The 57,671-nt window shown below is 55.0% G+C and carries 49 protein-coding genes and 2 tRNA genes (1 of these 51 cut by a window edge); 30 read left to right on the top strand and 21 right to left on the bottom strand.

The genetic code is table 11. From position 1 onward, the window contains the following. From H8B13_RS04575 to H8B13_RS04595, 5 genes are all read left to right on the top strand, one after another. Positions 1-1,073 carry the 3' portion of an ABC transporter permease gene (locus H8B13_RS04575; RefSeq protein WP_187309673.1) on the top strand. It extends 169 nt beyond the left edge of the window, so only the last 1,073 of its 1,242 coding nucleotides appear in the window; its start codon lies off the left edge, out of view; it ends in the stop codon at positions 1,071-1,073. 94 nt (positions 1,074-1,167) lie between these two features. Further along, the gene (locus H8B13_RS04580) at positions 1,168-2,283 is read left to right on the top strand and encodes an efflux RND transporter periplasmic adaptor subunit (protein WP_187309674.1); all 1,116 of its coding nucleotides are present in this window, start codon (positions 1,168-1,170) and stop codon (positions 2,281-2,283) included. A 101-nt stretch (positions 2,284-2,384) separates the two neighbouring features. Next, a complete protein-coding gene (locus H8B13_RS04585; RefSeq protein ID WP_187309675.1) occupies positions 2,385-3,521 on the top strand; it encodes a DUF3616 domain-containing protein in 1,137 nt (378 codons plus the stop codon). 56 nt (positions 3,522-3,577) lie between these two features. After that, a complete protein-coding gene (locus tag H8B13_RS04590) occupies positions 3,578-4,111 on the top strand; it encodes an acyl-CoA thioesterase (RefSeq protein ID WP_187309676.1) in 534 nt (177 codons plus the stop codon). Between the two features lie 95 nt (positions 4,112-4,206). Next, positions 4,207-4,776 carry a type 1 glutamine amidotransferase domain-containing protein gene (locus H8B13_RS04595; RefSeq protein ID WP_187309677.1) on the top strand — a complete coding sequence of 190 codons (570 nt, stop codon included), beginning with the start codon at positions 4,207-4,209 and terminating at the stop codon, positions 4,774-4,776. Between the two features lie 170 nt (positions 4,777-4,946). On the opposite strand, the gene H8B13_RS04600 is transcribed toward H8B13_RS04595, so the two are convergent. Then, complete coding sequence (locus H8B13_RS04600; RefSeq protein ID WP_187309678.1) at positions 4,947-5,477, bottom strand: DUF6992 family protein; 531 nt, start codon at positions 5,475-5,477, stop codon at positions 4,947-4,949. 77 nt (positions 5,478-5,554) lie between these two features. Next, positions 5,555-6,235 (bottom strand): porin family protein, encoded by a 681-nt coding sequence (locus H8B13_RS04605; RefSeq protein WP_187309679.1) that lies wholly within the window; start codon positions 6,233-6,235, stop codon positions 5,555-5,557. 198 nt (positions 6,236-6,433) lie between these two features. Here H8B13_RS04605 and H8B13_RS04610 point away from each other — a divergent pair. Both H8B13_RS04610 and H8B13_RS04615 read left to right on the top strand, forming a co-directional pair. Beyond that, positions 6,434-6,508: transfer RNA gene (locus tag H8B13_RS04610), tRNA-Val, on the top strand. A gap of 219 nt (positions 6,509-6,727) precedes the next feature. Next, the gene (locus H8B13_RS04615; RefSeq protein ID WP_187309680.1) at positions 6,728-7,633 is read left to right on the top strand and encodes a histone deacetylase; all 906 of its coding nucleotides are present in this window, start codon (positions 6,728-6,730) and stop codon (positions 7,631-7,633) included. On the opposite strand, the gene H8B13_RS04620 is transcribed toward H8B13_RS04615, so the two are convergent. The 3 genes from H8B13_RS04620 to H8B13_RS04630 all read right to left on the bottom strand — a co-directional run bounded on the left by H8B13_RS04620 (position 7,630) and on the right by H8B13_RS04630 (position 10,771). Further along, entirely contained in the window at positions 7,630-8,328 is a 699-nt protein-coding gene (locus H8B13_RS04620; RefSeq protein ID WP_261990240.1) for a methyltransferase domain-containing protein, read from the bottom strand. The genes H8B13_RS04615 and H8B13_RS04620 overlap by 4 nt on opposite strands. 61 nt (positions 8,329-8,389) lie before the next feature. Further along, entirely contained in the window at positions 8,390-9,508 is a 1,119-nt protein-coding gene (locus H8B13_RS04625) for a type III polyketide synthase (protein ID WP_187309681.1), read from the bottom strand. Between the two features lie 153 nt (positions 9,509-9,661). Next, positions 9,662-10,771, bottom strand: a complete 1,110-nt coding sequence (locus H8B13_RS04630; protein WP_187309682.1) for an NAD(P)/FAD-dependent oxidoreductase — start codon at positions 10,769-10,771, stop codon at positions 9,662-9,664. A gap of 167 nt (positions 10,772-10,938) precedes the next feature. Between H8B13_RS04630 and H8B13_RS04635 the strand changes: the two genes are divergently transcribed. Beyond that, positions 10,939-11,316 carry a T9SS type A sorting domain-containing protein gene (locus H8B13_RS04635; protein WP_187309683.1) on the top strand — a complete coding sequence of 126 codons (378 nt, stop codon included), beginning with the start codon at positions 10,939-10,941 and terminating at the stop codon, positions 11,314-11,316. A 416-nt stretch (positions 11,317-11,732) separates the two neighbouring features. On the opposite strand, the gene H8B13_RS04640 is transcribed toward H8B13_RS04635, so the two are convergent. Next, positions 11,733-12,815 carry a flavin-containing monooxygenase gene (locus H8B13_RS04640; RefSeq protein WP_187309684.1) on the bottom strand — a complete coding sequence of 361 codons (1,083 nt, stop codon included), beginning with the start codon at positions 12,813-12,815 and terminating at the stop codon, positions 11,733-11,735. 311 nt (positions 12,816-13,126) lie between these two features. On the opposite strand from H8B13_RS04640, the gene H8B13_RS04645 reads away from it, so the two are divergent. Then, positions 13,127-13,975, top strand: coding sequence for a DNA/RNA non-specific endonuclease (locus H8B13_RS04645; protein WP_187309685.1), 849 nt, complete (start codon positions 13,127-13,129; stop codon positions 13,973-13,975). A gap of 410 nt (positions 13,976-14,385) precedes the next feature. Here H8B13_RS04645 and H8B13_RS04650 read toward each other — a convergent pair whose 3' ends face one another. Continuing rightward, a complete protein-coding gene (locus tag H8B13_RS04650; RefSeq protein ID WP_187309686.1) occupies positions 14,386-14,973 on the bottom strand; it encodes a DUF4468 domain-containing protein in 588 nt (195 codons plus the stop codon). Between the two features lie 669 nt (positions 14,974-15,642). Here H8B13_RS04650 and H8B13_RS04655 point away from each other — a divergent pair. The 13 genes from H8B13_RS04655 to H8B13_RS04715 all read left to right on the top strand — a co-directional run bounded on the left by H8B13_RS04655 (position 15,643) and on the right by H8B13_RS04715 (position 29,121). After that, complete coding sequence (locus H8B13_RS04655; RefSeq protein ID WP_187309687.1) at positions 15,643-15,861, top strand: hypothetical protein; 219 nt, start codon at positions 15,643-15,645, stop codon at positions 15,859-15,861. A 104-nt stretch (positions 15,862-15,965) separates the two neighbouring features. Further along, positions 15,966-16,844, top strand: coding sequence for a dihydroorotate dehydrogenase (locus tag H8B13_RS04660; RefSeq protein ID WP_261990241.1), 879 nt, complete (start codon positions 15,966-15,968; stop codon positions 16,842-16,844). Positions 16,845-16,895: 51 nt separating this feature from the next. Further along, positions 16,896-17,663: an orotidine-5'-phosphate decarboxylase gene (gene pyrF, locus H8B13_RS04665; RefSeq protein ID WP_187309689.1), complete on the top strand. Its 768-nt coding sequence runs from the start codon at positions 16,896-16,898 to the stop codon at positions 17,661-17,663. Beyond that, the gene (pyrE, locus tag H8B13_RS04670) at positions 17,656-18,288 is read left to right on the top strand and encodes an orotate phosphoribosyltransferase (protein ID WP_261990242.1); all 633 of its coding nucleotides are present in this window, start codon (positions 17,656-17,658) and stop codon (positions 18,286-18,288) included. Before pyrF ends, pyrE begins: the two co-directional genes overlap by 8 nt. 117 nt (positions 18,289-18,405) lie before the next feature. Continuing rightward, the gene (locus H8B13_RS04675) at positions 18,406-21,441 is read left to right on the top strand and encodes a phosphoribosylformylglycinamidine synthase subunit PurL (protein WP_187309690.1); all 3,036 of its coding nucleotides are present in this window, start codon (positions 18,406-18,408) and stop codon (positions 21,439-21,441) included. An 8-nt stretch (positions 21,442-21,449) separates the two neighbouring features. After that, complete coding sequence (locus H8B13_RS04680; RefSeq protein ID WP_187309691.1) at positions 21,450-22,334, top strand: phosphoribosylformylglycinamidine synthase subunit PurQ; 885 nt, start codon at positions 21,450-21,452, stop codon at positions 22,332-22,334. 106 nt (positions 22,335-22,440) lie between these two features. Then, positions 22,441-23,373 (top strand): phosphoribosylaminoimidazolesuccinocarboxamide synthase, encoded by a 933-nt coding sequence (locus tag H8B13_RS04685; RefSeq protein ID WP_187309692.1) that lies wholly within the window; start codon positions 22,441-22,443, stop codon positions 23,371-23,373. 27 nt (positions 23,374-23,400) lie between these two features. Beyond that, entirely contained in the window at positions 23,401-23,784 is a 384-nt protein-coding gene (locus H8B13_RS04690; RefSeq protein WP_187309693.1) for a nuclear transport factor 2 family protein, read from the top strand. Positions 23,785-23,803: 19 nt separating this feature from the next. Then, complete coding sequence (locus H8B13_RS04695) at positions 23,804-24,265, top strand: DUF6985 domain-containing protein (protein ID WP_187309694.1); 462 nt, start codon at positions 23,804-23,806, stop codon at positions 24,263-24,265. Between the two features lie 42 nt (positions 24,266-24,307). After that, positions 24,308-25,606: a phosphoribosylamine--glycine ligase gene (purD, locus tag H8B13_RS04700; RefSeq protein ID WP_222841338.1), complete on the top strand. Its 1,299-nt coding sequence runs from the start codon at positions 24,308-24,310 to the stop codon at positions 25,604-25,606. A gap of 11 nt (positions 25,607-25,617) precedes the next feature. Continuing rightward, positions 25,618-26,376, top strand: coding sequence for a phosphoribosylglycinamide formyltransferase (gene purN / locus H8B13_RS04705; protein WP_187309695.1), 759 nt, complete (start codon positions 25,618-25,620; stop codon positions 26,374-26,376). A gap of 1 nt (position 26,377) precedes the next feature. Next, positions 26,378-27,880, top strand: coding sequence for an amidophosphoribosyltransferase (gene purF, locus H8B13_RS04710; RefSeq protein WP_187309696.1), 1,503 nt, complete (start codon positions 26,378-26,380; stop codon positions 27,878-27,880). Positions 27,881-28,020: 140 nt separating this feature from the next. Next, positions 28,021-29,121, top strand: a complete 1,101-nt coding sequence (locus H8B13_RS04715; RefSeq protein ID WP_187309697.1) for an AIR synthase-related protein — start codon at positions 28,021-28,023, stop codon at positions 29,119-29,121. 249 nt (positions 29,122-29,370) lie between these two features. Here the strand turns inward: H8B13_RS04715 and H8B13_RS04720 are convergent, their stop codons facing one another. Beyond that, positions 29,371-29,589: a heavy-metal-associated domain-containing protein gene (locus H8B13_RS04720; protein ID WP_187309698.1), complete on the bottom strand. Its 219-nt coding sequence runs from the start codon at positions 29,587-29,589 to the stop codon at positions 29,371-29,373. Between the two features lie 198 nt (positions 29,590-29,787). On the opposite strand from H8B13_RS04720, the gene H8B13_RS04725 reads away from it, so the two are divergent. Next, entirely contained in the window at positions 29,788-30,534 is a 747-nt protein-coding gene (locus H8B13_RS04725; protein WP_187309699.1) for an SMI1/KNR4 family protein, read from the top strand. Between the two features lie 5 nt (positions 30,535-30,539). Here the strand turns inward: H8B13_RS04725 and H8B13_RS04730 are convergent, their stop codons facing one another. The 5 genes from H8B13_RS04730 to H8B13_RS04750 form a co-directional block, all read right to left on the bottom strand. After that, on the bottom strand, positions 30,540-32,024 hold the full coding sequence (locus H8B13_RS04730; protein ID WP_187309700.1) for a nicotinate phosphoribosyltransferase: 1,485 nt from the start codon (positions 32,022-32,024) through the stop codon (positions 30,540-30,542). 206 nt (positions 32,025-32,230) lie between these two features. Beyond that, entirely contained in the window at positions 32,231-32,632 is a 402-nt protein-coding gene (locus H8B13_RS04735; RefSeq protein ID WP_187309701.1) for an STAS domain-containing protein, read from the bottom strand. Between the two features lie 446 nt (positions 32,633-33,078). Further along, complete coding sequence (locus tag H8B13_RS04740) at positions 33,079-34,635, bottom strand: FAD-dependent oxidoreductase (RefSeq protein WP_187309702.1); 1,557 nt, start codon at positions 34,633-34,635, stop codon at positions 33,079-33,081. A gap of 109 nt (positions 34,636-34,744) precedes the next feature. Then, positions 34,745-35,659 carry a cyanophycinase gene (locus tag H8B13_RS04745; RefSeq protein ID WP_261990243.1) on the bottom strand — a complete coding sequence of 305 codons (915 nt, stop codon included), beginning with the start codon at positions 35,657-35,659 and terminating at the stop codon, positions 34,745-34,747. A gap of 492 nt (positions 35,660-36,151) precedes the next feature. Continuing rightward, positions 36,152-36,799: a response regulator transcription factor gene (locus H8B13_RS04750; RefSeq protein ID WP_187309703.1), complete on the bottom strand. Its 648-nt coding sequence runs from the start codon at positions 36,797-36,799 to the stop codon at positions 36,152-36,154. Between the two features lie 624 nt (positions 36,800-37,423). On the opposite strand from H8B13_RS04750, the gene H8B13_RS04755 reads away from it, so the two are divergent. Beyond that, on the top strand, positions 37,424-38,074 hold the full coding sequence (locus H8B13_RS04755) for a response regulator (RefSeq protein WP_187309704.1): 651 nt from the start codon (positions 37,424-37,426) through the stop codon (positions 38,072-38,074). 172 nt (positions 38,075-38,246) lie between these two features. On the opposite strand, the gene H8B13_RS04760 is transcribed toward H8B13_RS04755, so the two are convergent. Beyond that, the gene (locus tag H8B13_RS04760) at positions 38,247-38,975 is read right to left on the bottom strand and encodes a TIGR04283 family arsenosugar biosynthesis glycosyltransferase (RefSeq protein WP_187309705.1); all 729 of its coding nucleotides are present in this window, start codon (positions 38,973-38,975) and stop codon (positions 38,247-38,249) included. A gap of 388 nt (positions 38,976-39,363) precedes the next feature. On the opposite strand from H8B13_RS04760, the gene H8B13_RS04765 reads away from it, so the two are divergent. After that, entirely contained in the window at positions 39,364-41,082 is a 1,719-nt protein-coding gene (locus tag H8B13_RS04765; protein WP_187309706.1) for a LamG domain-containing protein, read from the top strand. A gap of 184 nt (positions 41,083-41,266) precedes the next feature. On the opposite strand, the gene H8B13_RS04770 is transcribed toward H8B13_RS04765, so the two are convergent. After that, positions 41,267-41,338 (bottom strand) — tRNA-Arg (locus H8B13_RS04770). A gap of 127 nt (positions 41,339-41,465) precedes the next feature. Here H8B13_RS04770 and H8B13_RS04775 point away from each other — a divergent pair. After that, on the top strand, positions 41,466-42,647 hold the full coding sequence (locus H8B13_RS04775) for a DUF2652 domain-containing protein (RefSeq protein WP_187309707.1): 1,182 nt from the start codon (positions 41,466-41,468) through the stop codon (positions 42,645-42,647). A gap of 82 nt (positions 42,648-42,729) precedes the next feature. Here the strand turns inward: H8B13_RS04775 and H8B13_RS04780 are convergent, their stop codons facing one another. Continuing rightward, positions 42,730-43,956 carry a Pycsar system effector family protein gene (locus H8B13_RS04780; RefSeq protein ID WP_187309708.1) on the bottom strand — a complete coding sequence of 409 codons (1,227 nt, stop codon included), beginning with the start codon at positions 43,954-43,956 and terminating at the stop codon, positions 42,730-42,732. A 325-nt stretch (positions 43,957-44,281) separates the two neighbouring features. On the opposite strand from H8B13_RS04780, the gene H8B13_RS04785 reads away from it, so the two are divergent. Both H8B13_RS04785 and H8B13_RS04790 read left to right on the top strand, forming a co-directional pair. Further along, a complete protein-coding gene (locus H8B13_RS04785) occupies positions 44,282-48,157 on the top strand; it encodes a metallophosphoesterase (protein WP_261990244.1) in 3,876 nt (1,291 codons plus the stop codon). A gap of 166 nt (positions 48,158-48,323) precedes the next feature. Then, positions 48,324-49,427: a DUF6268 family outer membrane beta-barrel protein gene (locus tag H8B13_RS04790; RefSeq protein ID WP_187309709.1), complete on the top strand. Its 1,104-nt coding sequence runs from the start codon at positions 48,324-48,326 to the stop codon at positions 49,425-49,427. A gap of 62 nt (positions 49,428-49,489) precedes the next feature. Here H8B13_RS04790 and ppk1 read toward each other — a convergent pair whose 3' ends face one another. The 4 genes from ppk1 to H8B13_RS04810 all read right to left on the bottom strand — a co-directional run bounded on the left by ppk1 (position 49,490) and on the right by H8B13_RS04810 (position 54,354). Beyond that, complete coding sequence (ppk1, locus tag H8B13_RS04795) at positions 49,490-51,628, bottom strand: polyphosphate kinase 1 (protein ID WP_187309710.1); 2,139 nt, start codon at positions 51,626-51,628, stop codon at positions 49,490-49,492. Between the two features lie 122 nt (positions 51,629-51,750). Next, entirely contained in the window at positions 51,751-52,245 is a 495-nt protein-coding gene (locus tag H8B13_RS04800; protein WP_187309711.1) for a SixA phosphatase family protein, read from the bottom strand. Positions 52,246-52,570: 325 nt separating this feature from the next. Then, on the bottom strand, positions 52,571-53,896 hold the full coding sequence (hflX, locus tag H8B13_RS04805) for a GTPase HflX (RefSeq protein ID WP_187309712.1): 1,326 nt from the start codon (positions 53,894-53,896) through the stop codon (positions 52,571-52,573). A 65-nt stretch (positions 53,897-53,961) separates the two neighbouring features. After that, positions 53,962-54,354, bottom strand: coding sequence for a c-type cytochrome (locus tag H8B13_RS04810; RefSeq protein ID WP_187309713.1), 393 nt, complete (start codon positions 54,352-54,354; stop codon positions 53,962-53,964). 109 nt (positions 54,355-54,463) lie between these two features. On the opposite strand from H8B13_RS04810, the gene H8B13_RS04815 reads away from it, so the two are divergent. Next, complete coding sequence (locus H8B13_RS04815) at positions 54,464-55,585, top strand: glycosyltransferase family 4 protein (protein WP_187309714.1); 1,122 nt, start codon at positions 54,464-54,466, stop codon at positions 55,583-55,585. 66 nt (positions 55,586-55,651) lie between these two features. After that, positions 55,652-56,194, top strand: coding sequence for a dTDP-4-dehydrorhamnose 3,5-epimerase (gene rfbC, locus H8B13_RS04820; protein ID WP_187309715.1), 543 nt, complete (start codon positions 55,652-55,654; stop codon positions 56,192-56,194). A 163-nt stretch (positions 56,195-56,357) separates the two neighbouring features. Here the strand turns inward: rfbC and murF are convergent, their stop codons facing one another. Beyond that, entirely contained in the window at positions 56,358-57,653 is a 1,296-nt protein-coding gene (murF, locus tag H8B13_RS04825) for a UDP-N-acetylmuramoyl-tripeptide--D-alanyl-D-alanine ligase (protein ID WP_187309716.1), read from the bottom strand. Positions 57,654-57,671 lie beyond the last annotated feature (18 nt).

The following is a 57,671-nucleotide window of genomic DNA, read 5'->3' on the forward strand; positions in this document are numbered from 1 at the left end:
AAAACGCCATTTTCGTCTGGACACAGCGCACCAGTGTTCCTTACATGGGTCTGAAGGCGGGACGGTTCATCCAGCTCACCAACGACGACGTGCGGGCCATTGAGCGCCAAGTGCCGGAGGCCGCTTTCATCTTGCCGCGCTGCGAGCTGCATGGCACATTTACAGTGCAGGTGCCGCCCAAAAGCGGGGCGTTTACGGTGAAGGGCGAGTATCCTGGCTACCCCGCCATTCAGGCCTTGAATCTGCAGAAAGGCCGCTTTGTGAATGAGATGGACATTCGGGAGCGGCGTAAGGTGGCCATTATCGGCGACCGGGTGGTGGATGTGCTCTTTATGGGGGCCGACCCTATGGGTAAGTACATCAATATCAAGGGTATTTACTTCCGCGTGGTGGGCGTGTTCAAAGGTACTGGCCGACCCGAAGAGGCCCAGCAGAATGCGCAAACCATCTTTGTGCCGCTGACTACGCTGCAAATTGCTTTCAACCAAGTAAATAAGGTAGACTACTTCGCCTTCATTCCAAAGCCCGGCATTCCGGCCGCCATCGTGGAAACGAAGGTGAAAGAAGTGCTGCGGCGTCAGCACAAAGTAGCCCCCACCGACGACCGCGCTTTCGGCTCGGCTAATGTGGAGGAAGAATACGCCCGTGTGCAGGGCCTGTTTACGGGTATTTCGGGCTTTAGCTGGCTCGTGAGTATTGGGACTATTCTGGCCGGTATTATCGGTGTGAGCAACATCATGCTGATTGTGGTGAAGGAGCGCACCAAGGAAATCGGGATTCGGAAGGCGCTGGGAGCTACTCCCTTTAGCATTGTGAGCCTGATTGTGCAGGAAAGCATTGTGCTGACGGCCGTGGCCGGTATGGTAGGGCTACTGGCCGGCACTGCGCTGATGGCTGGTATCAATAACCTAATTGCGGGTGAGCAGATGAGCTTTTTTGCCAATCCTCAGGTGGATGTCGGCGTCGCCCTCACGGCTATTGGGCTGCTGGTGTCGGCCGGTGCGTTGGCTGGGTTGGTGCCCGCCACTATTGCTGCACGCGTGCAGCCGGTGGTGGCTTTGAAAGATGAGTAACGATTGGCCTCATCCCCTCGCCCCTTCTCCTAGGGGAGAAGGGGCGAGGGGATGAGGCCTCCACCAGAACAACAAACTCAATTACACAACACCCATGAAACGCTTCTTCCTCGCTCTCTTAGTGGTATTGCTGTTGGCTGGTTTCGGCTGGCTAGGCTACTATTTCTACCGCCAAGCCAACGTTGACCCCATTGTGTACAAAACGGAAAAGCCGTTTGTAGCGGATATTGTGAAGAAAACAGTGGCCACGGGCAGCATTGTGCCGCGGCGGGAAGTTTTGATTAAGCCCCAGGTGTCGGGGATTGTGGAGGAGTTGTATGTGGAAGCGGGCCAGCCCGTAAAGGAAGGTCAACTCATTGCCCGCATTCGCACTGTGGCCAACGCTGCTAGCGTCAACGCCGCCCAAACTGGTATTCAGGCCGCGCGCATTGCCCTGGAAACCAGCAAAACCGAGCTGGATCGGCAGCAAAAGCTTTATGACCAAAAAGTAATTGCTCAGCAGGAATACCTACGCTTTCTGAATGATTATCGGGCGAAGAAGCAAGCCTTAGACGCGGCCGAAAGTAACCTCCAGATTGCCCAGCGTGGCGCCTCCCGCAACACTGGCGGCTCTTTGAACCTAGTGCGTTCTACCATCACAGGGCTTCTGCTGGATGTACCGATCAAAGTGGGCGCGTCGGTAGTGGAGCGCAACAACTTCAACGAGGGCACCACCATCGCCTCCGTGGCCGATATGAAAAGCCTCGTATTTGAGGGCAAAATCGACGAGAGCGAAGTGGGCAAAGTGCGCGAGGGCATGGACCTAAATCTGACGATCGGGGCGCTGGAAAACCAGGCGTTTCCGGCCACGCTCGAATATATTGCCCCTAAAGGTGTGCTCGAAGAAGGCGCTATTAAGTTTCAGGTACGCGCCCGCCTCAACCTCAAGCCCGGCCAGTTCCTCAGGGCCAACTACTCGGCCAACGGTGACATCGTGCTAGGTCGCCGCGACGACGTGCTGGCCATTCGCGAAAGCCTGTTGCAGTTTGGCAAAGTGAACAAAGACAGCGTGTTCGTGGAGATAGAAAATGCCCCCCAGCAGTTCCAGAAGCGCATGATCAAAACGGGTTTATCGGATGGTATCAACGTTGAAATCGTGTCGGGGCTGAGTAAGGAGGACAAGGTGAAAGTGCTGGGCCCACCGGTTGAGGACGAGAAGAAAAAGTCATAAGACGCCAGTAGGTATTGTGAATGGTATAGAACGGCGCTACAAGGGTAAAACTCTTACCCCGGTGGCGCCGTTTGCACACCACTACTTACTTCCCCCTCGCTGTGCGCCGCCAATCCTACACCCTCCATTTCAATCCGAAGCTCAGCTTCAATGCTGACAAAAAACACGTGCGCGACGGCCTCTCCACGGTGCTGCGCACGGGCGACAACCTCTGGCTGAGCTGCGACGAGCGCACCACCATCGAGCGCCTGCGCCTTGTTGGGCCCCACGAGTTTGGCGAGCACTGTTCGTATGAGCTAACCGACCTGCTTGATTTGCCGTCTGATGAAGATGAGGAGATTGACATTGAAGGCATGGGTGAGGCCGATAACTACCTCTGGCTGGTCGGCTCGCATAGCTTGAAGCGGAAAAAACCCGATCACAAAGACACGGATACGGCCAAGCAAATAGCTCGGCTGGCCAAGATTGAAGAAGAGCCGAATCGATATTTGCTGGCGCGTATTCCGCTGGTGCTGAACGCCGAAACCGGCGATTATGAGCTGCACAAAGAAGCGCCGCATCCCACCGATCCTTCCCAAACACTGACCGTATCGCAACTGCATAGCAACAGCGACAGTGATGCCAATGAGCTATTCGACTTCCTGTCGGAAGATCCGCATCTGAAGCCATTCATTAAAATTCCGGGCAAAGACAATGGCTTCGATATTGAAGGCTTAGCAGCCGCGCCAGATGGGCGGCTGTTTGTGGGACTGCGCGGGCCCGTGCTCCGGGGGTGGGCTATTGTGTTGGAATTGTTGCCGAAAGAAGACAAAAAAGGCCGCTTGCGCCTCGATAAAATAGACGGCGCCGAGCAGGTGTATTACAAAAAGCACTTCCTCGCCTTGGGTGGCATGGGCCTGCGCGAGCTACGCCAAATTGGCCCCGATATTCTGATGCTGGCTGGCCCAACCATGGACCTCGACGGCACCATTGCCGTGTACCGCTGGCCCAACGCCCTTGTGCAGCCCCTGGATAGCCTCATCGGCCCCGATAAGATTCATCGCCTCTTTGATGTGCCCCATGGCCATGGGCCTACGTCGGGTCAGGATAAAGCCGAGGGCATGGCCGTACTCGACGATAAGCACGTACTCATCGTGTTTGATAGTCCGACGGAAGCACGCAAAAAAGCCCCCAACGAAGTCGTAGCCGACTCTTTTCTGCTGCCCGGCCCGGATAGTGCACCCCAGCCACAAGGGTAGGGGCGCTACGCATTTCCATTCCTCTACTGCCTAAAAAGCTTTCAGCCTTTCTGCTCATGGCCTCTAATTCGTCCTTAGTTCGCACGCCCGAAACCAAGCACCGCATTCACTTTCAGGATTGCGATATGCTGGGCCACCTCAACAATGCCCGCTACATCGACTATTTCCTCAACGCTCGCGAGGAGCACACCACCCAGCATTATGCCCTGAACCTGGGGGAGTTGGCTCGGGAATCGCAGGCCGGCTGGGTGATTACCAAGCATCACATAGCCTATCTGCGCCCCGCCAATCACGGGGAAGTAGTGGTGATTCGCACCCAGCTTATCCATTTCGATAACTCCAATTTGGTGGTTGAAATGCAGATGCTTAGCGAAGATGGCGTCCGTATTAAGGCCTTACTTTGGTCAGAAATGGCCTTCGTGAATGTGCGCACCGCCACCCGCACCGACCACGCCGATGCCCTGATGGACATGCTCGATGCCCTCGACATTGAAGATGTAGAATATGACCCCGACGGCTTCGATGAGCGCGTGCGCTACGTGCGCAAGCAGCTCAAGCGCGAGCGGGGCGAAAAGGAGAGCACGGAGTAACCTGTTCAACTCGCTTGCGTTAAACTAAAACCGGAACTGCTCTGCGCGGTCCGGTTTTTTGTTTGTGTAGTGTGTACTCTAAAAAGCTAAAAACCATGTCATTATTTGGAAGTGAGAAACTAAAAGGTAAGAAAATAGCCATCGTAGCCACCGACGGTTTCGAGCAGTCGGAGCTGGAAGAGCCGAAGAAATATCTGGAGAATGAGGGTGCCGAAACCCACGTTATTTCGCTGAAAAGCGGCTCTATCAAGGGCTGGGACAAAGACGATTGGGGCGACAAGGTGAGCGTAGATAAGCTCATCGGCGATGCCCGCGTAGACGACTACGATGCGCTGGTGTTGCCTGGGGGGCAAATTAACCCCGACAAGCTGCGCGTGGAGCAAAAAGTAGTTGACTTCGTGACCGAGTTTATGCACTCGGGCAAAGTAGTGGCCGCCATCTGCCACGGGCCTTGGGTACTGGTAGAAACTGGCCTGCTGCGCGGCAAAAAAGTAACCAGCTACCCCAGCATCAAAACCGACCTGAAGAACGCCGGTGCCCTGTGGGAAGATAGCGAAGTAGTAGTCGATAAAGGCCTTATCACTAGCCGCAATCCCGATGATATTCCCGCTTTCAATAAAAAGATTGTTGAGGAAATTCTGGAAGGTGTACACGCCGTGCGCTAATTGCAATCCGGAGTACTAATAATTAAAAAGCCCCCCAGATCAATTCTGGGGGGCTTTTTAATTGCTGTGATTCAGAATGTAGAGACGCGTATTTGCGTCTAATTGTTGAACGACCAGTGCTAACGAACCTGCAACCGCGACAATTAAGACGCGAATACGCGCCTCTACCGTTAAGCAAGCAGTTCCAGCAGTTCGGCCGCAAATTGATGATACACAAAATAGAAGCACGCATCAAATACCAGCAAAAAAGCCCCCTGCACCCATAAGGAGCGACCAAAGCCAAGCAGCCGCTCAGGCCGGTGGTTTGTGGAGGCAGGGCGGGCTCGGAGCCAACTGCCTGTGGCTATGTATGCCACGTCGAGGCCGGCGTTGAACAGCAAGATTTTCTCGAAGTTGAATTGCGCCGTGAAGCTGTCGGCCAGTGTCATGCCGGTAACTTGGTTGGGGTGCGCATTAAGTATTCCGTACACGGCCAGGGCCACATTGACCATATTCCAGCCTACGTTCATCTGATGGAAGTAGTGCCACTCGGTGCGCTTGTCAGTGCGCGTTACGAAGTAGCCACTCACCACTAAGTTCAGCAGGGCCCAGGCACCTAATACACCCATACCACGCTCAGCCAGCAGCTCCCGGCTACGATTAATAAGAGGTAACGCGTCGGTAGGATCGGGGAGAACGAGGAGCAGGGTGGCAAACGGCATAGCGAACGGCAAGGAAAACGACACAAAAAAAGGAAGCCGCAGTGGGCTTCCTTCTTGAAAAGACTGATAGGGGCAAATTAGTTAGAAATGCCGATTCCGAGGTACACCTGGAACACGCCATTTTTCACGTTATCATAAGCATCAGCACCGGCATCCTGCGGGTCGTTGTAGATGTCGGCTAAGCCAAGGTCGTAGCGGGCGCCGAGGCGAGCCGGACCAACGCGGGCTTCTACGCCGCCTACCACACCGTACTCCAGGCTGTTGAGGCCAACATCCGAAATGCTGCGCTCTCGCCCGGCGTACTTGGCATTGACGAGCAGTGAAACCTGCGGACCAACGTGAATACTGACGTTGTCGACGATATTGTAAACGAGCAGTACGGGTACCTGTAGGTAGTCGAGGCGGGTTTCCTCTTTGCTGCCAGCAGGTTGGCCCGTTACCAGGTCAAAAGCTTGGGCATCAAAGCCTTTGCGCGAAAATAAAAACTCCGGCTGAATGGAGAATTTTTCGTTTAAGGCGAACTGGGCATACACGCCGGCGTGGTAAGACTTGAGGCTTTCGAGGTCTTGATAAGCACCTTTGTCCTGACCGCGCAAGTCGGATAGGTTGAAGCCTGCTTTTATGCCGAATCCGTTGTTGCGTGAGTCGCTGCTGCCAACGCCGTAGTCGGTGGAGGAGCGCACGCCGATAGGGCCATCTTGAGCAGAAGCAGAGAAAGCGGCGGCGCAAAACGTGAAGAGTAGGAGTAGTTTTTTCATAAAACAAAACGGGTAAGAAGGGGGCAAACCTGTTGCCAGCTGGTAATAATGCTAAGGTGAGACGAACTGGATTGTAGGTTTCTATAGCACGTTACGCGCTAGCTCCGCTGAGGTTAAAAAAATTTGTTGCCTCACGGAGTAGCATCAATAGATGAGGCGTGTATATTTGGCCCTTTCCGGCCGCCGCCAGTTGGCTTTGGGGTATTAGCTCAGTTGGTTCAGAGCACTACCTCGACAAGGTAGGGGTCACTGGTTCGAGCCCAGTATGCCCCACTTAAAGCCGAGCCCCGCTACGTGTAGCGGGGCTTTTTTATGCCCAAGTGCTAACAAAGGTTACGGAATTACATTACTAAGTGGCACGCTCGGACCGTCATGCAGAGCGCAGCGAAGCATCTCGCTCACGGTCGTGAGGTTATTGATCGCGCTAAACACGCGAGATGCTTCGGCTCCGCCTCTGCATGACGGACGAGTTTCATACTACTAACCTATTACATGCTTTCTATTGCCTGGGCACCGCTTTATGCCCACCCGCTGCCCGATGGCCACCGCTTTCCGATGCTGAAGTACGAACTGCTACCCGAGCAGCTCCTGCGGGAGGGGGCCATTACGGAAGCCAACCTATTTGCCCCTCAGCCGCCTGCGGCCGCAGAAATTTTGCGTACGCATACGGCAGACTATTACCGCCGGCTGCGCCTCGGCCAGCTCACGCGCCAGGAAGAGCGGGCGACAGGTTTTCCATGGTCGAAGCAATTAATTGAGCGCGAAGTCACTATTCTGGGCGGCACGATTGAGTGCGCTCGGCGGGCTTTGCGTCACGGCGTAGCAGCCAATATTGCCGGTGGCACCCATCACGCTTTTGCCGACCGGGGGGAAGGTTTCTGCCTGCTTAATGACCAAGCCGCGGCAGCTAACTACTTGTTAGCTCATGAACCAGCCATTCAGAAAGTCCTGATTATAGATCTGGATGTGCATCAGGGCAATGGCACGGCGGCTATTTTCCAGCATGATCCGCGGGTATTTACCTTCAGCATGCATGGCGCCCGCAACTATCCGCACCGCAAAGAGCTATCGGACCTCGACTTGCCTCTTGCTGACCAAACTGACGACACCACGTATCTGAAACTACTCGCCGATACGCTGCCGCGCCTGCTGGACGAGGTGCAGCCCGATTTCGTGTTTTATCTGGCTGGCGTTGATGTGCTGGCGACGGATAAGCTCGGCCACCTTGCCCTTACCCGTAAAGGCTGCCACCAGCGCGACCAGTTTGTGCTCGAGCTTTGCCACCGCCATCAGCTGCCGGTAGTGGTGTGCATGGGTGGCGGCTACTCCGAGCGTATCGCCGACATTGTAGAGGCGCACGCCAATACGTTTCGGATCATGCAGGAGCTGTATTTTTAGATAATTACCTGCCAACGGAAGGCCCAGCGCCAGCTTAGCTCGTAGTGTTCAATGTCAGCCTGCTGTAGAATGCGCTGCCAATCTGCTTTGGTGAAAGCCCGCGCCACCGACAGCGGCGCATCATTCCGCACTAGGTAGGAGCCCCGAAATAAACGCGTAAGCCATTTGATGCTATGATAAGCTACCGGGTGCCGGTGCAAGTCGTTAATAATCACCGCTACACCGGCTTGTTGACACAGCTGTCGCAGCAAGCCGGCCAATTCAGCATCCGTGAAATGATGACAGAACAAACTGCAGGTGATGACATCAAAATGCTGGGCTCGGAATTCCGGCGCAAAAATATCCTGCTGTTGAAAGCTGATTTCTGGGTAGGCTCGGCTTTTTTCGGTGGCGTAGTTTAGCATAAACGGGTTAGCATCAATGCCAACCAACTCTACGGGTATGTGGTGGCGCTTGGCCCAGCGGGCAATGAAGCGTAGGGTGTCGCCGCCGCCGCTGCCCAGGTCTGCGAGGCGCAGCGGGCGTCTGGGGGGCATTTTGGCGCGCAGGCGCTCTAACGCATCCGTCACCACCCCGTAGCCGCCCAGGCGGGTATTGATGAACTCCAGCTCATCCAGATTCTGCCGCAGCGCATCGGACGCCAGGGTCAGGTCGTCCATGAGTTCGGGCTCGGTGGCGCGCTGGCGAAGATTCATGCGTCTGGGGGGGGGGGTTGAGTAATGAACGAGGTGCTTGACGCAGAGATATTTGCCGGAACTAATTGTCGCCAAAAGCCACTTTCAGCAGCATCGCCTCCAGTGTCAGGCCCGGCCCAAAGGCAAAGCTCAGCACCGGCGCGTCCCGGTCGGTTTCGGTCAGCGACTGTAGCAACTCGTGCAGCACAAACAGCACTGTGGCCGACGACATATTGCCGTAGTCGCGAAGCACTTGGTAAGCGAAACGGTTGTCGTGCGTAGTTAGTCCCAACTCCTGCTCAATGGTTTCCAGAATCTTGCGCCCGCCGGGATGAATGGCAAAGTGGTGAATGTCGGGTAGCTGAATGGGCAAGTTTTCGAGCAAGCCATCCGTCAGCTCCCGGATGCCTTTCTGAATCAGGCGCGGCACGTACGAAGAAAGTGTCATCTCGAAGCCAAAATCGTTGATGTGCCAAGCCATATCAGCGTGCCCATTGGGTTCAATGCCACAATGAAAAGCCGCAAGCTCTAAGCTGGCCCCATTGGCGGCTGGCACGGCCCGCACTAGCGCCGCCGCCGACCCATCGCCAAACAATGCGTTGGACACTAAGTGGTCTTCCTCCCGGTTTTTCTGAAAATGAATAGTGCAAAGCTCCGTGCTCACAATAAGCACGTTTGCGCCAGCGTCGGCTTTGCAAAAAGCATCGGCCAGCTTCAAGGCATTAAATGCCGCGTAGCAGCCCATAAAATTGACACAGGTACGCTGCACATTGGGCCGCAAACCTAGCTTCTGCACCAGCTCCAGATCCAGGCCCGGTGCGTACATGCCCGTGCAACTCACCGTAATCAAGTGCGTGATGCTGGCCAGCGTAACCTCTGGTACCTGGCGCAGGCAGTCCTGCGCCGCCCGCACCGACAAGGGTAACGCGCACTCTCGGTACACGGCCATGCGCTGCCCTACCGACGGAAACGGCTCTAGGTCAGGGGTGTTAGGGAAGAAATCGAACTCGCCGTTGGACCGGCTATAATCAGCTAAAACAGAGTAGCGCTGGCCGATACCCGTGACGCGGTAGAGGGCGAGCAGCTTGCGCGCCTCGTTCTCATCGAGTTGCAGGGCCTCGGCCATAAAGGTGGCAATTTGGGGCTGCGGAATAACATGGGTAGGGTTGGCCGTGCCGATGGCACACAGGTAGCTGCTCATTAAGCGAAGTATACGCAAATTACCGCCCCGGTGCCGGTGCAAGTTTTTGCCTGATTAGGTGCTCTATCGAAGAGCATAGCTATGCTTACGTAGGAGACGGACAATCAGGTTTTTCCGTCCGGCGCTATCTGATTTGTGGCTGTATTATCCGCCTCAAAATACTTCACCGTGGGTTTGCCGCATCAGGGCGCGTACGGCTCCGGGCCAGTAGCGCAAGCCGCCCACAGCAGCTTCGCTTAAAAAAGGCTTTCCAAAAAGCCCCTGCACGGCCCGCCCCACCCGCAAACGCCCGCCAAAGTGCGCTTGCCACTCGCGTTGATAAGTAGCTTCCAGCACCGGCCTTGTGGTGCGGCCCGTCAGAAACTCGTGAATGTGTGCGCTGGCTACCTGGGCGCCGTGAATAGCCATGGCCATGCCGTTGCCGCAGAGCGGCGTAATCAGGCCTGCCGCGTCGCCGCACATCAGAATGTGGTTTTCCACGCAGTTTTTGGGGGCAAAGGATATTTCGTTGATAACCTCCGGCTGCGGGTACAGGAACTCAGCATCCCGAAAAATGCCCCCCAGCCGCGGATTGCGGGCCAGTACCTGCTCTTCCATAGCCGGAATAGTGCCGTGAGCCTTAAGGTTCTGGCGAGTAGTGAGGTAGCAGAAGCAGTATTTATCTTCTTCAATAGCAGAGATGCCTGCGTAGCCATCGGCGAAGTTGTGCAAGGCAATCAGGTTGCGCGGAAAGTCGAGCCGTACGTGGTATTTTACACCTAGGTAAGGTGAACGCCTAGTGAAAAACGGCCGCTGCAACTGGCGGTCGAGGTTGGCGCGCTTGCCGTACGCGCCCAGCACAACGCGGGCCTCCAAAACCCTGCCGTCGGCCAGGCTTACGTGGTGCACATCATCAATAAACGTGACATCTGTGACGGTAGCTCCCTGGTGAAACTCCACCCCGCGCGCCTCGGCCTGCTGATACAGGAAATAATCCAGTGTGTAGCGGCTCACTCCAAATCCACCCAGATCGAGCGGGACGGTGAGCGTGCGGCCCGCCGGCGAGCTGAGCAGAAACTGCGTAATGTTGGCTGGCTTTAGTACCGCTGGGTCTACGCCAAGCCGCCGCAGGTAAGGCAGCACCTCATTGGATACGTACTCTCCGCAAACCTTGTGGAACGGGTACTGCTTGCGCTCCACCACCGTAACGTGGTGCCCCCGGCCCGCCAAATCCAGCGCGGCTGTAAGGCCCCCCAAACCCCCACCAATAATAAGAACGTCCAAATTTTTTTTGAATATAAAATGGTGAAAAACAAGGCCGAATCCTTTATTTATAGAAGATAAGTTATATTTTATGTATCTTGTTGAAATTCAAGCGTTACCTTTGCAAACCAAATTGAGCGTCTGACGTTAAGATTTTAACCGATGCGCCAATCGCCTAACGGTCTGATATGATGAAAACTCTACGCTTACTATTGTGTTTTTTCGCCTTCGTGCTTGGCCCGCTGTGCACTGGCGTGCCGGCTGCCAATGCGCAGCCCGCCAGTCCTACTACATCCAGCCGTCCGACCGCTGATGAAAAAAACGTATTGGTGTATCCCAACCCCAGCACTGGTATTGTTCATATAGATATTAACGGCTTCAATGGCCGCAAAACGGAGCTGCGTATTCTGAACGTGATCGGCTCCGTAATCTACCGCGAATCGTTGATTGAATTTAATGGCCGCTTCACCAAAACCCTTGACCTGAGCAGGTTTGCCAGCGGCCTTTACTATGTAAAGCTCGAATCGGATAACGCCAGCGAAATGCGTAAGCTGGTAATCCGATAACATTGCTACTTCGTCGCTTAAAAGAAAAGCAGCCTCACCATATCGGGGGCTGCTTTTTTTATGAGCTAAGAGCAAAAAAACGGTCCTTACGCAGTAGTAAGGACCGTTTTTGCGACTTTGCAGTCAAGCGCTACCTAGCGGTTCGGAATCCGAATCGGCTGGGGCTTCAGCATAGCCTTGAGGTTATCCAGAGTGTTGAGGGCGATGAGGGCAGTAGCAATCATCAACCCTACAAAAAGAAGGAAAGACATACGAGTGGGAGTTTAAGGCGAGAAAGAAATAAAACCGGAGTCAACACGCCAACGCAACAAGGCCGGTTAGTAAATGTACTCTCTTGAACCTCAGAACCCGGCATCAGGTTTCAGCATAATTATGTGCTTTTTGATCTTTTCCATCATCATAGGCACAGTTAGTAGCTACCCGACCACTTTATCGTGCGGCTGGGTTTTAAACAGTTGCTCTACAACGTAGCGAGCATCGGCACCCACGCCGCCCATCAGGGCAGAGCCCCGACTGTTGAGCCAGGGCAAGCCGAGGAAGGCCAGGCCCGGCGCGGCCGTCAGGCCACGGTAGTGTTTGGGGTAGCCGTCAGCATCGAAAATGGGGGTTTCAATCCAGCTAAAATTGGGTCCGAAGCCGGTGGCCCATATCACGGCTTCCAGGGTAGGAGTACTGGCGTGGCGGCCGCGCAAAATGCCCCCCGGATCTACGCCCAGCGCCCGCCCGATGAACCGGGCATTGGGGAAAGTGCGCAGTCGGGCCAGGTCGCCGCTGACCACGGGCTCAGGCTGCCGCATCATGTATGAGCCTACCACCGAATGGCGCGACGCCCGCAGCAGTCTGGTGGCGGTGAGCATCGCCCACATCAGCATATTATTGGGCATGGCCGGCGTGTGTTCGTCGAAGGCGGCGTACACAGGCCGGACGGTTGAGGCTAAATCGGCTGCAATTTGCAGGGCTGAGTTGCCACTGCCTACTACCGCCACTGGCCCGGTACCGGCTACTTGCTGCGGGCACTGGTAGTCGCGGCTGTGAAGCTGAACAACCTTGTGAGGAAGCTGGGGGGCAAATTCGGGTCGGCGTGGGGCATTGTAGGCACCCGTACACACTATCACCCGTCGCGCCTGATACTGCCGGCCCGCCGTGGTACTGATAGCATAGCCGTTTGGGGTTGGTGATACGCGGGCAACACGCTGGGAAAGATGCAAGGGGAAGTGAAAGTGCTCGGCGTACGTGCTCAGGTAAGCAGCCGCTTCATCTTTGGTAGGATAGCGAAATTTGCCCCCCGGCCACTCCAGGCCGGGCAAGCTGCTGGCCCAGGCCGGGGAGAATAAGCGCAATGCCTCAAATCGCGACGCCCAGACGTCGCCCACGGCAGCTCGCTCGTCCAGAATTACGAACGGTACGCCCCGGCGCTGCACATAATAAGCTGCCGCCAGTCCGGCCTGTCCTGCCCCGATAATAAGCGTGTCAACCGAAAAAGCGTCAGTAGAAGGCATGGAAGAGTGTTGCAGGAAGTAGAAAAGCTAGCCAAATGTATCTATTGTTGCGGGCCGCTAAAAAAGCCCCCCAGAAGGGAACAACTCTTGTGCTCGATTCCGTGAGGTAACTCATGGTAGGGTCAGGCCACATAGTTTATCAGCTGAAAAGCCTTTCGGAAACAATTTAAAAGGACTTTTATATGCAACCGCTAACTGAAGCGTTTGGCCCACTATAAGCCTGAATTCATAAATATTGGCTTAGCAGGGCGCACCTTTGTTGTTCAATCTGCAGCCTTGTCCTCACATATATTACTTCGCTTTCTCATACGATGAAGCATATTTTCTATCGATTGCTCTGTATTGGCTTGCTGAGCACTCTTGCCGTTTCCTGCTCCGATGATTCTGTAGCACCTGCCGAAGTTCGTGATAACCCGCTGGCGATGGGCAATCCTAGTGGCGCGACTACGGACCCTGCCTCTTATACCAATTACCTGATGGAGAAACCCCAGTATGCTCTGTCGTATCACCGCGACCGGGGCACACCCAACTGGGTTAGCTGGCACTTGAGCAAAGCGTGGCTTGGTAGCGCTTCACGTCAGGACAACTTTGCGCCCGACAATGCTCTGCCCACCGGCTGGTTTCGGGCTACCAGTGCCAGCTACACCGGCTCAGGCTTCGACCGGGGCCACAATTGCCCTTCCGCCGACCGCACTGGCTCGGTAGCCGATAATTCGGCTACCTTCCTGATGACCAACATTATACCGCAGGCTCCTAATAACAATCAGCGTACCTGGGCTGACCTCGAAAACTACTGCCGCACCCTCGTCGATTCGGGTAATGAGCTATACATTATTTGCGGAAGCTACGGCAGGGGAGGTACTGGCTCTGATGGCCAAGCGAATACCATAGCAGACGGCAAAATAACAGTGCCCAACCGCATATGGAAAGTGATTGTGGTACTGACAGCGGGCAGCGATGATGTAAGCCGCGTCGCGGCTGATACGCGCGTTATTGCTGTTAATACGCCGAATACCAGCAACCTGAATCCTGAGTGGGCCACTTACCGCACCTCCGTAGATGCTATTGAAAAAGCAACTGGCTACGACCTGCTGTCAGCTGTGTCCGCATCGGTGCAGAGCGTCGTGGAATCTAGGGTCGATGATGGGCCGGTAAACTGAAGCTCTGTCCTCAGCATCAGTCCGGGAGTGGCTTATGCTACTGTTGTCAGTACTAGAAGCTTATCAAATGAATATTGGAATTATTGTATAAAAATTAAGGCACTACTTTTGTATTAACTGCCCCGAGTGAATATGGAAGGGATTTGAAAGCCGCGCTGCAACGCGGCTTTCTGCATTTTATAGCTCGGCTATAAGGGGATGATAGTTAGAAATAAAATTGCTAATAAAAGCCGCCTAATCTGAGAGTAATCTAAATTTATCGGGTATTAGCAATTCAGCCTCCACACCCGCTTTTGTCGTGGCGTTACAGGTTGAGCTTAACCTGGTGTCAGGTGCGCTTGCTTAGGTTGCCACGTGGCTAAGGTTAGCATTGGGGGCTTTTTTAGGCTTTTAGCAGCAGTATTGGCTGGTTATTCTTCACCATCAGTAGGTAAGCCTATTTCTCCATCTTTTACTACAGGCTGGCTGTTCATGTAAGAGCGAAAGGCCGATGCTACATCGCTGGCAACGGCATTGGCCTGGGCCGTTACACGTCGGTCGTTGCGCGTGCGTGTATTGGTGCGCTCCTCGCTGAGCTGCTTTATGTATTCCTCAAGAGGCACCATAACCGTGGGATCTTTCTCATCCGGAACGACGCGAAAAGTGCTTACATTATAACTATAGCCTTGCTCCGTGATGCCAAACCGGAAGTTGAAGTGCAGAATACGTACCTGCTCAGGACCTGAGGTCTTGGCCGCCGCCATCTTTATCTTGCTCGTGCCCGTCAAGCTAATCTCCTTCGTTTCCGGGTTAGCCTGAACGTTGCTTTTAGGGTTGTATAGAAACTTCTCTTGGGTCCACAATAACGCGTGGTGATACAGGGTAACGGAGTTGCTACCTTCTACAGGTACCTTCTCGCTATACGCTATAGGAGTCGTCGGAGCGATGCCCTGTGCCTGCGTAGCTGAGGAAAATAAGCTTAAGCCACTCACTAACAGGGCTACGATTATTTTTTTCATACTCAAAGAATAGAAATAGAAAAGGTCAGATAATCGGAACGCAAATATAGGTCCCAACTGATTGCACACTGCTGAGAGTATTTGCAATATGTAATGATGAAGGGTTCGCGCTCCGCCCATACCAATTGGATGAATGACATTTCAGGTGGTAAGTGGCAAATCAGCTTTTCGGGCCTTACACTATATAAGCGCTACATGAAATAATAGTCAAAAGTAATAAATTGTATTATAACAATAAGGCGCCCGTTCGCTATAAGTAATGCTTAAAATAGCAAAAGGGAATATAGAGTTAAAGACAGATAGTGTTCAGTACTACTAAAAGCAAAAGAGGATACCAGATAAAAATTTATTTTTCAGATAGTTGACTAGCTCTGATGCTAAAATCGGTATGCCTTCATGAGAGTGGTTTATGACTAGTTGGTAACATTGCGGTAACATTAAATTAATTTGTATCCTCTTGGAGGTGTGGAAAGTATTAGTACTTTTGCGTCGTGCTCCACCCTAAGAATAAAATCTAATGAAGCGCAGAACGCCCCATAGCGCCGTTCTGCGAGAAGACCGGAAGGTCTTTTGTTCCGTTGGTCTTTCCATTTTTCCTGTTTTTTCCGTTCACCGCTCCGGTTTCCGAAGCGGTTTTTTTATGTTAGGTTGAGTCGGTAGGCAGCGAGGATGCTTTGTATCCAACCCTCTACTCATAACTTTTTCAAGCTTCACGTCAACATGCAAGACAACCTCGCCCCTCAAGCCGCGGCCTTCGGTGCCATCCGCAGCGTGAAGCTGCACTCCGGTGCTGGTGTCGGTATGGCCCGCGTAGCCCAGTTCATCCTCGGCCAGAAGGACATCCGCGACTGCGTTCCCTTCCTGATCAACCGCGACAACATAATCTAACTAACTGACCAATAAAGCGCCCGGTGATGAACCGGGCGCTTTGCTTTTAGGGTTATTTTAGTTGAGGCTTCGATAAGAGTCAATAGTTTAAAGTAAAATCAATCATGCAGTTAGGCGCAGTTACACTTCAAAACCCCATCTGCTTGGCCGCGGCCTCCTGGCATCTGGATGGGCCGGGCTACGAGCGCCTAGGGGCCATTTTTACCCGCACTGTGACCATGGAGCCCAAGCCAGGACTGTATGAGCAAGGCATCTGGCAGGTAGCGGATCAAACTCTGCTCAACGCCACTAACATGCGCACTGAAAACGCGGAAATTCTGGTGCATGAGCATCTGCCGAATCTGCTGCGCTACGGCGTGCCGGTGCTGGTAAGCATCACCGCCCCAGGCATTCCGGGCTTCCGCAAAATCGCTCGCTTCCTCAAGCGCGAGGCTGGGGGGCAAATTGCGGGTGTCGAAGTTTATATCACCTGTTCTGATACGGCCAAAGGCGCCGAGATTACGCCCAAGTTTGTGCGCGATGCTACCGAAGCCGTGCGCAATGAGCTGGGGCCTGAGGCAATTATAGTGGTAAAGCTGCCCCCGTGGCCCGACTTTATTCGCGGTCTGGCGCTGGGCGCGCAGGAAGGTGGCGCTTCGGCTATAGCCGCGTGCAATACACTCAAAGGCTTACACTTACCTGATGATGCTAACACTGAGCCCCTTATCGGAGGGTTATCAGGCGAAGCGTTGCGGCCAGTGGCTTTGCGCTGCGTGTACGAGCTGGCCCATGATGCCCGCATTAAGTTGCCGATCTTTGGTACGGGGGGCATTTTTACTAGCAACCACGTCACCGATTACTTGCGCGTAGGTGCCAACGCTGTGCAAATTGCCAGCGGCGAGTGGCTAGAGCCTGGCCTGACCGCCCGCCTAGCCGAGGAATGCGCAAACGACTCTCATAGCGACGAGCAGGATATGTCCCGCTCCAATCTGGTCAGTCGCTGATGATAAGCTAGCAGCCTTTCCACCCACTGTAACAACCTAATAATAGGCCTCATGAACAAACTCACCACCCGCGTTCAGCAAGCCAATTCTCTCCTGTGCGTCGGCCTCGATCCCACCGGCGACGACGCCTTCGTAGCAGCGCGCCTGCGCGAAGTCATCGTGCAGACTGCTGAGTTTGCTGCTGCCTTCAAGCCGAATCTGGCTTTCTTTCTCTCCCGCGAAAACGGCGTGGCTCTCCTGCGCGAAACCGTGGCGCTGATTCCTAAGGATATTCCCGTCATCCTCGATGGTAAGTTTGGCGACATAGCTAACACCGCCGAGCACTACGCCCAATTCGCCTACGACCGCATTGGCGCCGACGCCGTGACGGTGAACCCTTACATGGGCGACGACGCCATTGTGCCCTTCGCCCGCCCCGACAAAATGGTGTTTGTGTTGGCCAAAACTTCCAACAAACCCACGCACTCCCTACAAGATGTTGCCCTAACTCGTGGTGGCTACGTGAGCGACTTGGCGGCTCGCGTATCGTGCGAGCTAGATGAGCATCACCATAATATAGGCCTAGTAGTAGGGGCCACTGATGCCGCAGCCATAGCCCGCGTGCGCGAAAGCTGCCCGACGCAGTGGTTCCTAGTGCCAGGCATCGGCGCCCAGGGCGGCGACTTAGCTGCCACGCTCCAAGCCGGTTTGCGCGCCGACGGGCTTGGGCTGCTCATCAATACTTCCCGTGCCATCTGGCAAGCGGCCGATGCTGGTGCCGCCGCCCGTGAATTAATGCAACAAATAAATGACCTCCGTCCCGTTACCACTCATGCCTGATTCTGCTGCTGAAATGACTTCCGAGACTCGTTTTGACGCCCCACTTCTAGAGCAGCAATTGATGCAAGAAGATGCCTTGCTCAGGGGGCATTTTCGCCTTTCCTCGGGCTTGCACTCCGATACCTACGTGCAGTGTGCCCGCTTTCTGCGTCGACCCGAGCTGGCTTCTCCGGCTATGGCTGAGTTGGCTCAGCGCATTCGCGAAGCTGGCATGCAGCCCGATGTAGTCGTTGGTCCGGCTATGGGCGGCGTGGTGGTGAGCTACGAGCTGGGCCGGCAGTTGGGCGTGCCTGCTATCTTTACGGAGCGCGACGATACCGGCCAAATGACCCTGCGCCGCGGCTTCACCTTGCAACCCGGCGAGCGAATTATTATCGCCGAGGATGTGGTGACTACGGGCAAGAGTACCAAAGAAGTAGCGCGAATTTTGGAAGGACTGGGGGGCAAAATTTTGGGTGTTGCGAGTTTAATTGATCGCACGGGTGGCAAAGCAGAGCTTTCTTTTCCGACCTTTGCACTGCTGCCGGTCACGGCGGCTACCCACGCACCCGATGATTGCCCGCTGTGTCGGGCAGGTATTCCGGTAGTAAAACCTGGCAGTCGGCCGGAGAAAGCGTTTTCTTAAACCTACCTGCTGGCTTCGGCCCGTAGGCAAGGCATTTTCGGTGTCCCGATTGTCGGGGCGCTTTTCCGCGGCCGGTGGTCGGCCGTGGGAAGTCGAAAAATAGCAAACCTGTTCCTTTTGGAAAATCATCTTCATTCCATTCAGCTGCTGCCCAAGCCCGGCATTCACGACGGCGACGGGCAGCGCGTAGCGGAAGCCGCGCAGCGCCACCTCGGCCTGCGCACGGGCCGGGTGCAAAGCACGGCCGTTTACTCGGTGCGCTACCCGCTCACCGCCCAGCAACTTCGCGATTTCGCCGAGCAATGCCTCCAAGACCCGGTATTGCATGAGGTAGCCCTAAACGAGTTTCGCCGCGACCCCCAATTTCAGTCCTATATATTGGTGGCCAAAGGCCCCGGCGTAACGGACGACGAAGGCACTTCGGCCCAAAACGCGCTCGGCGACTTCCTCAACCAGCCCCTCGACACGCGCACCCAGCATATTTTCAGCAAGCGTTTGTATCTGCTGGAAGAAAATTTGCCCCCCGCCGACCTGCGCCGCCTGGCCGAAGAGCTGCTCGGCAACAAGCTCATCAACCGCTTTGAAGTAGGTCCCGCCGACCAGATTCGCGACTTCACGCCCCGCCCCGGCACCTCCGTCGATAACACTACCCACACCATCGACCTGAATGTGTCCGATGAGAAGCTAGTGCAGCTATCTAAGGACAACCTCTACGCTCTGAATCTGGCCGAAATGCAGGCCGTGCGGGCGTACTATCAGCTGCCCGAAACCCAGCAGGAGCGCCAAGCCACTGGCCTACCCGCTGAGCCCACCGACTGCGAGCTGGAAATCATTGCCCAAACTTGGTCGGAGCACTGCAAGCACAAGGAATTTAGCGCCTTAATCAACTACCGCAACGCCGAAACGGGCGAGGAATACCAGGTTGATTCCCTGTTTAAAACATACATCAAAGACGCTACCGCCGAAGTAGACCGCCAGCTGCGCGCCAACGGCAACGACTGGCTGATCAAGGTGTTCTCTGACAACGCTGGGGCCGTCCGCATCAACGACGAGTCGTTGTTTGTCTGGAAGGTGGAAACCCACAATTCGCCTTCGGCCATTGACCCCTACGGCGGCGCCATTACCGGCATTTTGGGCAACAACCGCGACCCGCTGGCTACTGGCATCGGTGGGGCTCGCTTGTTGTTTAATACCAACGTGTTGTGCTTCGGTAATCCCGATTACGACGGCCCGCTGCTGACCAACCAACTGCACCCGCGCCGCATATTTGAAGGTGTGCGCAAAGGCATTGAAGACGGCGGTAATAAGTCAGGGGTGCCAACGGTAAACGGCAGCATCATTTTCGACGACCGCTACGCCGGCAAGCCGCTGGTGTACTGCGGCACCGGCGCCGTGATGCCCATGCAACTCGCTGGCCTCGATTCCTGGGAAAAGAAGATCGACGACGGCGACCGAATCATCATGGCCGGTGGCCGCGTGGGCAAAGACGGTATCCACGGCGCCACCTTCAGCAGCATCGAGCTAGACGAGTCGTCACCGGCCACGGCCGTGCAAATTGGCTCGCCCATCACCCAGAAGCTGGCCATGGATTTTCTCATCCTCGCTACCCGCCGCGGCCTCATCAAGTGCAGCACCGACAACGGCGCTGGAGGGCTTTCTTCGTCCGTCGGCGAGCTGGCTGGCATCAGCGGCGGCGCAGTAGTTGATTTGGAGAAAGTGCCGCTGAAGTACCCTGGCTTACGTCCGTGGGAGATTTTCGTGAGCGAATCGCAGGAGCGGTTCACGCTGGTAGTGGAGCCCGGCAAGTTGGCTGAAGTGCTGGCTTTAGGTCAGGAAATGGAAGTGGAGCTAACCGACATCGGCTATTTCACCGCCGATGGCTACCTGGATGTTCGCTTTGCCAACGCACCAGTGGCCCGGCTGAACATGCATTTCCTGCACGAAGGCGTGCCGCGCAAACTCATGGAAGCCGAGTGGCAGAAGCCCGCGGCTCAAGAGCCCATTTTACCCCCCAGCCTAGACTACACCGACGTTTTGCATCAACTGCTGGGCTCGCTTAATATCTGCTCCCGCGAGTCTGTCATTCGCCAGTACGACCACGAGGTGAAGGGCCGCACCATCATTAAGCCGCTGATGGGCGCCACCGGCCAGGCGCCGCAAGATGCCGCCGTGGTGCGCTTCAACTTCGAGAGCTGGGAAGGCGTGGCTGTGAGCAACGGCATCTTGCCCCGCTTTGGCGATTTGGATGCCTACCATATGTCGGCCGGCGCCTTTGACGAGGCTGTCCGCCAGATCATCGCCGTGGGGGGCAAATTGCCCAACCTTACGCCCGGCGATAATATCTTCTGGTCGGTAAACGACAACTTCTGCGTTCCCGATTCGGATTTTCACCCCGTCACGAACCCTGACGGCAAGCAGAAGTTGGCCAAACTGGTGCACATGTGCCAGGCCCTGCGCGACGCCACCGCCGCTTACTGCATCCCGCTCACCAGCGGCAAGGACAGCATGAAAAACGATTTCAAGGCCGACGGCGTGAAGATTTCGGTGCCGCCCACGGTCTTGTATTCAATGACGGCTAAAATCGAAGACGTGCGCCGCACTGTCACCAGCGACTTCAAGCAGGCCGGCGACGTGGTGTATCTGCTGGGCCGCACCTACGACGAACTCGGCGGCTCCGAGTTTTACCAACTATATAAGGAGTTGGGCGCCAATGTACCGCAAGTGCGCTTCGCGGAAGCCAAGGAATTGTACACCCTCATCGGCCAGGCCAACGACCAACAGCTCATCCAATCCTGTCACGACCTTTCCGACGGTGGCCTAGCCGTAGCGTTGGCCGAAGCAACCTTCGGGGATGGGCTGGGGACCAAAATTGAGCTGACAGGCGAGCTTCCGCTACCTGCCCAGTTATTTTCCGAATCGCACTCCCGCTTCGTGGCCACCGTAGCGCCCGAGGATGTGGTGGCGTTCGAGAAGATTCTGGGAAATAAAGCCACCCGCTTAGGTGTTGTTACTAACGACAACTTCCTGCTCGTAACGCATCAAGGCCAACTGGTGATAGAAGCCGACACAGAAGAGCTACGCCAGACCTGGACCAACGGCCCAGTGAATCAGACCATCGGTTTTGGTGAACACGTAATGGGGGAGGGGAAATGAAAGAGAATATGAACCAGTTCGCTGCTGTCCAGGCGCTTATCCTGACCGGGTTTGGGATTAATTGCGAAGAGGAAATGGCCGCCGCCTACCGCTTGGCCGGCGCCGAAGCTACCATCGTGCACCTCAATCAAGTGCTGCACGGCCAGGTCAGCATCCACGACTACGACATCCTAAACTTTCCGGGGGGCTTTTCCTTTGGCGATGACCTGGGCTCAGGTGTGGTGCTGGCCAATAAGCTGCGCTACCGCCAGACGCCCGGTGGCTTCACCCTGCTCGACGACCTGCGCGAGTTTATTGCCCGCGGCAAGTTCGTGCTGGGCATTTGCAACGGCTTTCAAGTACTGGTGAAGCTGGGCCTGCTGCCCAATCTGGGGGGCAATTTTCAGCCCGAAGTAACCCTGACCCACAACGCCTCCGGCCGCTACGAAGACCGCTGGGTGCGCTTGAAAGTGAATGCGAATAACCGCAGCCCCTTTCTGCAAGGCCTAGACTCCTTTGAAGTGCCTGTGCGCCACGGTGAAGGTCGCCTGCTCATCCCCGATACAGCTACGCGCCAGCACATTCTCGACCAAAACCTGAACTGCCTAACCTACTGCGACGCCACCGGCTGCGAGGTTACGCAGTACCCCCAAAACCCCAACGGTGCCGACCTAAACTGCGCCGGCCTGACTGATACCACCGGGCAAGTCTTCGGGTTAATGCCGCACCCGGAAGCCTTCTTATCGCTCTATAATCACCCCGATTGGGCGCGCCGCAAGCGCGTGAATAAGGAGTTGAGCGAGGAAGGCGATGGGCTGAAGCTGTTCCGAAATATTGTGGAGCATGTAGCCTCGTTGCCGCAACGCTCAGCTTCCGCGCCTTCACTGCAATCAGTAGAAACGCCCCTTCATTAAACCGCCCTTTCCACACCAAGACACAAACCGCTCACTGTTGTCAGGCTTCCTATTCGAAAAAGCCCCCCAGATGAAATAACCCGCAAAGCGACCTACTAACTCCGCGATGAACACTCTGAACCACTTCGACACGCCCCAGCTCGAACTTCTCCATCGAGGCAAAGTCCGCGACTCGTACCGCGCCCCTTCCGGTGAGCGGCTCATCGTAGTCACCGACCGTCTGTCGGCGTTCGATTCGGTATTGGAGACGCCCGTGGCCCACAAAGGCGCGGTGCTGAATGGGCTAGCCGCTTTCTGGTTCGACAAAACCCAGCACATCATTCCTAACCACGTCATTGCCCTGCTCGACCCCAACGTAACGCTGGCTAAGGAAGCTGAGCCGATTCGGGTGGAAATGGTGGTGCGCAACTACCTCACCGGCTCCATGCTGCGCGGTTATCAGAAAGGCCAGCGCACGTTCTCGGGCGTGACGGTGCCCGATGGCCTGACCAAGCACCAGCAGTTTCCTGAGCCCATCGTGACTCCAACCACTAAGGAAGAGTCGGACCGCGAGATTACGCCGGAGAACCTGGTGTCGGAAGGCTGGGTGTCGGCGGAGCTGTACGAGCGGATGCGGGTGAAGTCGTTGGAGCTGTTCAATTTTGCCTCCCAGTGGATGGCTGATCGCGGCATCATCCTGGTGGATACCAAGTATGAGTTTGGTTTGCTGGACGGGGAGCTGATTCTGATTGACGAAATCCACACGCCCGACTCGTCGCGCTTCTGGAGCGCCGAGGACTACGCCAGGAACCCCGAGGCGGTGGAGCAAATGGACAAGGAGTACGTGCGCCAATGGCTGATTGCCAACAAAAAGGACGGCCAGTATCCCCGTGCCCTCACGCCCGAAGTTTCCGCCGAAGCCACCCGCCGCTACCTCGATATCTATGAGCGTATCACGGGTGCCCCACTGCCCACCGGCGACGAAACCGCTGTCGGCGGCGACATCCAGGCTCGCCTCGTGAGTAACCTGGTGCGCGCCGGCATTATGAAAGATGCCTGAACTGCGGGTGCTGAAAGAACAAAACCAATGAACGTTGCGACACACAAACAACTCGTGCAAGCCTACATCGAAGCCTACAACCGCTTTGATGTAGACGGGATGGTGCGCCATCTGCACGAGGATGTGGTGTTCAGAAACATTGCCAACGGCGAGGTTAACCTAACCACAACCGGCAAGGAAAGCTTCCGGCAACAAGCAGAGCAGGCCAAGCAGTATTTTTCCCAGCGAGAGCAGCGCGTTACGGATTGGCAGGTAGAAGATAACCGCGTGGAAGTCCTCGTTGACTATACCGCAGTAGCCGCCATGGAATTTCCCAATGGTTTGAAGCCGGGCGACACACTGCAACTAAAGGGTAAGTCGATCTTCCGATTTGCCGACGGAAGGATTATTTCTATTGATGACATCAGCTAAGCCTCATTAAGCAACTGACATGAGCAATTGGAAAAATACGTTGCGTATTGAGGACGGTGAGTTGATGGCCGAGGTAGAAGTGTATCTGTTTCAAAAGCGTAGCACTGTTCCTGTTCTTTTTGAAGGTACAGAAGAATTGACCCCAGAAGCAGAAGCAGCTGTAGAAGCTATGTTACAGCGGCTACCAACTTTAAATAAGGTCATTATGGATAGTGCGTTTGAACATTATAAATGGATAGTAAAGGAGTTTGGACGCATTTACGGAAACCAAGTACCCATTCCAGTAGCAACAGATGTGAGCACCTTGCAGCCACTTTATGAACTGCAAATGATCTACCTCCCTTGTGAGCCCGAGCCAGGTCGGTTTGGCTTGGGCTTTAATTGCGACTGGGAAGAAGAGCACGGCTTAGGCCTGCAATTCCGCAACTGGCAAATTGTAGAAATAGGGGGTGATGCAGAAGCATTTTCCTTCTATGACTAAAAGCGTTCACTACTTCATTACCTACAGCAAACAACACCAACCTTGAGTACCAACTCCAAACATATTGTTCTCCTCGGCGGCGGGGCCCGCGAACACGCCATGGCGTGGAAGCTGGCCCTCGATGGGGCCACCGTGCATGTGCTACCCGGCAACGGCGGTATCCCAAACAGCCACCCCGAAATTAGCCCCCTAGACTTCCCGGCGGTAGAGAATTTCTGCCGGGAGCATAGTATTAAGCTTATTGTAGTGGGGCCCGAGGCTCCACTGGCGGCTGGCGTTACGGACTATTTTGCTAAGACCGATATTCGAGTATTTGGGCCAACACGGCAGGGAGCGTTGCTGGAGAGCTCTAAGGTGTGGAGCAAGAAATTTATGCGACGCCACGGCGTAGCTACGGGCTTATCCTGGACGTTTCGTAGCGACGAAATGAAAGCTGCCCGCGCTAAAGCTGCTGAGCTGGGGGGCAATTTGGTCATCAAATACGATGGCCTAGCCGCTGGCAAAGGTGTGTACGTGTGCAGCTCCGTGGATGAGGCCAAAGAGGCTCTAACCGAGCTACAGGACCAGCACCCCGAATGGTTTTCGTTTCTGCTGGAAGAAAAGCTGAGCGGCCCCGAAATCAGCATCATTGGCATCACCGACGGCAACCGCATCCGTTTGCTGGCTCCATCCCAAGATCATAAGCAGCTATTGGCCGGCGACAAAGGCCCAAACACCGGTGGCATGGGCGCATATTGCCCCGTACCCTTCGCCGACGACAACGTGCTAGCGGCCATCCGCCGCGACATCGTGGACCCCACCATGCGCGGGCTGCAAGCCGAACCTTTCGACTTTAAGGGCTTTATCTACTTCGGCATCATGCTCACCCCGCAAGGTCCGAAGCTGCTGGAATACAACGCCCGCCTCGGCGACCCCGAAGCCCAGGTGTTGTTACCTGCCCTGAAAAGCAGTTTGCTGGAACTGATAGAAGCAACGCTCAACGGTAATCTAGCTCAAACTACGGTATGGCAGCGCCACGGCACTTTTATCGGTGTGGTGCTAGCCTCGGGTGGTTATCCAGCAGCTAATTTCCCAACTGGCTTCCCGATTAGTGGTCTAGACAATCCAGCCAATTTTGCCCCCCAGACCTTGGTTTTCCACGGCGCGACCCGCCGTCAAGCTGATGGGCAGCTTACCACAAGTGGCGGTCGGGTTCTGACAGTAGTTTCGCGGGGCAATGACCTGGAAGATGCTGTGCAGCAAGTGTATGCCGAGTGCAAAAAGGTTACCTTTGAGGGTGTTTACTACCGCTCCGACATTGGGCAGCGCCCCATGCCGGAACTGACGGCCGCTAAGTTTTAGTCCCATCTAAGATGAGCCAGACTCCTTCTCCCAGCGAAAACCGGCCGACGCCCTTCCTTCCCGAAGGAACGCGCTCTGAGCAGACGCGAGGACCTGAGAGAGAAGGCGAGCAGCCCAGCACTCCGCGCAAGGAGCGGTTGGCCATTTTGCTGTCGGGTCGCGGCTCCAACATGGTAGCGCTGGTAGATGCTATACAAATGGGTGCCCTGCGCGAACTTGCAGAGGTGGCAGTGGTGTTCAGCAACAATCCTGACGCGCCAGGCTTAGCTACGGCCGCTGCCCTGGGCTGCCAAACGGCTAGCCTAGCACCTGCCGGTCGCAAACGAGCCGATTATGATGCGGCGGTGGTACAAATACTACGGGAGTATGAGCCTGATTATCTTGTATTAGCCGGCTATATGCGCATTCTCTCGCCGGTGCTAGTGCGAGCTTACGCCGGCCGCATTCTCAATATCCACCCCGCTGATACGCACCAGCACCAAGGCTTACACGCCTACGAGTGGGCCTTTGAAAACAAGCTTTCCGAAACAAAAATCACCGTCCACCTCGTGGATGAAGGCCTCGATACCGGCCCCGTGTTAGCCCAGCGCCCCGTGGATCTGCGGGGGGCAAATACGCTGTCCGAAGTCGAGCGCCGCGGCTTGCTCGTAGAGCACGAGTTGTATGCCGACACGCTGGTGCGCTTGTTTCGAGGCCAGATTTCCCTTTCCACCCCCGCCAGCTGCCCGGCCGCCCCGCCTGACAACCGGCAACTGACAACAGAGAATTGATATGTGCGGAATAGTTGGTTTTTACGGTCCGGAGCCAGTAGCTGCGGACATTGTAGTTGGCTTAACAGCCCTGCAGCACCGCGGCCAGGATGCAGCCGGCATCGTCACCTTCGACGATAATTTTCACCTCTGCAAAGGCAACGGATTAGTCAATGACGTGTTCAAGCCCAAGCATGTAAAGAAGCTAAAGGGCAACATCGGCATTGGCCACGTGCGCTACACTACCCAAGGCTCCAACGATTCGGAGCTAGCCCAGCCCTTTACCACCAGCTACCCCTTTGGCCTGGGTATGGTACACAATGGCAACGTTATCAACTTCCGCGAAGTCGCTCAGCGCCTGCATGATAAGTATCACGTGCTGCCCAAAACCAGCAACGACCTGGAACTGATTATGTACACCTTCGCCTCGGAACTGCGCATCAAAGACCTCGATCACCTCTCGGTAATTGATATTTTCGATGCCGTCGAGACCACCCAGGAGCTGGTGAAAGGTGCTTACGCCACTATCACCGTTATTGCCGGTCATGGATTGTTGGCCTTCAACGACCCGTTGGGTATTCGCCCCTTGGTGCTCGGCTGCCGCCAAACGCCCGATGGCCCGGTGTACGCCTTTGCCTCCGAGAGCACCTGCTTTGATTATCTGGGCTTCGACTTTGTGAAAAACGTAGGGCCGGGACAAGCCATATTCATTGATAAAGACCTCAAGGTTCATTACAAGAACCCGTATAATGTGCCCAAAGCGTTCTGCGTGTTTGAGCACATCTACTTCGCCCGTGAAGACTCCGTTATTCACGGCCGCTTAGTAGCCCGTGAGCGTGTTAGGTTAGGTAAGATACTGGCTCGTAAGGTACTGGCCGCCGGAATTAAGCCTGATATGGTGATTGATGTGCCATCGTCGGGCTATTTCGCTGCCTCTGGTTTGGCCGAAGCCATTGGCATACCCTATCGGCGCGGGCTGGTGAAGAACAACCACATGGGCCGCAGCTTTATTGTAAGCAGTCAGGCCGGCCGCGAGGATGTGGTGAAGAAAAAGCTTAACCCCATCCGCGAGTTTGTGGAGGGCAAAAAAGTAGCCGTAGTCGACGATAGTATCGTGCGCGGCACTACGTCGCGGCGCATCGTGCGTATTCTGCGCGAAGCCGGCGCGCTCGAAGTATACTTTATTTCCTCCGCGCCGCCCATCGTTAGCCCTTGCATCTACGGCATCGATATGGCTATGAGCACCGAGCTGATTGCCGCCAACTACACTGAGGAAGAAATCTGCCGCTACATCGAGGCCGATAAAGTTATTTATCAGGACTTGAGCGACTTGCAGGATCTGTTTGCCGAGGAGCGCGGCCACGGCGGCTGCTTTGCCTGTTTCTCCGGTCGCTACCCCACCGGCGACGTAACCAAATATCTGCGCCACATTCAGGAAGAGCGCGAAAGCCACCGCGACAAAAAAGACCGTCATAAAGTAGTGTCCTCCGTAAGCGCCAAAGCTCCCGAGCCAACAGAACATTAGTTGAGAATTGAAAATCGTTAGAACGTCATGCAGAGCAGAGCGAAGCCTCTCGCGTGCTGATGTTGCCAAGCTAAACAACTAACCACGCGAGATGCTTCGCTGCCGCTCTGCATGACGTTCTAATATTAACCTATTACCAAATGTCCACTGCTTCCCCCAAACCTGCCGGATACGACATCGACCTCGGCAACGCCTGCTCCCGCAACGCCTACGCCTGGGCCAAGAAAACCTTTCCCAACCGCGCCGGTCAGCCCGGTGAGCCGGCTCAGGATCTGGACGGTGGCTTCTCCAATGAAATCCGCTTTGGGCAGGAGCGCTTGGGCATTAGCTCCGACGGTATCGGTACCAAAATAGAAGTAGCCGAGCGGGTTGGGCGGTTCGATACGTTGGGCTACGACCTGATTGCCATGGTGGCCGACGATCTGATTGCCGGCGGTTTTGTGCCCAGCAATCTGTCGAATATCATCGACGTGAATACCCTGGATTACGATGTAATTGACGAGTTGATGCGCGGCCTTCACGACGCGGCCAACTTCAGTCGCATCGCCGTAACGGGAGGCGAAATTGCCGAGTTGGGCAACCGAATTGGTGGCTGGCCGGGCGCCCGAATGAACTTCAACTGGTGCTCTACGGCTGTGGGTGCCTTGCATCCATCCTTAAAAAGCCCCCTGAGCGGCGCCACCGCTCAAGCTGGCCACGCAGTGGTATCGCTCCGCTCACCCAGCTTCCGTTCCAATGGTTTTTCTCTGGCCCGCCGCACCCTGCAAAGCCTCTACGGCGACAACTGGCACACGGCCCCCTATACCGGCTCCGACGCCGCTGAGCTAGGCAACACCTGGGGGGAAGTACTGCTGGCCCCATCCCTTATCTACGCGCCCGCTGTAGCCCGCCTCCTCGATGCCGGTTTAACCTTGCACGGCATCGCTCACATCACCGGCGGTGGCATTGCTGATAACTTCCAGCGGGTGCTCAAGAATAACAGTGTGGGCGCCGAGCTGGACAACCTCTTCGAGCCTCTGCCCGCCATGCAGAAGCTCACCAAACTGGCCGGCATTTCTCCCGCCGATGCTTACCTCTACTGGAACATGGGCAACGGCATGCTCCTCGTAACCGAAGAAGCCCAAGCCGCCGCGGTAGTCAGCCAGCTGCAAGCCGATGGTTACCAGGCCCAAGTGGCCGGCCGCATCACTGCCGCGCTTGGCATCAAGCTGAAAGTTGCGGCCGGTGAGCTGACGTATTAATATAAGCGGTTTAGAAAATGGTCAAATATTAGTTAGAACGTCATGCAGAGCGGTAGCGAAGCATCTCGTGTGGTTAGTTGTTTAGCTTGGCAACATCAGCACGCGAGATGCTTCGCTGCCGCTCTGCATAACGTTCTAACGATTTCGTAAACCGATTTGCAGTAGATAGACCTACCAAAAAAGCCCCCCAGAAATTTTCTGGGGAGCTTTTTTATGCTGTTAACTCTGTGCGTAGATGCGCCAGGAAACTTAAGCTGCTTGCCGGGGCTCAATATCAAAGCCGGCTTGGGCCACAGCTTTCATCACCTGTTCGGGAATGACGTTCTCGCCCTCCACGGTCAGGATCTTGTCGGGGTTATTGGTGTCGACGCTCCACTTTTGCACGGTGGGTTCCGCATCTAGAAAAGGCGTGACGGCGCGCAGACAGTTGGCGCAGTTGATCGAGGTTTTGAATTGTAGGGTAGGCATAAGAGCGAGAGTTGGGCCGCGGCGGCAACTAAATAGCAGCTTCAGCGGCGGGTGAGATGCTGGTGTAACAGCGGATATGCTACAAAAGTACCAACGTGAATACGCCTGAGAAGTATAGGCTTTGGCTGTTAGTGTGCAGAGTTTTGTGGTAATTCCGGCTGTCAATTAATAGTTTGTGTTAAGCTATACGATCTTTCCATGTCACAACTTATAGAGCAGCTTCAATTGTTAGAGGCAGACAAATTCGTGTCTGAGGATGATGAAGAGTATCAGGTCCAATTACTACCAGGTCTGACAGATGAGCAAGTAAAAGCATTTGCCGAAAGTATGCCCCAAGGGCGCCTTCCTGCTGATATTCGGGAGTTGTTGCTTTTTACACGAGGTTTCGAGTTTTCTCCTCTCGAGGAAATTCGTTTCGATGCGTCTAATCAGTTTGGCCTTGAAGAACTGTTTCCGAACTCTATACAACTTGCCGGTGATGGTTTCGGAAACTTCTGGATTCTGGATATCAGTCAAACAGGGCACTGGGGAGCTGTCTTTTTCGTCTGCCATGATCCGGCGGTGATAGTTAGACACTCAACTGATTTATGCGAATTCCTTCGCCACGTTCATGAATTCGGGAGGCTAGGTCCCGCTTCTTGGTTGGATCGAGTACACGAGCAGATCAGTTCCACTATTTGGCTTGAGAGAAAAAAACCAAATGGAATAATCAGCGCACAGTTGGCTAAGGCGTCAGATGATACAATACTGAAGCAGTTTTCCTTAACAGTACCTATTAAGTATCTTATAGCTGACTTACGGATACATTCTCCAATGCTGGGCTTTGCCTGGGACACAATTTCGGCTGACGGAACCGGGAAAGTCCGTAAGCACAATACAGAGCCCATTTGGGCTTTTGAACAATCGACCAAGCAAAGTTGGCTTGGTCGATTATTTAGTAAGTAACCACCCTACGCCGGCCGTACCGCCCGCTTCTCCAGAATCAGCTGCATGCGGAACTTGTTCAGGCTTTCTTCCAGCCCCACCGGATACACGTGCGGGTTGAGAAAGCGCCGGATGCTAGGGTCGAGGGCGGCTACTTCGCGCTGGGCTTTGGTGCGGCTTTCCTCCAAAGTGGGCAAGTCGTCTACCAGCTTGCCGGCGCGGAACACGGGCTCCAGCAGCTCCCGAAACTGGGTGGAGCGGATGGGGCGGCGGCGCGTGGGGTCCAGCGGGTCCACGATAGTAAGCTGCTCGGGCAGGGGGTCGGCGGTGTTGTAAAGCATATCGGCGCGGGGCTGGCCCTTTTCGGTTTCGTAGCGGCGCACTTGCAGGATGCCGGGGATGCTGGTTTTGGCGAGCTGCTCAGAAAGCTTGATGGTGTAGTCCCAGTCGCTGTCGGCAGAGGGGCGCAGGGCGGCGAGCTTATAAACGCCCCCCAGCGCCGGCTGATCGTGGGCGGTGACGAGCTTGGTGCCGATGCCCCAGGTGTCGATGCGAGCACCTTGCTGCTTGAGGCTGGTAATCAGGTGCTCATCGAGGTCATTGCTGGCTACGATGCGGGTTTTGGGGAAGCCAGCTTCGTTGAGCAGGGCACGGGCCTCGCGGCTGAGGTAGGCCAAGTCGCCTGAGTCGAGGCGGATGCCCCCCAGTTCGTGGCCGTTGGCCCGCATCTGTCGGGCTACGCTGATGGCGTGGCGCACGCCTTCCAGCGTGTCGTAAGTATCGACCAGGAAAACCGAATCGTCGGGGAAAGCGTCGCCGTAGGCTGCAAAGGCCGCTTCTTCCTCCCCAAACGACTGTACCCAGCTGTGGGCATGAGTGCCGCGCACCGGAATGCCAAAGCGTTGGCCAGCCATCAGGTTTGATGTGCCATCGACGCCGCCTAAATACGCGGCTCGGCTGGCGCTCATTCCGCCATCGAAGCCTTGGGCCCGGCGCAAGCCAAACTCAAACACTTGGTCGGAGCCGGCGGCTTCCCGAATGCGGGCGGCTTTGGTAGCTATCAGCGTTTGAAAGTTAACCAGCGTGAGCAAGGCCGTTTCCAGGAGCTGCGCTTGTAGCAGGGGGCCTTTTATCCGCAGCAGCGGCTCATTGGCGAATACTACCGTGCCTTCGGGTATAGCATCGATGTCGCAGGTAAGGCGGAGGGTGCGCAGGTATTCCAGAAAAGCCGGCTCGAACAGGACCGTGTCGCGGGTACCGCGCAGACTGCCCAGATAAGTAAGGTCATCCTCCGAGAAACGAAAATTCTCCAGCCAATCCACGGCATATGCCAAGCCTGCGACTACGGCATAGCCGCCACCAAACGGCGGCCTGCGAAAATAGAGGTGAAAAACGGCTTCCTGGTCTTGTTTTCCCTGTTTCCAGTAGCCATAGGCCATGGTAAGCTGGTACAGGTCGGTGAGCAGGCTGAGGGAGGGGCCGTAGAGGCCAGAGAGAGGCGCGGAGTTCATGTGCCCAAAGTACGAGGAACCCCGCAGTGAGTTATGTTCTGGAAAGTGCAATACTGGTTGACTACAGGGAACAAACAGAGCCATCAAACCGCCGCATGGGTGGCTCAATGGCTCTGCTTTGTATCAATGCTAAGTATGTCAGATAAGTATAGCGCGTAATCTTAATCCAACGTAACCTATAATATAAATTTCTGATATATAGATTGTTATGATAAGGCTACTCCCCAGCCAGCCGTAGTGGTAGTAGGGGCCGGTCCTTCGGGCTGATGAGCTGCATGACAGTAAAGCTCTGCATCAAGGAGAGTAGGAACGATGGGCGGGCAGGCCGTCGAAGGCGTTGCTTTGAGGCTTTCCTGTACGTCATCCGTAAGGTGGCAAAGCACCAGCTGCGTATTGCGCCGCCGCAGGCGCTGGCAATAGCTGGTCAGCAAGGCCAGCGCACGGCCCGATATGTGGCGCAATGCGCTGCAATCAACCCAAATGCTGGGCTTGCCGCTACGAGCGGCCTGTTGTAAGGCGCGGGCTAATCCGTATTCTTCAGGATGGCTTGGGTCTTCGGCCAGGATAAGCAAATAGCTTTCAGGCAGTATTTCGCGGTAAATCTCCATTAGGAGCAGATAACTTCAGTCGTTTTCAGGCTGTGTGGCAGAGCTACACAGAAGGTGGGAGCAGCAGGAAGAGGCCGCGTGAAGCGGCAACGGGGAGCCAAGGGGGCCAGACCAGCTAGTCTGGTACCAGTACTTACCTAATATGGTCCGCCAACCTGGGTCGGGCAGTGCTGATGAAAAAGCTGCCCGAAGCGGAAAAGAGAAAGAGCTATCTACTTTAAGAGCCGTGGTACTATAGACACATTGCCCACGAGGGAGGATGCGTAGTCGTACAAATTTAGGGATAGGAATTAACTATACCCTCAGGCAATATACTGGTTTTCAGTACAGTTGCCTATACCAAGTTCTAGGTATTTATAGCGTACGTATCTTTGCTTATCCCTGAGTATAGGTATAAAAAAAGGAGCGGCCACATCGCTGCGCCACTCCTTTGTACTCACGTTATTCTAAGCTGATGCCAGGTCCTGATTGGCTGGGCCGATGAGGAGTTTGCCCAGCGCATCGAACCGGGAACCGTGGCAGGGACAATCCCAGCTGCTCTCTAGGCCGTTCCAATGCACTACGCAACCCAGATGCGGACAGATGGCGGAACACTCGTGGGTCTGGCCTTTGGGGTCGCGGTATACGGCTACTTTCGTGAGGCCGCGCCGCAGCACGGCCCCGGAGCCGGGCGCTATTTCGTCGATGCTCGATACGTCGCCACCGGTGAGCAGCTCGGTGTATTCGGTAGCGACATTCAGGTTTTCCTTTACAAACTCATACGCCGAAGCCGGACGCAGCGTCACGCGGCCGGGGTCGTAGAGGTCGGCCCAGGGGTTGGAGCGGCCCTGAATAAGATCGGTGACAATAATGCCCCCCAGCGTGCTATGCGTCATGCCGTGGCCCGAGTCGCCGGTGATGATGTACACATTATCTTTATCCAGGGGGTTGCGGCCGGCGTAGCCCAGGCTGTCGCTGGGTTCCTGCACCTGCCCCGACCACGCATAATCAATCTGCTGGATCATCGGGAACCGCTGGCGAGTCCAGTCTTCGAGGCGCTGCAAGCTAAGGTCGGGGTCGCCCTGGCCTACTTTATGGTCTTCGCCGCCCACAATAAGTAGGTCGTAGCGGGGTGCGCCACCGCGGGGGCCCTCCGTTAGTTCCTGCAAGCGAATATAGTGGTACGGGTCGGGCGTATCCCAGTAGAGTGCCCGCGTCACGGAGCCTTTCGGAATACGGGCCGCGATAGTGTAAGTGCGGTAAGGCGACTGCTTGGTGTGCATCACTACACGGTCGTTGACGGGCGTGTTGGTGGCCATCACCACGGCTTTGGCGCGTACGGTGTGACCGTCGGCTGTTGTCACGCTGGCTTCGGAGCCGCCCTGCACCTCTGCTACGTGGGTATTGGTGAAAATTTGCCCCCCACGGCCTTTAAACCGACCAATAGCTTCGGCCAGACCATTGAGGTATTTCAAAATATGAAACTGGCCCTGTTCAGGAAACAGTAGGCACTCGCCAGTGCGAAAACCCTGAGTGGGAGAATCGGAAAGGCGCTCGACGCTGGTAAGGCCGGCGCGGTGGGCGGCTTTCAGCTCTTTATCCAACTCCTTGGGGTTGCCGTCTTCGGGCAGAAACAGGTAGCCGTTGAGGCGCGTGAAGTCGCAGTCAATCTTCTCTTCCTGTATAATGTGCTCAATCCGGTCGATGGCAGCGCTATGGCTTTCGGCGGCCAGCCGGGCACCTTTTTCCCCAAACAAATGCTCCAGCCGGGTATAGCGGTCATCGAGGGCATTGGAGAGGTGGGCCGTGGTGCGCCCCGATTCGCCGCTGGCCAGCTTGCCGCTTTCCAGCACCACTACTTTTTTGCCTTCGCGTAGCAGCAGGTAAGCCGTGGTGAGCCCCGCAATGCCGGCACCGACCACCACCACATCGGCGGTCATATTCTGGGTGAGAGAGGGGAATTCGGGCGCGGCGGCAACGGTGCCAAACCACGAGGATTGGGTAGCGGCGGAAGTCTGTTTCATAGAAGTGGATTGGCGTGGGATAATCTATTCAGTTTGTACGCCAAGCTGATAGGTCAAGTTTGGGCATAGCGCCTCCTATTCACAGAGCGAGGCGCTATGCAGCAGCAGGCTACAAATGCATCTCGGGCGGAATGGGTAGTTGATACTTTTCGCCAGCACTCAAAAAGTGTAGGCGCAGGTTGCGGATGGTGAAGGGCGTATCGGGGCTGATTTCGTAAATATTGTTAGTTGTATATTCATTCGCTTCCAGAACGGTAACCAAACCGCTGCCAATTACTTCAAACTCGTAGCCGTTGCGTACTAATATCGCGGTGTCCTCTTCCAGCCCGAGCCCCATACAGCCAGGGTTGGTAGCGATAATCTGCGCCATGCGGGCAATACGACCCCGCGCGATAAAGTGGGTATCAATGGCTACGTCGTGCATAAACTGTAGCCCGGTGGTGATGGATATTTCGCCTTTGCGAAAACCTGCATCGTTAAGACCCTGATAAATCATGGGCGTAGACAAGGCCGCGGCTCCGGCGCTAGTGCCCCCAATAAGAATCTCATCGTAGGTATAACGCTCCTTCAGGCGCACCAGCATTTTGGTGCCGCCCAGCAGGCCAGTTATGCGCAGTTGGTCGCCACCTGTAAAGTAGAAGCCAGTCGCTTCATTAATCAAATCGAGCGTAGCCTCGCTACTGGCATCTTCCCGCTCGCGTACATCCAATACCTGAACCCGTTTGATACCTAATCGGGAAAATATTTTTAAGTAATCTTCTGCAGCTTCCTTAGGCTCAGTTGAGGCAATGGGTAGCACCAAAATCAGTGGGTCGTTGCCTTTTAGCTCCTCGCAGAAACGCTTGAGAATGCCTTCCGGCGCGAAGTTGAGGTTTTCAGCTTGGTTAGAGCCCTTTTCGGGCGCTTCCCCTTTGTTTTCGTGGCCACCCACGGCCAGCAACATTCCTTTTGGCGTGGGGCAGGTGTTTCTGTGAGGCTTCAAAGCCTGCTCCATTGGTGCAGACTTCTTTTTTTTGGTGGGCATAATAAGGAGGAAGGAGTAGGAGAGGAGAATGGTAGTAGAGCGCATCCTGCATGCGTAAATCAGCCTCTTTGAGTTGCGCGCCTTTCCGCCCTTCTTGGCAGCCCCGTAAAAAGGTGGTTGGGGAGCTTTTTTAATTGATTTTTGATTAAAGACTGTCAGCCAAACGATTAGATAGGTAATTGGTCTTCAGGATTATAAAGGCTAACTCAACCGTTATTAGTATTTACTCATCTAAAAATACGTACTACTCCCATGTAAAATAGGTATGTATTCGGTAGCCCCTCCGGGCTTATTCCCGTTTATTCACTACTACTAAAAAAGCCCCCCAGCGCATGCCAACGTGCGCGGTGGGTGTAGTATCCACCCTCGCTACCGCAGACTCTATTTAGTAGAGGCCTTTCTGCGCTATGAAAACAACCAAAACTACCCTAAACAGCAGCGGCCGCCAGATATCTGGCGGCCGCTGCTGTTTAGGGTGTATGTCCTTTGGCTTTATTCAATTAACCCTTCGCTGACGGCGAACTTGATGAGAGCGGCGGTGTTTTTGGCCTGGGTTTTCTCGATGATGTTCTGGCGGTGGGTCTCGATGGTGCGCTTGCTGGTGAAGAGCTTGTCGGCAATCTCGGCGTTGGTCAGGCCCTCAGCAATGAGGGTGAGCACCTCCAGCTCCCGCTTCGATAGGTCGTTGGCTTTGCGGGTTGCGGCGTCCGGGATTGGGCCACTTAGAGTTACCTGCTGCAGCAGGTTTAGCCCTATCTCGGTGCACAGGTACTGCCGGCCCGCCGCTACCGTACGGATGGCGTGGGCAATTTCGGCTACGTCGGCATTTTTGAGCACATACCCCGAAGCACCCGCATTCAGCATCCGCACCACGTAATTGGGGTGGTCGAGCATCGAAAGAATAAGCACTTTTACATCCGGGAAATCACGGCGCAGGTGCGGCATTGCCCCAAAACCGTCCATAACGGGCATATTCACATCCATCAGCACTACGTCGCAGGGAGTCGTGGCCAGCTTATCCAGCAGCTCCTGACCATTGCTGGCCTCAGCCGTAATTTCTAATCCAGCATCCTCGGTAAGCAGCGCACGAATTCCATCACGAATGATAGCGTGGTCGTCGGCCAGAATTAATCTAATCATAATACAATAGCATAGTTGGCAAACAAGGCCAGTGAGGGAGAACTATTCAGGCACAACGTCAACTACGGTAAAATCGGTCCTTTGCAAAGGAAGTGAGTTTGATGAATAGGAACTTAAATGTACCATTTAGGCTCCAGAAACGGAGGCAGACGAAACCAACTATGAAGCGATGTATCACTGCAAAAATGCCCCCAATGGCTTGTGTTTCCTTGGGTATCTACTTACTCACTAATCAGTTTAAGCGTTGTCTTTGGCAGTGTCTTTTTAGCTGTGCCAAAACGTTTTAAGCTAGCAAATGTTTCGGCCCATATACTGAATCGCTTGCTTATAAGCCGGTAAAAGCCCCCCAGCGGCGAGCAAGCATTATGCGGCTGTGCCCGTTTCGATGACTAGGCGAGTGGAGAAGAAAAAGCTCTGATTATTTATGCGGGTGTATCACAAGTCAATAACCTGCACTAAACTGATTAGCTTGCGGCAGCTATAAGGTTTTGGCAACCAAAATTGATTGCTTAGGCCGGGGCGTTTTTTTTGTTGAGGCTTGTTGCAAAAAACCGGGGGCAACGCTTAAACAACACTGATTCATTCCGGTTAACAGTTGCGCTCTAATTAGCCTATTTACTATTCATGATCCGCATCATTCTTATAGATGATCATGCCATTATCCGCGACGGCATCCGCTCCTTACTCCGCGAAGAACCCGGAATAGAGGTAGTAGGGGAGGCCGGCAGCGGCGAGGAATTGCTAAATACCTTGGCTACCACTCCCTGCGATGTGGTCGTGCTTGATCTGAACATGCCCGGCACCGATGGTTTTGCCACGATTCCGCAGCTGCGCCAGCACTATCCCGAGGTGCGTATTCTGGTGCTGTCGATGCTGGATAATGAGCGCTACGTGGCCCAGGCCATCGACTTGGGCGCTTCGGGCTATGCCCTCAAAAGTACCGGTCGCGCCGAGCTGCTCTATGCCATTAAGACCGTAGCAGCGGGGCGGCCTTATCTGTGCACCATTATTGGGCTGGCACTGCTGCGGAAGATGCACTCCCTGGAGTCGCCTAATGGTGCTACTGCCCGAGCCGCCAGCGGCTTATCGAAGCGGGAGCTGGAGGTGCTCACCCTCATTGCCGAGGGCCTGACCAACGCCGAGATTGCCGACAAGCTCTTCACCAGCAAGCGCACCATCGAGACCCACCGCCAGAACATCATCGAGAAAACCCAGGCCAAAAACACCGCCGCCCTCATCAAATACGCTGTGAGTCAGGGCATGCTGACCGATTAAAAAGCCCCCAGCACAGACTTTACACAGAAACGACCCTTCCAGTGGAAAGGTCGTTTCTGTGTAAAGTCTGAAGTACCAGCGATTTGTTGATAAGCAGGTTGGCTGCCGACCTCACAAAACGCCTTCGTGCCATTGGTGACGTTGGATGGTAAAACCTGAATGAGAAATCCGCTCACAGCTTATCCTGCCGGATAAGCCCCCGATATATTTGCAGCAGCCGCTGCTGCGGCAGCCCCAGCCAATAAAGCATTGTGAGGAGTGAAAACACGGCCTGTAGCCGAAAAACGCCGTTCTGCAGGTATTTGCGGGCGGAAGTGGTAACCGTGCCGGGCAGCACCCGAAACGACCCATACCGCCGCAGCCGCCGCACTATTTCCTGGTCTTCCAGCATGATCATGTGCGTGCGGTAGCCCCCGGCTCGCTCAAATACCGCTCGTTGCACAAATAGGCTCTGGTCGCCGAACCGTACGGCGTCGACATCAAAGCGCGTAAACCAGCCGCTCAGCCGCAGAAACCAGTGCGGCTGATTGAAGGCTAAGCGGTAGCAGCCGCTGCTGTAGCCATTCGGTCCCAGCGCGAGCCGGATATCGGCCAGAAAACTAGGCGGCGGATATGTGTCGGCGTGTAGGAAGTAAAGAATTTGCCCCCCAGCTGCGGCTGCCCCATAGTTAAGCTGGGCCGCGCGCCCTTTCTGCGGACAAAGCACCACGCGTACGCCTGCTTGCCGCGCCAAAGCGGCCGTATCATCGGTGCTGTGCCCATCCACCACAATGATTTCTGCACCAGTATCCGGCCCGCATATCGCGCTCAGATATGTCAGCAGCTCTCCTATGCAGTCTGCTTCGTTGAACGTGGGAATGATGATGCTGACGGTATCGGGAGCAGATGAACCGTGAATCATGGCGGGCCTAGGCACGGGTTAGCTGGTAGCTTATGCTTTAGGGAATGAGTGATGAAATATACCCCTTGCCTGACATCGGCCCGCTGCAGCTATCTTAATAGTAACCGTTTTCCATAAAAAGGACCGGATTAGATAGTATTTTGTTATAAATAATATTGAAATATTATAAAAAATATGATAGCTTCATTCATAGCTTGAAAACTTGGTTTCTAGTGCATTAGTACTAGCCAGCAGTAGTGCCTCTTAACTATATATGAGGATCTTGGGAGGGTAAATGAATACGGATATTTGATTGTAAGTAGTTGAAATATAACAGACTAAATGGTCTGTTTGTCCGCGTATGTTCTAGGTCTATTGGCGCGCTTTCCAATATTTATCCACGGCTCCTATGTCTACTGCTATACTCTATATACGGCGAGCTATCAAATGGCTGGCTGGTCTCCCTCTCTTATTGGATCTGCGCTGTAGACCAGCACAGTTGGTTCTGGGAATTATAGTGTTGCTGCTGCCTGTTTATACATCCTCAGCTCAAAACCTTTCGGGCTCAGGCAACAAGCTCACCTTCAATGGCCTGAATACACATATCAACTGTGGGACCAGCAACCGCGGCATTACCCAACGCGTGACGGTGGAGGCTTGGATTCGCACCACTAGCAGCGGCAACCAATGGGTTGCCAGCAAACACCTGAATTCCTTAACAGAGAAGAAAGGCTTTCACCTGTACACAACTAATGGACAGCTTTACTTTAATGGGTACACCAGCGGGGGAATATCTGTATCATCAGGGGCCTCGACTACGCGGGTGAATGATGGTCGCTGGCATCATGTAGTCGGGGTCTGCAATCTGAACACTTGGCAGGTCTATGTCGACGGGGTGCTGGAAAACAATGCGACCTATCCGTTTCTGACGGCAGATTTGGCCACGAGTTCAGCCCTGGCTATTGGCGTATACATCGTTCAATCGGAAAACCTGTTTGTGGGTGATATTGATGAAGTCCGGGTGTGGCGCACGGCCCTGACCCAGGACCAGATTCGGGCGAATATGTGCCGCAAGATTTCGCCGGTGCCTGACGAGTTAGTGGCCTATTATTCCTTCGATCAAAGGGTAGGTGCGGTTGCTATTGACAAAGGCAGCGACCCAACTAACGGTAGACTGATCAACTTCAATAACGACGCTTGGCAACCCTCTGGGGCCGCCATTGGTGATGCCAGCACCTATGCCTACGGCCCCGATCTGCGTACCAGGCGCCTGGGACTGGCAGCAAGCAATGGCGACTCGGCTATTGTGACCAACATCACAACCCAAACGAATGGGGTGCAGCTTTACGCCGTAAATGAGAAACCAAGCGAAGGACCAACGGAAGGCACTAGCGCCGACGTGTACTTTGGCGTATTTAGCCGGGGCAATTCCGGCACCTATGACTTTCGGCTTCGACCGGCCAATGGCTTGAGCGGCTCAACTATCTATACTCGGCCTGCAAATGATGGGATGTGGTCAGCCACTACAGCCACGCCTACGCCTATTTCTCTGCTGCTTGTCCAGCAGCGTTACCGCGCTGAATATATGCAGGCCAACGTGCCGCTACCAGTAGAGCTGACTGCCTTCTCCGCTCGTCGTACCGGCCCGCTGACGGTGGCTCTGGCCTGGCAGACGGCCTCGGAGCAGAACAGCGCCGACTTCACCGTGGAGCAGGCCCCGGACGGCCACACCTTCAGCTCATTGGGCAGCGTAGCCGGACAGGGTACCAGTAGTCGACCCCACGCTTATACATTCACTGCCTATCCCGCGCCGCATGCAGCCTACTACCGGCTGGTACAGCGCGACGTGGATGGTACACTGGCTTACTCGCCTGTCGTATTTGTTGGGGCTGCCGATGACGCTCCCGCTGTGGCTTTGCAGCTCGTGCCTAATCCGGCCCATGACCAGGTGCGGCTGCCTGAGCTAGGCCCTACCGCGACGCTCCAACTGGTGGATGGGTTGGGTCGACTGGTGCGTACGGGTACGGGTGCGTTGCTTTCTCTGCGGGGAATAACGCCGGGTCTTTATATGCTGCAAGCTGCCAGGCCTGGTCATCCCCCGCGCACGGCCCGCCTGCTCGTAGAGTAAGACCATAAGCGGTATTTCCTCAATCACCCGTTGTCTTCACAAAACGAATAATGCTTTTAGGCTAAGTCATTGAAAAGAAGCGACGGCAAGGTCGTCTGGCAGATTCCTTACAAAGCCTTGATCTTCTGCATTGTGGTAATAAAAGCCAAAACCCGTTTTCTAATTTAGAAAACGGGTTTTTATGTGGCCCCGGCGAGAATCGAACTCACATCTAAAGTTTAGGAAACCCTTATTCTATCCGTTGAACTACGGGGCCAGATGCGTGTGGGGGCAAAGGTAGCCCCAAACCATCGGCTCAGCCAAACCCGGTGCTGGGGTGCCTGCGTATAGGCGGCAGGCGTGGCGAGTGTTGCGCCGTTCGTTTTAAGGTTTTTGGTTATAGTATGGGCTTACTGGAGGATTTGCACGCGTCGCGACGGGCAGCAGGCAGCGGGCGAAAATTGCCCCCCGGTGCCGACGACGATGGGATGCAGCCGGCCCTGCTGTTTATTCCGGATATCAGCGGCTTCACGCGCTTCATTGAAGCCTCGGAAAGCCCCCAGGCCCCTTTTTTGATTGCCGATCTGCTCGAAATCCTTATCGAGGCGAATACACTTGATATGGAAGTGTCGGAGATTCAGGGCGATGCTATTCTGTTTTATCGGTTGGGGCCGCCGCCGCCGGTGCAGGAGTTGGTAGCGCAGTGTCGCCGCATCTTCCTCGACTTTCAGAATTACCTGCGTCTGGTGGAGCGCGACAACGCCTCCGAACTAGGTGCTGCGCTGCGGGACAACGATCTGACCCTGAAGATAGTAGTGCACTATGGCCGGGTGAACGTGGCGCACATTCGGGAATTTACCAAGCTAATGGGCCGCGACGTTATTGTGGTGCATCGCCTGCTTAAGAACAATATCAGCGGCGGCGAGTACCTGCTGCTGTCGGAGGGATACCTGAAAACGCAGAGCCTTACTGACCTGAAGCGCAGTTTTTCCTGGACGCGCCTGCTGGGGGGCAAAACCACCTACGAATATCTCGGCGACATCAACTACCGCTACGCCCACCTCACGCCCCTGCGCCTGTTGCTCAACGGGCATCACTCGCCCGATGGAGCGCCCAGTGGCCGCGGCAATTCGCTCAAGGTGCGCCATGCTGTGCGTGTGCCCGCGGCTTACGCCCTGCGGCTGGTGCGCAATCTGCGCTTGCGCTACAGATGGCTGGAAGGCGGCACCGCGGTATACTACGACCTCAGCAAAGCCGACCGCCTAGGCACCAGCTACAAGGTGGATATCAACAAGGGGCAGATCGACTTTCAGACGGTGCAGAGCTTCCAGGGCGAGGAGCGCATCGAGTACGTAGAGAAAATCTCGCACTTCCGGCTTTTCCCTAACTCCTTGCTATTCTTCTTCATTGAAGCCGTGGACGAGCGTTCCTGCCTCATTACCCTCGATTTTCGCTACGGCTACGTAGCTAGCCCGCACCCTCTGATTCGCTTTGGCCAACTCCGCCGCGTACACCGCTTCTGGGGCCGCTCTCTTCGTAATCTGGTTGCTTTGGGCGAGCGAATGGCCAGGGTGTCAGTCAAATAGCTGTGTTCTTACATCTTACACCAACAAAAAAGCCCCCCAGACTCAATCTGGGGGGCTTTTTTGTTGGTGTAAGATGTCGGCTCTACGCTTTATATAACAGCACAATACCGAACGACAACGCCGTCAGAATCAGACCCACCATAAAGATGGTGTAGCTGATGCGGAGTAGCCGATACTTCCGGCTGAGCACCTCGCCCAGATAGTAAATATCGGTTATCATGTTGGTGTACATCAGGTCTTTGTCGCGCATGAGCTCGTACATACCGCCCTGAAACGCATCAAGGCTGAGCTTAGTGAAGTTGCCGAAGAACAGGATGTTGATGCGGCGGTTGGTGGCAATGGCCGGGCTTTTCTTCAGCCACTTAAAGGTCGTCACGTCGGGTTGGGCCGAGAGAATAGCCGACACCACCGAGCCCAGCGCCGTGGCTACCAGCAGGCCCATAGGCACCGTCAGGATAGGATTGCGGGTGAAAGCTGGCCCGATGGACGACGTTTTGGCCCCCAGATAAGTAATCAGGATAGACAGGATAACCGCGTTCAGGCTGATCATCATGTTGGCCTTGTTATCAGCCATCTGCGAAAGCGACACGTGGTTGTCATACGTCGTCCGAAACATGGTTTCCACGCCGCGCTTGCCCTCGGCGAAGTTGCCTTGTACCTCCTCTTTCTTCTTCTTTTCTTTTTTCTCGGTCTTCTTCAGCCGATCCTTCTGATCCTTAATGTTTTTCTTGTACTGCTCGCCGTAGCGCTCCTTCGCCGCCTGCGACCGGAACTTGGACGCTATCAGGAAATCAAGCTGAATTTCGGCCCACTCGGTGTTCGAGTAGCTGCGGCCCAATATGGTTTCCCACTCCGCGCGCATGAGCTCACCGGAAGCGGAAAAGTCTTCCCGGCCCAGGCTGCACAGGTCTGCATCCACCAATATTTGCTGCATCTCCGTTTCGCGCGGCTCGTCGCGGTGGGTGGCTCTAATTAGATCCTGCACTACCGCAATCCGGTCGGTGGGGTAGCCCTGTGCCTTTAGCCAGTCCCCGGCCCGCTCCATGCTGCGGTACTCGTGGCCATCATACGTATCTATATAGCCTGTATCATGAAACCAGGCGGCCAGCTCCAGCGCTTCCTGATCGCTTTCATCCAACTCAGAGGCTGCCCCAAGCGCCCGAACCTCCTTTACCGTGAGCGTGGTATGTTTGAGGGAATGATAAACGAGTTGCTTAGGCAACTTTTCCTCGAAAAGTGTCGTGATATAGGCCTTAGCCTGCCGCAGAATTTCTGCTTTCGCTTTTTTAATAACTGGGGTTGTCTCCATGAGGGAAGTTGAGATGCCGGGCTGACAGGATGTACCTATAGCTCCTAATTGGCTTAAAACGCGAATTGGTTCCTGAGGTTTTTTGCAATAGCTCAACCGCACGGCGTCTGCCTGCGTAGGGCATGCCATTGCAGCGTCTCATGATGAGCTAATTCTGTAGTCAGCCACTTGAATTTTAAGTTTACCCATTTTTAATTAAACTTTTAGTAGGTTTTTTTAACTTCGGTAAACCTCCGATTACAAGCTATTTTTGCTTTCAAAATCTTTACAATAGCTGTTTTACTTCCTTATGAGAAGGTTTACTCTGTCTTGTTATCTGCTGCTTATGAGTTCGTTTGGCTTGCCCACGGCCATGGCGCAGACTACTCAAGTTCCCCATCCCGAACGCCCCAACTACAATCATGGAGGGGAAAACTGGAAAACAAAAACGCCCCCCCATAGCAGTACCCTCCGCTACTCTGTATTTCTGATTGGTGACGTTGGCGCCCCGGAACTAAAAGAGCCAGGTGAGCCCTCGCTCAACTTTATGCGCCGCGAGATGCTCGCTGCCGGCTCGAAAAGCACGGCCATTTTCCTCGGCGATAACATTTATGAGTATGGTTTGCCTGAGGAAGGCGCCTACGACCGCAAAGTATCGGAGCACCGCATCACCACCCAGCTTGATGTTCTGCGCAATTACGAAGGCGAAAAATACATGATTCCGGGCAACCACGACTGGAAGCAGGGCCAAAAAGGCAGTCTGGAGCAGGTAAACCGGCAGCAGCGCTTCGTGGAAGACTACATGATGCGAGACTCGACGGCCTTTTCCTACACCGGCGACTTTTTCATTCCCCGCGATGGCTGCCCCGGCCCTTTCGAGGTTCGATTGCAGGACGATCTGGTAATGATTGCCATCAACTCGCAGTGGTTTTTACAGACTAAGGAGCGGCCTTACGGCTCTAACAGCGGCTGCGGCGTGGCCAACGAAACGGACTTTTACACCCAGCTCGAAGACATTATTCAGCGCCATAAAGACAAGAACGTGATGGTAATTGCTCACCATCCACTGTTCTCCGATGGTATCCATGGGGGCTTTTTTACCCTTGCCGACCATATTTTCCCGCTGTCCATTGTCTACAAATACGCATTTGTGCCCTTCCCCGTCATTGGCTCGGTTTATCCATTCGCCCGCAAGTACGGCGGCATAAGCCAGGACATTCCGCACCCACTATATCAGGCCTACAAGAAGGGCCTGATGGATATCTTTCAGAAGTATCCGAACGTGGTGTATGCCAATGGCCACGAGCATAACCTGCAGTATTTTAAGGTAGATGCTACGCACTTTATTACGAGTGGCTCGGGCTGCAAAACCCAGCACGTGCGCACCGGCCGTGATGCCGGCGCCATGTTCTCCGATAAAGAGAAAGGGTTTTCCCGGGTTAATTACTACGATAATGGCGAAGTCTGGACGGAGTTCTGGGTGCCCAATGGCAATGGCGAAAATGGCCGGTTAGTGTTTCGGACTCCTATGTACGCCAAGCAGTCACTGCAAGCGCTGGCGCAGGCCCAAACCGATTCGACCAACGCCTCCAACGCCCTCGGCCCTCGCCGTGACTTCCGCGACAGCACCGTAACCCTGGCCGTCAACCCGCGCTATGCCCAGCGCAGCCGGTTTTTTCGCACCTTCTTCGGCGACCACTACCGTGCCGAATGGGCCACGCCCGTTCGCTTTCCTGTACTCGACTTAGCTACTGAAAAGGGCGGCCTGACGCCCTACCAGATTGGCGGCGGCAAGCAAACGGCTTCATTGAAAGTGCGCAACGAGGAAGGCCGCAACTACACGTTGCGGGGCATAAACAAAGATCCTTCGGCGGTATTGCCAGAGTCGTTGCGCGACGGCGCGGCGAAGGACATTTTGCAGGACCAGATTTCGGCCCAGCATCCCTACGCCTCTTTCGTGCTGCCGCCCCTGGCCTCGGCGGCTGGTATTCTGCATACCAATCCGGAGATGCGCTATATCCCGCAGGACCCACTGCTTGGTCAGTACTACGAGCGCTTCTCGAACACGCCCGCGGCCCTGGAAGAAGACCCCAAGGACGACCAAAGCGACGTAGCCTCGTTGGGCAATGCGACCAACTTGGTGGGCAGCGACCGGGTGCTGGAGCGCCTGATTGAAGACAACGATAACAAGGTAAAAGAGAAAGCCTTCGCCCGCTCGCGCCTCTTCGATATGTGGATTGGCGACTGGGACCGGCACGAAGATCAGTGGCGCTGGGCCGAAAAGAAGGATGAAGAGGGCGACCGAACTTTCACTGCCGTGCCCGAGGACCGCGACGTGGCCTTCTTTAAAGGCGACGGCATTTTGCCTTATCTGATCAGTCGGGGATGGGGCATTCGTAACTTCCAGAACTTTGGCTACGACTACGCTGACTATAAGGGCCTTAACCTGACTGCTTTGGCAAATGACCGGGTGTTTTTGGCCTCAGTAACCAAGGAAGATTGGGTCAAGCATGCCGAAGAAATGAAAGCGGGACTCACTGATGAGGTGATTGAAAATGCTTTCCGTGAGAGGTGGCCGGAGCAAATCTATAAGCTGCACGGCCCTGAAATCATTGCCAAGCTAAAGAGCCGGCGGGAGCTGTTGCCGGAGCTGGCAGCCAACTACTACGAGGTAGTGTCCAGGATTACGGAGGTAAAAGGCAGCAGCAAGCGCGAAAAATTTGTGGTGGACCGTCTGCCCGACGACAAAACCCGCGTGACGGTGCAGAAGATAAATAAAGACGGTGAGTTCACTAAAGTCCTCTACGACCGCACTTTTGATAACAACGTCACGCAGGAAGTGCGCCTCTATGGCTTCGCTGGCAACGACATCTATCAGATTAACGGCGACGTGAGGGATGGCCTCAAGCTGCGCATTATCGCCGGTACCGACCGCGACTCGATTGTAGACAAATCGAACGTGCGCGGCATTGAGCACCAAACGCACATTTACGATGCCGACTCCGGTAACGTCATCATTAAGGGCCCCGACACCCGTCTGCGCCTGGAGCCCGGTATCGATGTGAGTCGCTACGATAACCCGAACCGTGCCGACCGCAAAGATTACCGTCTCGATTATCTGGGGCCGGCGCTGTACTTCGGGTATAACGTGGACGACCGGCTGTTCTTTGGTGGTGGTATCACTTACCGCAACTATGCTTTCCGCAAGGAGCCTTTCGCTTCGGATCAGTCGTTGGTGGCCAACTATTCGCCTTCCCAGAAAGCGTATAATGTGCGTTATAAGGGCCAGTTTACGGATATGTTTGGTAAGTACGACCTGAATGTTACCAGCCAGCTCTATGGTCCGCAGTTGCTTTATAACTACTTCGGTGAGGGCAACGACACGGACAATATTCTGGAAGATCAGGAAGGCCGCGTCCGCAACCGCGACATCAACGAAACCTACCGCATTCGTTTCTCGCGCTTCTACTTCTCGCCAGTGCTGGAAAAGGACGTGTTTAGCTTCCTCAAAATCGGATTTGGCCCCCAGTACGACCAGTTTCACGTAGAGCGCGACCCTATTGGCAGCGAGATTGCGGCGGGCCTCGACGAGAATAACAACGGCGTAAGCGGGGCTGCTGTGGGCATCCGCTCCTCCGATTTTGGTGTGAATCGCTACGCTGGGGGGCGTTTTTACCTGAACATCGACGCTGCCAGCTCACCGAAGAACCCACGCATTGGTCTGCGCTGGTACAACTCGGCCGAGTATAACTTCCAGATGAACGGGGAGAATCTCAACTTCGGGCGCTTGGCCTCGGAGTTTCGGTTTTACATCACCCCCAACTTTCCTTTTCAACTCACCTGGGCGGGCCGCATTGGCGGGGCGCGCAACCTCGGCGACTATCGGTTTTACCAAGCCAATACGCTGGGGGGCACCACCAACCTGCGCGGCTACCGCCGTACGCGCTACGCGGGCCGCAGCTCGGTATTTGCCAACGCCGAAGTGCGCCTCCAGCTCTTTACCTTCAATGCCTACCTCTTCCCGGCTAAGGTTGGCGTAATGGGCCTCGCCGACGCCGCCCGGGTGTTTAGCTCTTACGATGTGCGCACCGGCCTTAAAGCCTTCCACACCGGCGTAGGCGGTGGCGTGTGGGCCGATATTCTCAAGCAAGCCGTTATCAACGTTACCTACTCAGTAGGGGAGGAGAACTTGGTTTTTGTGGGTTTCGACTTCCTGTTCTAAATTAATAGCAGCCTGAGAAGTGGTCAAGTGGCAGAGGTTTCAATAACCCTTCACTTGACCATTTTCTTGCTTAATGGCTTACCCTGTTGGCCATTTTTTGTAAAAAGACGTTTAGCCCAGAAACAAGCAATCATAGGTTTTTGGAGAAAGATTTTCTCGCTTCAATATGACATCAATTTCCACCTTTTTGCGCCGTGGGGGGCAAATTTTGGGTCTATTAGCCTTTTTCTTGCCTGCTTTTGACACGCAGGCGCAAGTAAGGCCTCCCCGCACGCGCGTGTACCCGCGCCCCGCGCCGCCCACCGACTCGCTCACGGATGCGCTGGTAGGGAAGGAAAAGGAATTTGCTAACCCTTCCGTGTTGGGTCAGGGCCCCAGCAAAGGCCTGATTTTTCACTATGAGCGCACCGCCGCTTTCGATATCACTTCTGATTCAAAGAGCAATGACTTTACGGATCGGAGGGGCACGGTGAGCAACAATGACCGCTTTATCGTGAAAGGCTACGTTCCCGTCTGGAATCGGCCGCACCTCAAAATGGTGGTGGGCGTAAATTATGAGCGGGAAGAATTTGAGTTTAAAGACCGCCCCACCGGCTATACGCTCTATGACGAACTGGAGGAAAAGGGTCTCAAAACGCTGGGCACCCAGCTAGTGGTGCTGCGGCCCATTGATGAGCGAAACTTCGTGCTGGGTCGGGTAAAAGGCGAGCTAAACGGCGATTATACCTCCTCGGCGCTGCGGCTCAAAGATTACCTGCGCATGTCATACGAGCTGGTGTACGGCTGGAAAAAGTCGCCTACATTTTCGTGGGGCATTGGCGCGCAGCTGGGCTACACATTTGGTCGGCGCAGTATCTATCCGGCTATCTTGTACAACCGCACTTGGAGCGACCATTGGGGCGTAGAGGCCCTGTTCCCGGCGCGCGTGCTGGTGCGGCACAATGCTTCGGCTAAGTCGCTGCTATTTGCCGGCTACGAGGTGAACGGACTAAGCTATATTCTTAAGTTCCGCGAAACCCTGCCCATCGACCCGACCCTGACCACCGTGGAGCTGCGCGAGACGGAGCTGAAGTTCCGTGGCCGCTGGGAGCACGAAATCTATGACTTTCTGTGGTTTGGGGCCGAAGGCGGCTACCGCTACAACAATTCTTTCGACGTATTCGACCGCCGCAACGGCCGCACGAAGGTCATCGACAATAAACTGGCTGGCACTCCTTATTTCAGCCTAGAGCTATTCATTGTGCCCCCACGCCGCTTTTTGAAGCAGTAGCGCATCTACAATAAAAAAGCCCCCCAGCTATGTAGCTGGAGGGCTTTTTTTGTTCCTAACAGTTAAGCGGCTGGCTTCTTCCGGGGGGCTTTTTTGCCTGCCGGTTTAGCGTCGGCTTTCTCAGTCGGGCGGGCTTTGCTTAGCTTTTTCAGGTATTCGTAGGTGGCTAGCTGGGCACGTACTTGGGGGGCTTTTTTGTCGTCCTGGCCGATAAAGTTGTTGTGAAAATCTCTGGACTTCACATTGTCCTGGCGTTGCAGATCAAGCAGGTGGCGCACCTCGGCGCGGATCTTAGGGTCGAGAATGGGGAAGCCGACCTCCACCCGGCGGTCCAGGTTGCGGGCCATCCAGTCGGACGACGCTACAAACACTTTTTCGTCGCCATCGTTGCCAAATACATATACGCGAGCATGCTCCAGGTAGCGGTCCACGATGCCGCGCTGCTCGATATTCTCGCTCTGACCCGGCACCTGCGGAATAAGGCATGAAATGCCGCGCACCAGTAGCTCCACGCGTACGCCGGCCGCGCTGGCCTCGTAGAGCTTATGAATCATGCGGTCGTCCTGCAACGCATTTACTTTCAGGATAATATAAGCGTCTTTGCCGGCTTTGGCCAATTCTATCTCCCGGTCTACCAGCTCATTCAGCCGGTCGCGCAGCTCAAAGGGAGCCACCAGCAGATACTCGAAGCCGTCTTTGGCCTGCCGATCCAGGAAGTAGTCGAACACGCGGCTCACCTCACTGGTCAGCCGCTCATCGGCCGTGAACAGGCCGTGGTCGGCGTAAATCTGGCTGGTTACCTCGTTGAAATTGCCCGTGCTCAGGTAGGCGTATTGCTTGGCTTTCTCATCCTCCGTGCGCGTCACCAGGGCCAGCTTGCTATGCACTTTCAGGTCAGGAATGCCGAAAATAACGTTAGCTCCGGCCTGTTGTAGTTTCTCGGCCCAATACATATTCGACTCTTCATCGAAGCGGGCCTTTAGCTCCACTACTACAGTTACCTGCTTTCCCTGCTTGGCGGCTTTTACCAACGCTTTGGCCACCTCGCTTTTTGCCGACACCCGATATAAAGTCACGCCAATACTGGTAACGGCCGGATCGAGGGCCGCCTCAGTCAGGAAGCGCGTGACGTACTCGAAAGACTGGTAGGGGAGGTGAAGCAGATGGTCGCGCTCGGCAATGGCGGTCAGCATACTGCCCGTGCCGCGCGGGAGCGTAGGATGAGGCAGCGGCGGCTGGGCAGGGTAAGTAAGATCGGGGCGGCCAACGTCGGGGAAGCCAAAGAAGTCGCGGAAGTTATGGTAGCGGCTGCCCGCCACCAGTTCGCCTTTGCCGATACCGGTTTTGTGCATGATGGCCCGCAGCACTTCCTGCGGCATGGCCGGGTCATAGAGCAGGCGGGCCGGGTAGCCCGTTTCGCGTTTCTGCAGGCTGCTCTTAATCTTGGCCATCAGGTTGCCGGATACTTCCTCCTGAATATCCAGTTCCGCATCTCGCGAAATCTTGATAGCGTGTACCTGTACGCGCTTGTACTGCGGAAACAGCTCCGTCGCGCAGCACCGAATCACGTCGTCTAGAAACAGGACATAGCGGTCTTCACCCTCGGCTGGTAGCTGCACAAAACGCCCCCCATGCCGTTTGGTGGGAAGTTCCATAACCAGGATTCGCTCGTCGGGCTGATGCTTTTTCTCCTTCACCGGCTCGGTGAGCAGGAAAGTGAGATACACGCTTTGGTCCTTGAGAAACAGATGATGCAGGTTGTCGTCGAGGCTGACGGGCGAGAGCAAATCGCGCACGTTTTCGCGGAAATACTCACCCACCCACTCCAGCTGCGTCTCGCTCAGATCGTGGTCGGAGAGCAGATGAATGTGCTGGCGATGCAGCTCCGGCAGAATACTGCCCCGAAAAGTATCGCCAAAAGCTTCCTGCTGCTTGTTCACCTCGGCCAGCAGATTTTTGAGTTGCTCCGCTGGATCTTCGCCCAGCTTGGCGCGGGTTTTTTTCTTAAGTTTCACCAAGCGGCGCAGCGTGGCCACGCGCACCTTGAAGTATTCGTCCAGATTCGACGAAAAGATGGCCATAAACTTCAACCGCTCCAGCAAGGGCACTTCCGGACTCTGCGCTTCCTGCAGCACACGGGCATTGAACGCCAGCCAGCTCAACTCCCGGTTCAGCAAAGTGGGGTGGGTCTTGGGGGGCATTTCCATGTATTTTAAGGGTATTAAGTTAATGATCATGGCAAAACGATACGCCCGTCGACTGCCTTATACGGCAAGCCGCCTGAACATGAGGCTTTGGGGTAGTATTTACTGACGAGGTAAGGCTATTCTTTATGCCGTGGATGATCGTAGAAGTAGTACTCAGCATTTGTGCGATCAACGTGGGCCCAATGGTCGGTAGCGAAGCGCAGGCACACAATAGCGGCCGTCGTCATTTCAGGTATTTGGCTGGGGGAGAGCAAGTTGGCAAAATCAGTAATAGTATTGTTGTGGCCTACCAGCAATACCGAAGTAGCCTCATTGGGCAGCTCGTGTACTACCCGCATCAGGTCGTTTACATCGGCTTGATATATTTTCTCCACCACCTGAATCTGGTCGTGCGGATATTTCAGTACGCTGGCCACCAGCGCCGCCGTACTGAGCGCACGCACCGCCGGCGAGCTCACCAGCAAGTCGAGCTGAATGTCGCGTTTCGCCAGCGCCTCGCCCATGGCCGGAGCATCTGTACGACCTCGGCCATTCAGGGGCCGCTCCCGGTCGCTCAGGTCGTCAAAGTTCCAGCTCGACTTTGCATGGCGCATCAGATACAAGGTTTTCATAAACAAGAGGGTGGAATGAGGTTTCTATACTACAAACGTTACGCGAGTTTCAGCTAAATGCCAATCTGGCTCCACGAATTTAAACGATTCGAGCTTTTAGGCTAAAGCAGGTAATAGTAAAGCAGTTGTCGAGACGCATACTCGCGTCTAATCGTTGAATTGAAGGCAAGTGCAGCTAACAACTAGTACCGCGCCAACTTAACAACGACCGCAACGATTAGATTTGAATACGCGTCTCTATAAGCGGCAGAGCGCTGAATTTGCGTCTACAAAAAAGCCCTCCGGAACTGTTCTGGGGGGCTTTTTTGTAATTATTGAATGCAAGTTACTCCTCTTCCACTACGGGTTGCTGATTGGGGTAGCGCTGATAGTGCAGCTTGGCTACATGCCGGGCCAGCAGGCTCCGCAACTCATCGATGTTGGTGCGCTCCTGAGCCGAAATAAAGATAACCGGGTCATGCATTTTGGCCATGTACGTGGCCTTCAACTGTTCCAACGACGGGCGTTCAGGAGCATCTTCGTCAGCATTCATCCCTTCAAATTGCTGCTCGGACGCGTTGCTCGTATCGGTGCTGTATTGGTCGATCTTGTTGAAGACTAGCAGCATCGGCTTGTCGGCGGCGTTGATGTCCTTGAGCGTATCATTCACCACCGCAATCTGCTCCTCGAACGACGGATGCGAAATATCGACCACGTGCACCAGCAAGTCGGCCTCCCGAATCTCATCCAACGTCGATTTAAAGCTTTCAATTAGGCGCGTAGGTAGCTTGCGGATAAATCCTACCGTGTCGGAAAGCAGAAATGGCATATTCTCCAGCACCACCTTCCGCACCGTTGAGTCGACGGTGGCGAAAAGCTTGTTTTCGGCAAACACATCGGACCGCGACAGCATATTCATGATGGTGCTTTTGCCCACGTTGGTGTAGCCCACCAGCGCCACGCGTACCACGCCCGTACGCGACTTGCGCTGGGTGTTGCTTTGCTTGTCGAAAGTCTCCAGCTTTTCCTTCAGAAAGTCGATCCGGTCGCGCACTACGCGCCGGTCCGTTTCAATTTCAGTTTCACCCGGTCCACGCTGCGACACGCCACCACCACGCTGCTTGTCCAAGTGAGTCCAAAGACCGGTCAGACGTGGTAATAGGTACTGATACTGAGCCAATTCAACCTGCGTGCGTGCCGTAGCCGATTTCGCCCGCCGGGCAAAAATGTCGATGATCAGCAGCGAGCGGTCCACGATTTTAACCTTCAGCTCTGCCTCCAAGTTGCGCAACTGTGATGGCGACAGCTCATCATCGAAGATGACCATGCTCGCCTTGGTATGATTAACATAAGCCTTGATTTCAGCCAGCTTGCCCTCGCCCACAAAGGTGCGGGTATCAGGCTTTTCGAGGCGCTGTACGAAGCGCTTGGTAACCTGCGCCCCCGCCGTTTCGGCCAGAAAAGCGAGTTCATCAAGGTACTCCTGCGTAGTCGTGTCGGGTTGGCGTTTGTCGGGTACAGCTACCAGAACGGCCGTCTCGGCCACTACGGCTGTATTATAAGTGCCCGTTGCGGGGTCGCGGGTGGGCTGGTTGCTATCGGCACTATCGGTCGTGTTGTGCCGGTTGCTGGTAGTAGGATTCCAGCTATGTGAGTTTGTCTTTTTTGCCATGTCAGTAAGTATGATTTTTTAGCCGCTTCCCAGGCCGCCAAGGTGGGGCGTAGAGTGGGTGGCGGCTAGCGCAAGGTTAAGGAATACGCGGCTACCTGCTCAATTTCCTGTTCTGTGAGCTGGTCTTTGAACGCCGGCATTTTGCCCATGCCCTTGGTAACTATGTACACGCGCCCGTTGATGTTTAGGTTGCTTTTGGTAAGGTTGCGGGCGCCATTATTTCCCAGCTGCCCATCGGGGCCGTGGCAAACCACGCAACGCTCCGTGAAAATCGCTTGCCCTGCGGCCAGTGCATCCGTTTCCAAGGCGCCCAAAATAGCGGCCGGCGCGGCCGGATCAGGGTCGGGCAGAGGCGTGGGGGCCGACTGCACCGGATCAGCGGATTGGCAGGCCGCTACACTCAAAAAAAATCCCCCCAGCGCCAATTGACGCATTAAATAAGCAGCAGATACTTTCATTTCTTGACCTATAACACACAAACGCGGCGCAAAGTACCATCTGTAATGTGCTTGCGCGCAATCTTTTCGGGTAAGGCCTTCTACCTTTGCGCCAAATTTTGCTTGCCTGATGCGCGTTGCTATCGTTATTAATACCTCCTGGAATATCTGGAATTTTCGCCGCAGTCTGGTGAAAGCGCTGCAGGCCGCCGGCCACGAAGTGCTGGCTGTAGCGCCCCCCGATGAATATTCAGCCCGCCTTGAAACAGAATTAGGCTGCCGATTTGTGCCCATCCGCATGGAAAACAAGGGCACCAATCCGGTGAAAGATGCCCAACTGACACGGCGATTCTACAAACTCTACCGTCGCGAGCGGCCCGATATAGTGCTGCACTACACTATCAAGCCCAACATTTACGGTACGCTGGCCGCCAAAATGGCTGGTATTCCGAGCGTGAATAATGTGTCGGGGCTGGGTACCGTATTTATCATCCGCAATATGGTGAGCCGAGTGGCGCTGGGCCTGTATCGGTTTGCGTTTCGGTTTCCGCAGCGAGTATTTTTCCAGAACAACGATGACCGTCAGCTTTTTCTTCAGCACGGCCTAGTGCAGTCTCATATAACGGACCTGCTGCCCGGCTCCGGCGTGGATATTCAGCGCTTCCAGCCGGCCGCCGAGTTTAGCCGGCAGCAGCCATTTACTTTCCTGATGGTAGCCCGTGTGCTGTACGAGAAAGGTGTGGAAGAGTATTTTGAGGCGGCCCGTCTGGTCCGCACCGCAGTGCCTGGCACCCGCGTGCAGCTGCTCGGCGGCGTAGATGAGTCGGGAAATATTGGGGTGAAGCGCACAGTACTTGACGAATGGCTCCGTGCCGGCCACATTGAGTATCTGGGCACTTCCGATAATGTGGCCGAACACTTGGCGCAGGCCGATGCAGTAGTGCTGCCCTCGTACCGCGAAGGCACGCCCAAAACCTTGTTGGAAGCTGCGGCCATGGCTAAGCCCATCGTTACTACCGACGTGCCCGGCTGCCGCGAAACCGTAGAAAACGGCGTCAATGGCCTGCTCTGCCAAGTGCGTGACGCCCCCGATCTGGCTGCCAAGATGCTTCAGATTCTGCGCCTCAGCGACGTTGAATTAGCGACTATGGGCCGCGCCAGCCGCCAGTTGGCTGAGCAGAAGTTTGATGAACAGCTGGTGTTAAATAAATACCTGCGCGTGGTGGCCGAAGTAGATAAACAACGCAGGTAAGCTGCGCGGTGTGGTTAACTTGTCGCCGAATAGTCTTTAAGTTTAGAATTGGATTAACTAGAACAAATGGAAATTAAGGAGCACTCTATCAGCGGGGTTTTTGAATTTACGCCGCGCGTATTTACCGATGCCCGGGGGGCTTTTTTTGAGTCGTTCAGCGCTCGGCAGCTAGCTACGGTTGGCATTACCGATGAGTGGGTGCAGGATAACCAGTCGTCCTCGGCGCGTGGGGTATTGCGGGGCCTGCATTTTCAGAAGCCACCTTATGCCCAAGCCAAACTAGTGCGCGTAGCCGCCGGCCGCGCCCTCGATATTATCGTGGATATCCGACCCGAGTCGACTACTTATGGTCAGCATGTGAGCGTAGAACTGGACGACCAGCGCTGCAATGTGCTCTATGTGCCGATTGGCTTTGCTCATGGCTTTGTGGCGCTCGAAGACAACACGCTGTTTCTGTATAAATGCTCTAACTACTACCACCCCGGCTCCGAGGGTGGAATGCACTGGAACGACCCGACGCTGAATATTAATTGGCAGGTAACCGACCCCAATGTGTCGGATAAAGACCAAGTGCTGCCGTTCTTCGCTGACTTCAAGAGCCCATTTTAGAAGTAAGAATCCCAAATCGGCTAGTTGATTATTAGCCGGTCATGCCGAGGCGGCGCCGAAGCATCGCGCGTGCTGACGTTGGGTTACGAATCCAGCTAAACACGCAAGATGCTTCGGCTTCGCCTCGGCATGACCGCCTTTTTGTTATTCAGCCTGATCAGACTTACAGTAGCTCCACCAGCGTTTCCAGCCCCATTCCTCTGGAGCCCTTTACCAGAATCTGGGAGCCGACCGGGGGGCTTTTTTGCAGCCACGCGGCGGCTTCCGCTTTAGTGGTGAAATAGTAAGCTGCGCCATATGTTGCGGCGGCGACGTTCATTTCCGGGCCGATCAGCACCACCGTATCGAACGGCAAATCGGCTAGCAGGTGGCCTAGCTCCGCATGTTCGCGCTTGCTTTCGTCGCCCAACTCAAACATATCACCCAGAATAGCCATTTTTTGCCCCCCACTAGGCCGGGCGGCAAAGCTGCTAATAGCAGCCGCCATCGACGACGGATTGGCATTGTAAGCGTCCAGAATGATCTCGTTGTGAGCGGTGCGCACCAACTGTGAGCGGTTATTAGTGGGCGCATAGCTAGCCAGCGCTTCGGCTATGTCGGCGGCAGGTACGCCAAAGAAGCCCCCCACCGCTGCGGCCGCCGCCAAATTGGGGAAGTTATAGCCGCCAGTGATCTGCGCCTCCACCGTAGTTCCATCAAACAGCCGAATAACCACCTGTGGATCGGTGCTTACCAACTCGGCCGGATAGGTGTCGGTGGGGCCGGGGTAGGTAACCATGTGGCTGATATTGGCCGCTAGCCCCGGCAGCTTGGGGTCAGCGGTATTTATAAAGGCCGTGCCGCCCGTCGAAGCCAGAAACGCAAACAGCTCGCCTTTGCCTTTGGCCACGCCTTCCTCGCCCCCAAACCCTTCCAGATGCGCTTTGCCAATGTTGGTAATCATGCCGTGGGTAGGCTCGGCTAACTCGCTCAACATTGCAATTTCACCTTGGTGGTTGGCTCCCATTTCCACGATAGCCAGCTCATGCTCTGGCCGAATGCTGAGCAAAGTAAGCGGGACTCCGATGTGATTGTTGAGGTTGCCCCGTGTGTACTGCACCCGATAGCGCTTGCTTAATACGCTGTTAATAAGCTCTTTGGTAGTAGTTTTGCCATTGGAGCCCGTGATAGCCAGCACCGGAATACTTAGCTGTCGCCGGTGGTGCTGGGCCAGCTGCTGAAGCGCCTCCAGTGGGTCAGCGGCATACGTGTAGCGGTCAGGATCGGTGGCAACTAAGTCGGCATCATCAACCACAGCGTAGCGGGCGCCTTTGGCCAGGGCCTGGGGGGCAAAATCGCGGCCTCGGAAAGTTGGTCCGTTCAGGGCAAAAAACAGGGTGCCCTCCTGCGCCTGCCGCGAGTCGGTGCTGACGGCCGCGCACTGCTGAAACCGGGTGTAAAGGGCCGCTATATTTTTCATGGGCGTTGTTAGAACTTG

The organism is Hymenobacter sp. BT188 (assembly GCF_014333585.1).
In the GTDB taxonomy this organism is placed as follows: Bacteria; Bacteroidota; Bacteroidia; order Cytophagales; family Hymenobacteraceae; genus Hymenobacter.

What these genes read in the sequence shown, in the direction of transcription:
- H8B13_RS04580 (WP_187309674.1), top strand. Translation starts at nt 1,168, where the DNA reads ATGAAACGCTTCTTCCTCGCTCTCTTAGTGGTATTGCTGTTGGCTGGT.
- H8B13_RS04590 (WP_187309676.1), top strand. Translation starts at nt 3,578, where the DNA reads ATGGCCTCTAATTCGTCCTTAGTTCGCACGCCCGAAACCAAGCACCGC.
- H8B13_RS04595 (WP_187309677.1), top strand. Translation starts at nt 4,207, where the DNA reads ATGTCATTATTTGGAAGTGAGAAACTAAAAGGTAAGAAAATAGCCATC.
- H8B13_RS04600 (WP_187309678.1), bottom strand. Translation starts at nt 5,477, where the DNA reads ATGCCGTTTGCCACCCTGCTCCTCGTTCTCCCCGATCCTACCGACGCG.
- H8B13_RS04605 (WP_187309679.1), bottom strand. Translation starts at nt 6,235, where the DNA reads ATGAAAAAACTACTCCTACTCTTCACGTTTTGCGCCGCCGCTTTCTCT.
- H8B13_RS04615 (WP_187309680.1), top strand. Translation starts at nt 6,728, where the DNA reads ATGCTTTCTATTGCCTGGGCACCGCTTTATGCCCACCCGCTGCCCGAT.
- H8B13_RS04620 (WP_261990240.1), bottom strand. Translation starts at nt 8,328, where the DNA reads ATGAATCTTCGCCAGCGCGCCACCGAGCCCGAACTCATGGACGACCTG.
- H8B13_RS04625 (WP_187309681.1), bottom strand. Translation starts at nt 9,508, where the DNA reads ATGAGCAGCTACCTGTGTGCCATCGGCACGGCCAACCCTACCCATGTT.
- H8B13_RS04635 (WP_187309683.1), top strand. Translation starts at nt 10,939, where the DNA reads ATGATGAAAACTCTACGCTTACTATTGTGTTTTTTCGCCTTCGTGCTT.
- H8B13_RS04640 (WP_187309684.1), bottom strand. Translation starts at nt 12,815, where the DNA reads ATGCCTTCTACTGACGCTTTTTCGGTTGACACGCTTATTATCGGGGCA.
- H8B13_RS04645 (WP_187309685.1), top strand. Translation starts at nt 13,127, where the DNA reads ATGAAGCATATTTTCTATCGATTGCTCTGTATTGGCTTGCTGAGCACT.
- H8B13_RS04650 (WP_187309686.1), bottom strand. Translation starts at nt 14,973, where the DNA reads ATGAAAAAAATAATCGTAGCCCTGTTAGTGAGTGGCTTAAGCTTATTT.
- H8B13_RS04655 (WP_187309687.1), top strand. Translation starts at nt 15,643, where the DNA reads ATGCTTTGTATCCAACCCTCTACTCATAACTTTTTCAAGCTTCACGTC.
- H8B13_RS04660 (WP_261990241.1), top strand. Translation starts at nt 15,966, where the DNA reads ATGCAGTTAGGCGCAGTTACACTTCAAAACCCCATCTGCTTGGCCGCG.
- pyrF (WP_187309689.1), top strand. Translation starts at nt 16,896, where the DNA reads ATGAACAAACTCACCACCCGCGTTCAGCAAGCCAATTCTCTCCTGTGC.
- pyrE (WP_261990242.1), top strand. Translation starts at nt 17,656, where the DNA reads ATGCCTGATTCTGCTGCTGAAATGACTTCCGAGACTCGTTTTGACGCC.
- H8B13_RS04680 (WP_187309691.1), top strand. Translation starts at nt 21,450, where the DNA reads ATGAACCAGTTCGCTGCTGTCCAGGCGCTTATCCTGACCGGGTTTGGG.
- H8B13_RS04685 (WP_187309692.1), top strand. Translation starts at nt 22,441, where the DNA reads ATGAACACTCTGAACCACTTCGACACGCCCCAGCTCGAACTTCTCCAT.
- H8B13_RS04690 (WP_187309693.1), top strand. Translation starts at nt 23,401, where the DNA reads ATGAACGTTGCGACACACAAACAACTCGTGCAAGCCTACATCGAAGCC.
- H8B13_RS04695 (WP_187309694.1), top strand. Translation starts at nt 23,804, where the DNA reads ATGAGCAATTGGAAAAATACGTTGCGTATTGAGGACGGTGAGTTGATG.
- purN (WP_187309695.1), top strand. Translation starts at nt 25,618, where the DNA reads ATGAGCCAGACTCCTTCTCCCAGCGAAAACCGGCCGACGCCCTTCCTT.
- purF (WP_187309696.1), top strand. Translation starts at nt 26,378, where the DNA reads ATGTGCGGAATAGTTGGTTTTTACGGTCCGGAGCCAGTAGCTGCGGAC.
- H8B13_RS04715 (WP_187309697.1), top strand. Translation starts at nt 28,021, where the DNA reads ATGTCCACTGCTTCCCCCAAACCTGCCGGATACGACATCGACCTCGGC.
- H8B13_RS04720 (WP_187309698.1), bottom strand. Translation starts at nt 29,589, where the DNA reads ATGCCTACCCTACAATTCAAAACCTCGATCAACTGCGCCAACTGTCTG.
- H8B13_RS04725 (WP_187309699.1), top strand. Translation starts at nt 29,788, where the DNA reads ATGTCACAACTTATAGAGCAGCTTCAATTGTTAGAGGCAGACAAATTC.
- H8B13_RS04730 (WP_187309700.1), bottom strand. Translation starts at nt 32,024, where the DNA reads ATGAACTCCGCGCCTCTCTCTGGCCTCTACGGCCCCTCCCTCAGCCTG.
- H8B13_RS04735 (WP_187309701.1), bottom strand. Translation starts at nt 32,632, where the DNA reads ATGGAGATTTACCGCGAAATACTGCCTGAAAGCTATTTGCTTATCCTG.
- H8B13_RS04740 (WP_187309702.1), bottom strand. Translation starts at nt 34,635, where the DNA reads ATGAAACAGACTTCCGCCGCTACCCAATCCTCGTGGTTTGGCACCGTT.
- H8B13_RS04745 (WP_261990243.1), bottom strand. Translation starts at nt 35,659, where the DNA reads ATGCCCACCAAAAAAAAGAAGTCTGCACCAATGGAGCAGGCTTTGAAG.
- H8B13_RS04750 (WP_187309703.1), bottom strand. Translation starts at nt 36,799, where the DNA reads ATGATTAGATTAATTCTGGCCGACGACCACGCTATCATTCGTGATGGA.
- H8B13_RS04755 (WP_187309704.1), top strand. Translation starts at nt 37,424, where the DNA reads ATGATCCGCATCATTCTTATAGATGATCATGCCATTATCCGCGACGGC.
- H8B13_RS04760 (WP_187309705.1), bottom strand. Translation starts at nt 38,975, where the DNA reads ATGATTCACGGTTCATCTGCTCCCGATACCGTCAGCATCATCATTCCC.
- H8B13_RS04765 (WP_187309706.1), top strand. Translation starts at nt 39,364, where the DNA reads ATGTCTACTGCTATACTCTATATACGGCGAGCTATCAAATGGCTGGCT.
- H8B13_RS04775 (WP_187309707.1), top strand. Translation starts at nt 41,466, where the DNA reads ATGGGCTTACTGGAGGATTTGCACGCGTCGCGACGGGCAGCAGGCAGC.
- H8B13_RS04780 (WP_187309708.1), bottom strand. Translation starts at nt 43,956, where the DNA reads ATGGAGACAACCCCAGTTATTAAAAAAGCGAAAGCAGAAATTCTGCGG.
- H8B13_RS04785 (WP_261990244.1), top strand. Translation starts at nt 44,282, where the DNA reads ATGAGTTCGTTTGGCTTGCCCACGGCCATGGCGCAGACTACTCAAGTT.
- H8B13_RS04790 (WP_187309709.1), top strand. Translation starts at nt 48,324, where the DNA reads ATGACATCAATTTCCACCTTTTTGCGCCGTGGGGGGCAAATTTTGGGT.
- ppk1 (WP_187309710.1), bottom strand. Translation starts at nt 51,628, where the DNA reads ATGCCCCCCAAGACCCACCCCACTTTGCTGAACCGGGAGTTGAGCTGG.
- H8B13_RS04800 (WP_187309711.1), bottom strand. Translation starts at nt 52,245, where the DNA reads ATGAAAACCTTGTATCTGATGCGCCATGCAAAGTCGAGCTGGAACTTT.
- hflX (WP_187309712.1), bottom strand. Translation starts at nt 53,896, where the DNA reads ATGGCAAAAAAGACAAACTCACATAGCTGGAATCCTACTACCAGCAAC.
- H8B13_RS04810 (WP_187309713.1), bottom strand. Translation starts at nt 54,354, where the DNA reads ATGAAAGTATCTGCTGCTTATTTAATGCGTCAATTGGCGCTGGGGGGA.
- H8B13_RS04815 (WP_187309714.1), top strand. Translation starts at nt 54,464, where the DNA reads ATGCGCGTTGCTATCGTTATTAATACCTCCTGGAATATCTGGAATTTT.
- rfbC (WP_187309715.1), top strand. Translation starts at nt 55,652, where the DNA reads ATGGAAATTAAGGAGCACTCTATCAGCGGGGTTTTTGAATTTACGCCG.
- murF (WP_187309716.1), bottom strand. Translation starts at nt 57,653, where the DNA reads ATGAAAAATATAGCGGCCCTTTACACCCGGTTTCAGCAGTGCGCGGCC.